At 39.4% G+C, this 57,671-nt stretch carries 44 protein-coding genes and 1 tRNA gene (1 of these 45 only partly in view); 22 read left to right on the forward strand and 23 right to left on the reverse strand.

The window, feature by feature from the left end; all coding sequences use genetic code 11:
* Together BM179_RS17315 and BM179_RS17320 are read left to right on the forward strand one after the other, a co-directional pair.
* Positions 1-1,983: glycoside hydrolase family 19 protein (locus BM179_RS17315; RefSeq protein WP_177219437.1), on the forward strand; the 1,983-nt coding region annotated here is incomplete at its 5' end.
* A complete protein-coding gene (locus BM179_RS17320) occupies positions 1,980-2,741 on the forward strand; it encodes an SH3 domain-containing protein (protein WP_092018423.1) in 762 nt (253 codons plus the stop codon). The genes BM179_RS17315 and BM179_RS17320, both read left to right, overlap by 4 nt.
* Positions 2,742-3,733: 992 nt before the next feature.
* On the opposite strand, the gene BM179_RS17325 is transcribed toward BM179_RS17320, so the two are convergent.
* On the reverse strand, positions 3,734-4,084 hold the full coding sequence (locus tag BM179_RS17325) for a hypothetical protein (RefSeq protein ID WP_143095257.1): 351 nt from the start codon (positions 4,082-4,084) through the stop codon (positions 3,734-3,736).
* A gap of 840 nt (positions 4,085-4,924) precedes the next feature.
* Here BM179_RS17325 and BM179_RS17330 point away from each other — a divergent pair.
* A complete protein-coding gene (locus tag BM179_RS17330; protein WP_092018425.1) occupies positions 4,925-5,941 on the forward strand; it encodes a GntR family transcriptional regulator in 1,017 nt (338 codons plus the stop codon).
* Here the strand turns inward: BM179_RS17330 and BM179_RS17335 are convergent.
* The 5 genes from BM179_RS17335 to BM179_RS17355 all read right to left on the reverse strand — a co-directional run bounded on the left by BM179_RS17335 (position 5,938) and on the right by BM179_RS17355 (position 12,088).
* Positions 5,938-6,363 (reverse strand): hypothetical protein, encoded by a 426-nt coding sequence (locus BM179_RS17335; protein ID WP_143095258.1) that lies wholly within the window; start codon positions 6,361-6,363, stop codon positions 5,938-5,940. The two genes, BM179_RS17330 and BM179_RS17335, sit on opposite strands and share 4 nt — an antisense overlap.
* 7 nt (positions 6,364-6,370) lie before the next feature.
* On the reverse strand, positions 6,371-10,168 hold the full coding sequence (locus BM179_RS17340) for a hydantoinase B/oxoprolinase family protein (protein WP_092018427.1): 3,798 nt from the start codon (positions 10,166-10,168) through the stop codon (positions 6,371-6,373).
* A 126-nt stretch (positions 10,169-10,294) separates the two neighbouring features.
* Entirely contained in the window at positions 10,295-10,741 is a 447-nt protein-coding gene (locus tag BM179_RS17345) for a GNAT family N-acetyltransferase (RefSeq protein ID WP_092018428.1), read from the reverse strand.
* Between the two features lie 6 nt (positions 10,742-10,747).
* The gene (locus BM179_RS17350; protein WP_092018429.1) at positions 10,748-10,966 is read right to left on the reverse strand and encodes a hypothetical protein; all 219 of its coding nucleotides are present in this window, start codon (positions 10,964-10,966) and stop codon (positions 10,748-10,750) included.
* Positions 10,967-11,065: 99 nt separating this feature from the next.
* A complete protein-coding gene (locus BM179_RS17355; protein ID WP_092018430.1) occupies positions 11,066-12,088 on the reverse strand; it encodes an RluA family pseudouridine synthase in 1,023 nt (340 codons plus the stop codon).
* Positions 12,089-12,246: 158 nt separating this feature from the next.
* Between BM179_RS17355 and BM179_RS17360 the strand changes: the two genes are divergently transcribed.
* Positions 12,247-13,146, forward strand: coding sequence for a 1-aminocyclopropane-1-carboxylate deaminase/D-cysteine desulfhydrase (locus BM179_RS17360; RefSeq protein ID WP_092018431.1), 900 nt, complete (start codon positions 12,247-12,249; stop codon positions 13,144-13,146).
* Here BM179_RS17360 and BM179_RS17365 read toward each other — a convergent pair.
* The 4 genes from BM179_RS17365 to BM179_RS17380 all read right to left on the reverse strand — a co-directional run bounded on the left by BM179_RS17365 (position 13,132) and on the right by BM179_RS17380 (position 17,249).
* Positions 13,132-14,001, reverse strand: a complete 870-nt coding sequence (locus BM179_RS17365) for a bestrophin family protein (protein ID WP_092018540.1) — start codon at positions 13,999-14,001, stop codon at positions 13,132-13,134. The genes BM179_RS17360 and BM179_RS17365 overlap by 15 nt on opposite strands.
* A 147-nt stretch (positions 14,002-14,148) precedes the next feature.
* Positions 14,149-15,597: a Fe-S cluster assembly protein SufB gene (gene sufB, locus BM179_RS17370; RefSeq protein WP_092018432.1), complete on the reverse strand. Its 1,449-nt coding sequence runs from the start codon at positions 15,595-15,597 to the stop codon at positions 14,149-14,151.
* A gap of 174 nt (positions 15,598-15,771) precedes the next feature.
* The gene (locus BM179_RS17375) at positions 15,772-16,239 is read right to left on the reverse strand and encodes an Lrp/AsnC ligand binding domain-containing protein (protein ID WP_092018433.1); all 468 of its coding nucleotides are present in this window, start codon (positions 16,237-16,239) and stop codon (positions 15,772-15,774) included.
* A gap of 551 nt (positions 16,240-16,790) precedes the next feature.
* Positions 16,791-17,249 (reverse strand): DinB family protein, encoded by a 459-nt coding sequence (locus tag BM179_RS17380; RefSeq protein ID WP_177219438.1) that lies wholly within the window; start codon positions 17,247-17,249, stop codon positions 16,791-16,793.
* Between the two features lie 254 nt (positions 17,250-17,503).
* Here BM179_RS17380 and BM179_RS17385 point away from each other — a divergent pair, with 254 nt between their 5' ends.
* The 3 genes from BM179_RS17385 (at position 17,504) to pgi (ending at position 20,968) form a co-directional block, all read left to right on the forward strand.
* Positions 17,504-18,139: a peroxiredoxin gene (locus tag BM179_RS17385; RefSeq protein WP_092018435.1), complete on the forward strand. Its 636-nt coding sequence runs from the start codon at positions 17,504-17,506 to the stop codon at positions 18,137-18,139.
* A gap of 189 nt (positions 18,140-18,328) precedes the next feature.
* On the forward strand, positions 18,329-19,114 hold the full coding sequence (locus tag BM179_RS17390; RefSeq protein WP_229632976.1) for a glycoside hydrolase family 25 protein: 786 nt from the start codon (positions 18,329-18,331) through the stop codon (positions 19,112-19,114).
* Between the two features lie 207 nt (positions 19,115-19,321).
* Positions 19,322-20,968, forward strand: coding sequence for a glucose-6-phosphate isomerase (gene pgi / locus BM179_RS17395; protein ID WP_092018436.1), 1,647 nt, complete (start codon positions 19,322-19,324; stop codon positions 20,966-20,968).
* 80 nt (positions 20,969-21,048) lie between these two features.
* Here pgi and hisS read toward each other — a convergent pair whose 3' ends face one another.
* Positions 21,049-22,416, reverse strand: coding sequence for a histidine--tRNA ligase (gene hisS, locus BM179_RS17400; protein WP_092018437.1), 1,368 nt, complete (start codon positions 22,414-22,416; stop codon positions 21,049-21,051).
* Between the two features lie 210 nt (positions 22,417-22,626).
* Between hisS and BM179_RS25385 the strand changes: the two genes are divergently transcribed.
* Positions 22,627-22,782, forward strand: coding sequence for a hypothetical protein (locus tag BM179_RS25385; protein ID WP_177219439.1), 156 nt, complete (start codon positions 22,627-22,629; stop codon positions 22,780-22,782).
* A gap of 57 nt (positions 22,783-22,839) precedes the next feature.
* Here BM179_RS25385 and BM179_RS17405 read toward each other — a convergent pair whose 3' ends face one another.
* Together BM179_RS17405 and BM179_RS17410 are read right to left on the reverse strand one after the other, a co-directional pair.
* On the reverse strand, positions 22,840-23,178 hold the full coding sequence (locus tag BM179_RS17405; protein WP_092018438.1) for a hypothetical protein: 339 nt from the start codon (positions 23,176-23,178) through the stop codon (positions 22,840-22,842).
* A 96-nt stretch (positions 23,179-23,274) separates the two neighbouring features.
* Positions 23,275-23,775, reverse strand: a complete 501-nt coding sequence (locus BM179_RS17410; protein WP_143095259.1) for a hypothetical protein — start codon at positions 23,773-23,775, stop codon at positions 23,275-23,277.
* A 192-nt stretch (positions 23,776-23,967) separates the two neighbouring features.
* Here BM179_RS17410 and BM179_RS17415 point away from each other — a divergent pair, with 192 nt between their 5' ends.
* From BM179_RS17415 to BM179_RS17430, 4 genes are all read left to right on the forward strand, one after another.
* Positions 23,968-24,726, forward strand: coding sequence for a 3-keto-disaccharide hydrolase (locus BM179_RS17415; RefSeq protein ID WP_218159246.1), 759 nt, complete (start codon positions 23,968-23,970; stop codon positions 24,724-24,726).
* Between the two features lie 164 nt (positions 24,727-24,890).
* The gene (locus BM179_RS17420) at positions 24,891-25,658 is read left to right on the forward strand and encodes a class I SAM-dependent methyltransferase (protein WP_092018440.1); all 768 of its coding nucleotides are present in this window, start codon (positions 24,891-24,893) and stop codon (positions 25,656-25,658) included.
* A gap of 38 nt (positions 25,659-25,696) precedes the next feature.
* Positions 25,697-26,989: an aminopeptidase P family protein gene (locus BM179_RS17425; protein WP_092018441.1), complete on the forward strand. Its 1,293-nt coding sequence runs from the start codon at positions 25,697-25,699 to the stop codon at positions 26,987-26,989.
* A gap of 49 nt (positions 26,990-27,038) precedes the next feature.
* Positions 27,039-28,268: a DUF819 family protein gene (locus tag BM179_RS17430; RefSeq protein ID WP_092018442.1), complete on the forward strand. Its 1,230-nt coding sequence runs from the start codon at positions 27,039-27,041 to the stop codon at positions 28,266-28,268.
* Positions 28,269-28,327: 59 nt separating this feature from the next.
* On the opposite strand, the gene BM179_RS17435 is transcribed toward BM179_RS17430, so the two are convergent.
* Positions 28,328-28,894, reverse strand: a complete 567-nt coding sequence (locus BM179_RS17435; protein ID WP_092018443.1) for a Crp/Fnr family transcriptional regulator — start codon at positions 28,892-28,894, stop codon at positions 28,328-28,330.
* 462 nt (positions 28,895-29,356) lie between these two features.
* Between BM179_RS17435 and lepA the strand changes: the two genes are divergently transcribed.
* The 5 genes from lepA to BM179_RS17460 all read left to right on the forward strand — a co-directional run bounded on the left by lepA (position 29,357) and on the right by BM179_RS17460 (position 36,024).
* Complete coding sequence (gene lepA, locus BM179_RS17440; protein ID WP_092018444.1) at positions 29,357-31,144, forward strand: translation elongation factor 4; 1,788 nt, start codon at positions 29,357-29,359, stop codon at positions 31,142-31,144.
* Positions 31,145-31,404: 260 nt separating this feature from the next.
* Complete coding sequence (locus BM179_RS17445; RefSeq protein WP_092018445.1) at positions 31,405-33,009, forward strand: pyruvate dehydrogenase complex dihydrolipoamide acetyltransferase; 1,605 nt, start codon at positions 31,405-31,407, stop codon at positions 33,007-33,009.
* 93 nt (positions 33,010-33,102) lie between these two features.
* A complete protein-coding gene (gene hslV / locus BM179_RS17450) occupies positions 33,103-33,642 on the forward strand; it encodes an ATP-dependent protease subunit HslV (RefSeq protein WP_092018446.1) in 540 nt (179 codons plus the stop codon).
* Positions 33,643-33,809: 167 nt separating this feature from the next.
* Positions 33,810-34,379 carry a hypothetical protein gene (locus BM179_RS17455; protein WP_092018447.1) on the forward strand — a complete coding sequence of 190 codons (570 nt, stop codon included), beginning with the start codon at positions 33,810-33,812 and terminating at the stop codon, positions 34,377-34,379.
* A 277-nt stretch (positions 34,380-34,656) separates the two neighbouring features.
* A complete protein-coding gene (locus BM179_RS17460) occupies positions 34,657-36,024 on the forward strand; it encodes a Gfo/Idh/MocA family protein (RefSeq protein WP_177219440.1) in 1,368 nt (455 codons plus the stop codon).
* A gap of 47 nt (positions 36,025-36,071) precedes the next feature.
* On the opposite strand, the gene dacB is transcribed toward BM179_RS17460, so the two are convergent.
* The 3 genes from dacB to BM179_RS17475 form a co-directional block, all read right to left on the reverse strand.
* Positions 36,072-37,553: a D-alanyl-D-alanine carboxypeptidase/D-alanyl-D-alanine endopeptidase gene (gene dacB / locus BM179_RS17465; protein ID WP_092018448.1), complete on the reverse strand. Its 1,482-nt coding sequence runs from the start codon at positions 37,551-37,553 to the stop codon at positions 36,072-36,074.
* A gap of 110 nt (positions 37,554-37,663) precedes the next feature.
* A complete protein-coding gene (locus tag BM179_RS17470) occupies positions 37,664-39,577 on the reverse strand; it encodes a CocE/NonD family hydrolase (RefSeq protein ID WP_092018449.1) in 1,914 nt (637 codons plus the stop codon).
* 29 nt (positions 39,578-39,606) lie between these two features.
* Positions 39,607-41,478 (reverse strand): CocE/NonD family hydrolase, encoded by a 1,872-nt coding sequence (locus tag BM179_RS17475; protein WP_092018450.1) that lies wholly within the window; start codon positions 41,476-41,478, stop codon positions 39,607-39,609.
* A gap of 296 nt (positions 41,479-41,774) precedes the next feature.
* On the opposite strand from BM179_RS17475, the gene hisG reads away from it, so the two are divergent.
* From hisG to BM179_RS17500, 5 genes are all read left to right on the forward strand, one after another.
* Positions 41,775-42,638, forward strand: a complete 864-nt coding sequence (gene hisG, locus BM179_RS17480) for an ATP phosphoribosyltransferase (RefSeq protein WP_092018544.1) — start codon at positions 41,775-41,777, stop codon at positions 42,636-42,638.
* 84 nt (positions 42,639-42,722) lie between these two features.
* A complete protein-coding gene (hisD, locus tag BM179_RS17485) occupies positions 42,723-43,985 on the forward strand; it encodes a histidinol dehydrogenase (protein ID WP_092018451.1) in 1,263 nt (420 codons plus the stop codon).
* Positions 43,986-44,053: 68 nt separating this feature from the next.
* Entirely contained in the window at positions 44,054-45,106 is a 1,053-nt protein-coding gene (gene hisC / locus BM179_RS17490) for a histidinol-phosphate transaminase (RefSeq protein WP_092018452.1), read from the forward strand.
* A gap of 36 nt (positions 45,107-45,142) precedes the next feature.
* Positions 45,143-45,676, forward strand: coding sequence for a hypothetical protein (locus tag BM179_RS17495; protein WP_092018453.1), 534 nt, complete (start codon positions 45,143-45,145; stop codon positions 45,674-45,676).
* Positions 45,677-45,737: 61 nt separating this feature from the next.
* Positions 45,738-45,811 (forward strand) — tRNA-Ala (locus tag BM179_RS17500).
* A gap of 199 nt (positions 45,812-46,010) precedes the next feature.
* On the opposite strand, the gene BM179_RS25390 is transcribed toward BM179_RS17500, so the two are convergent.
* The 6 genes from BM179_RS25390 to BM179_RS17530 all read right to left on the reverse strand — a co-directional run.
* Complete coding sequence (locus BM179_RS25390) at positions 46,011-46,157, reverse strand: hypothetical protein (protein WP_177219441.1); 147 nt, start codon at positions 46,155-46,157, stop codon at positions 46,011-46,013.
* A 256-nt stretch (positions 46,158-46,413) separates the two neighbouring features.
* Positions 46,414-48,711, reverse strand: a complete 2,298-nt coding sequence (locus tag BM179_RS17510) for a heparinase II/III domain-containing protein (protein WP_092018455.1) — start codon at positions 48,709-48,711, stop codon at positions 46,414-46,416.
* A 48-nt stretch (positions 48,712-48,759) separates the two neighbouring features.
* Positions 48,760-49,836 carry a serine hydrolase domain-containing protein gene (locus tag BM179_RS17515; protein WP_092018456.1) on the reverse strand — a complete coding sequence of 359 codons (1,077 nt, stop codon included), beginning with the start codon at positions 49,834-49,836 and terminating at the stop codon, positions 48,760-48,762.
* Between the two features lie 22 nt (positions 49,837-49,858).
* On the reverse strand, positions 49,859-51,760 hold the full coding sequence (locus tag BM179_RS17520; protein WP_092018457.1) for a glycoside hydrolase family 97 protein: 1,902 nt from the start codon (positions 51,758-51,760) through the stop codon (positions 49,859-49,861).
* A gap of 58 nt (positions 51,761-51,818) precedes the next feature.
* Positions 51,819-53,027: a glycoside hydrolase family 88 protein gene (locus BM179_RS17525; RefSeq protein ID WP_092018458.1), complete on the reverse strand. Its 1,209-nt coding sequence runs from the start codon at positions 53,025-53,027 to the stop codon at positions 51,819-51,821.
* Positions 53,028-53,289: 262 nt separating this feature from the next.
* Positions 53,290-57,671: the 3' portion of a cellulose binding domain-containing protein gene (locus BM179_RS17530; RefSeq protein WP_092018459.1), read on the reverse strand. The gene runs 589 nt beyond the window's last position; the window shows 4,382 of its 4,971 coding nt (coding positions 590-4,971); the start codon falls outside the window, past its right edge; the stop codon is at positions 53,290-53,292.

A 57,671-nucleotide genomic window follows, 5' to 3' on the forward strand; every position in this document is an offset into this window, starting at 1 on the left:
AAAAGCAATTCAAAACCCGCAGCATCGGCCAGTAATACTTCTTCTCCCAAAACAAATAGTAACAGCAATAATAGCAGCACAACAGGTAATGTGGAAGATCCATTGGATATCATTGTGAGTTCACAAGACATAAGCCCGGCTGCCATAGCCCAAAAACGTGATGAGCTCGATAAGTTAGAAACTCCTTCTGAGTCTCGTTGCGGAGGTTCTATGCATTCCACGGTAGACTGTAACATCACTCCCAAAGTATATAGCGGAACAGTTGCCTTTGTACCAGCCAAAGGACAGAAAATATACATGAATGGATATGAGATTATTGTAACCAGCGGAGATGCCAGTGCCGGAGAAGGCTTGTTATACTACCCTTTTGTGCGTCAGCGTATTCCGGTTGGCTGGTCGGGTATCAGCATAGTAGAAGGCGAGAAGGGGAAAGACTATGGTTGTATTACTGCAGGAGAGGTGAAAGCACAGGGTAGTAATGGCACAGTAGTTACCAATGACCTCGAAAGACAAATCACAGCATTACTCAGCAGTGGGCCGGGCAGCTATTCAGGTAAGTTTGGAGAGGCGCTGGAAGCAATGAAGGCCAAAGCTCAGGAACTATTGGATAAAATAGCCAGAGGTGAAAAACCCGGCAAGGAAGATTATCAGGAATACAATAATATTTGTAAGGCCATAAAAAGTGGTATCGAGAGTATTAAGAACACAACACAAACCCAAAACACAGATCCTAGATTCTTAGCTAAGATTGCCCCGATACTCAATGATTTAGACAGCTACAAAGATAAACTACTGGCAGAAGCAGACTGTGACGGACTGGGGTATCATTCAGAGCCAAGAGAAGCGGTATTTTATGCTTCCACCAAAAGCCAGTTATACCCTGAAGCTTTGGTAAGTATCTGCAGATTAGGAGAATCATCTTCCCTGGCAGGTAACATCCTAAACAGAATAGAAGATTTGGCGGTAGAAACGGCAGCAGCCAAAAGCAGTATCAAATGTGGTTGTGATGGATTGATGGATTATCTGACGGGAGATGGCAACTGCCAAAGTGTGATATACAGCCTTGAACTGCTCAAAAGAGATATATCAAAAAACAAAGTGAGTCATAAACTTAGCAATCCTGCAGGAGGCACCGGACAGGTAAAAGTAGGAGAAGTATGTATAGACAACCTGCAGATCAGATTTTATGGAGACAATCCCGAAATAAACCCCTTAAGCAAAGAGAAAACCGAGGAAGGAATAGATTTCAGTGCGCCCAATTCCAGCAATATAGTATTGAATGTAAATGTATTGGATAAAGCAGAGAAGGACAAGAAAATAGAGGCTGTCTGGGGGTATTTGGGGGAATCAGTGGAGGAGACGAATGCTTTTACAGGAGAATTAGATGAAGAGTTGTTGAAAAAAATATTTCCAAAAGTAGATCAAGAAGATTCAAAAAAAATAATACCGTTTTTAAATAAATATCTTTTAGAGTTTGGCATCACTACTTGTGAAGAGAGAATACATTTTTTTACACAAATTGCAGAAGAAACAACACAGTTGAAAGATTTATCAGAACTTCCAAGTGACTATGCAAGTAGTCAATCAAGGTACAAAGGAAGAGGACTAATGCAATTAACAGGTTGGGAGTATAACTATAAACCATTCGAAGCATATTGTAGAGGTCTAGGCGATGAAGTTGATTTTGAAAATCATCCAGAAGAAGTAGCTACAAACCCCAAATATGCTGTATTATCTGCTTTTTGGTATTGGAAAATAGAAAAAAAATGTTCTCGATATTGCAATAATTTATCCGAAGACAGTTTGCTGAATATATCTAAACTTGTGAATTGTGGTAATACAGAATTTTGTGGTTATACGAAAAATCCAATTACAGGGGAAAGAGAAAGGTGTTATGATTGTGAGCCTAATGGTTGGAGTAAAAGAAAGAATTTGAAAGACTTAAAAAATTATTTCCTTGTGAGTAAACATAAAATAATATGAAAAAAATATTAGTAATTCTTGCAACGCTGGCATTCCATTCATGTAATGCACAAAAAAGTGAAACATTTGTAAAAATGGATAAAATCCCGTTTGATATGAATAGTGGTAACGTATCTCAAGACACCTTGAGATACGATGTCAATGGCGATGGACTAAAAGATATATTACTGCAGTTTGATTATCGAAACTTTGATGTCAAAATACCTAAAGGTAATTCTGGACATGAATTAGCCATTTACTTAAATTATGGTAAAAATGAATACCGCTTAAAAAATGTAAATAGAAAGGCACTTTGGGTTATTCATACATCAATATTTAGTGTAGATAATACCACATTTTGTATTGTTAATGAAGAAGGAGGTCAAGACCCTAATAATTATTATTGTTATTTTCAATTCGACAAACAAAGGGATAATTGGAATATGATTAAATACCAAATTAAGACATTTAATACTGGTAGAGAGGTGTTAATAGATGAGAAAGTCTACAAATATGAGAATCAGTTACCATTTGAAGAAGTTAGTTTTGATAAACTATTTGGTAAAATGCATAATGACGTAGGAGAACCAACCCCGTTATTGGAGTTAATTAAGGTTTCGAAAGCAATCATTTATAATCTTCCCAATACTTCCACTCAAATGTACCTAATCAAAGGCAATGAAGTAGAAGTACTAGAAACAAAAGGCGATTGGCTAAAAATTCGCTATTACGGCAAAAAAGTAGTAGAAGGCTGGATAAAGAAAACAGATGTAGAATAGCTAAAATGAAGCAGGTCGGAGGGCCTGCTTTTGCGTCCACATAAATGAGTAAAGCGCAAGCAACATCGAAAATACCTTCCGGGAATAATAAACTGATAAGGGTTTGCCTGGCATGAGCTAAATTGATTTTTGTTATTAGCTTTAAAACTGTAAATGAAATGTTCTTTTCATCCTCTCGATTTTCCTTTAAAATCCTAAATAGCACAGCCAAAACCAGCATTTTATTACCACTCATATAAAACAAAATTGGGTAACCCATAGATTACCCAATCCAAAAAAACCAAACATATTATAAAATAACGAAACTAAATTGTACTGTGATTCAGCAATATACCTCTCATTAAACATTAGCTTCAGGCCCGGCAACAGCACCTGACTTTGCATGAATACAGCATCTTTCCCTTTTCTGATCAAATCTTTGAAGAACCTTTCTTAGAGTTTTATATCATTTAAAAGAGGATTTCTAATCATATGATAATTTTCGCCTGAAAGGGTTTAAAAATATTCTGTATTTTTTTTCAGGGGATTTTAATTTGTCTTCAAAACACAGCCATTCCTGTTAAAAAAATCATCATCCGGTAAAATGAAAGTCTGATTTCAGCTATTTGCTCCAACCTGATCTCACAAAATCCGATTTTGAGGTTCCAAACCTCGGATCATTTTCGTTCTCAAGAAAAATACGTTTCTACCGGTTTTGTTTTAATGGTCAGGTATCAAACTGGAAACTGTCTTAGTATATGTTTCCGGTATCAACGTATTTTATCTCAATTTTTTAATCAGGATCAACGAAAACCGGCTTGTATAACACTGTAAAATCATGTCAGATCCGTTGAAAAGATGATAAAAATCACCTTTGGGAAAACCACCGAATTGAACGTAAATGACTACACGTATTGCCGGAATACTTTAACCTGAGGAAACAGGGATCTCCAATGATGTAAAACAATTGGAAAAGGAATCGGAATATCAGATGTTTCAGAGAAGGTATTTAATCAGATCCGGAAATTTTTATACAGCATAAAGAGCTGTTTTCCGGAATGGCATCTTGAAGAGTTCCCGGGGATCGGGATATGGTTTTGTTTCAGTAATACAAACGAAAGGAAAGACGATTGAAAAAAGACCGGTTCAAGACCTTGTATCTCATCTCTATGAGGGTCTTTTTCATCTTCTTCAGACTCATTGAGTCTTTCATCTCCCAAAACTGACTGAGCATTATGAGATACACCAGAGAAATACAATTTCTTTGCTGAAAGGTTATTATCAATCAGACGTGAAGCTTCAGCAGAAGCCACCAGTTTCAGACTGACAATAATCAATAAGAAAAAGAGTTTCAAGTGTTTCATAAAGTAATAAAGCCTGTATCGGTTTTTAACTTGTTATTACAAATTAAAAAAAATGATGCATAGATTATTGAAAAAACTATAATTTTTAACAAAAATTTGGACTTTTCACATATAAACACAAAATTATCGTCAAAAAGAACAATTATTTACCGGATTCGTCCTTAAAATAAAACAGGCTGATCAATTAAGACCAACCTGAATTTGTAGTTAAATATTTAAGAAGTAAGTAGGCAAACTAAAAAAAATGACCCGGATTAAACCTCCAAGACAATTGTCTGCGGAGACAATCGATGTGTCTCCGACAGACACTGTACACCATTAACCATTTTTATAAACAAAACCGAGCCAAAAACCTAAAATGATTCATTTCAGGCGGCGTAATTTCTTGAGTTCTGAATTAAAGTTTCTAATAAAAGAAAACTATGCTACACTGTGCTATATACACCATAACAAAGATATACAGAAAAATAGATTTCCACAATTTTTTTTGCATACAATTTGCAAAAATGCGTACAATCTCTATGGATTGTATTCTTAAAGGTAAAATCTGTTTTTATTACCGCTGATTTATAGAATTTTATCAAAAATTATTGAGTTTTTGAGGATTTATTGTAACATAGCAGGAAGGCATACTTTTTCTGCATTTCAGGAAGTTTTATATATTTATCAAAGAATCATTTCAGACATGCTTTTAAAGCTTTATCATTCATAATCGGCCAAAAATAAATTGGTATTTTTGTATACCGATAATTTCCGCAGGTACCCGCAGAATCATCGGTATGCAACATCATCAGCTTTATAGAATAATTGTTCTGAAAAGATCATATTAAATACACATCCGTGAAGAATTTTATAACAATTGACCCCACATCCAGTAAACCCAAATATCAGCAGCTCGTAGACTCAATTATCTCTTCAATTGAGGACGGCTCTCTGATAAGAGGACAACAATTACCCTCAATCAATGATGTAGCCCATAATTTTGGCATGGCCAGAATGACGGTTACCAAAGCTTATGATGAATTGAGAGAAAGAGGACTTGTTAATTCACAACATGGAAAAGGTTTTTATATCGCCAGTACTGACATCAGAAGTCAGCTAAATATTTTTGTACTGTTTGATTCGCTTACTCCGTATAAAGAAGTACTTCACGATGCTTTGGTAAGTTCGCTGGGTGAAGAAGTAAATGTCAATGTATTTTTTCATCATCATAACCTCAAAGTATTTGAGAACCTGATAATGAACCACTTAGGCAATTACAATTTTTACGTGGTAATGCCGCATTTCAATGTGGATGTAGCGAATATTCTTGTTAAAATCCCCAGGGAAAAACTGTTAATTCTTGATATCGACGTACCCTCTTTCGGAGATGATTATGCGGTATTATACCAGGACTTTGAACAGAATGTTTTTAAAGGATTGACGGAAGCGCATGAGCTGATCAAAAAGTATCAGAGTCTTTCCCTCGTATTAAGTAAAAAAAGTTTCCAGTACACTCCGATTGGTATCATTAACGGGTTCAATAATTTCTGTCAGCAATATCAGATTTCGGGAAGTATTATAGAAAATATGGAGGAAGAATCTGATTTGCAAAAAGATCATGCCTATATTGTTTTCCGTGAAAATGATGTTATCAGGTTTATCAACTGGGCTAACAAGAAAAACTGGAAGCTGGGGGAAGATATCGGCCTGATTTCATATGATGATACGCCGATAAAGGAGATTCTGGCGGAAGGAATTTCCGTTATTTCCAATGACTTTAACCTGATGGGAAAATTAGCCGGAGAAATGATTCTGGATCGCAGAAAAGGCAAAATTTCAAATGCCTGTCATTTTATTCAGCGCAAATCGCTTTAATCAGTCTGACTTTTATCGAAATAAAAGATTAACACTCCCACCGTTATCCATATCAGTCCCTGAATAAAGAAATAAACCTGATGAAGCGTATAGAATAAAGGTCTTTCAAGAATCTTCTGGTGCCGAAAGTCTGTCAGGTCTGAAAGCATATAGTGAAGAACAAACAGTAACAACTGTAAAGCAATCAGAGAAACACTGGTGATCTCATAATACAAAAGATAAGGTGATTCCCCGGGCAGGCGGTACAAGTACATTACAAACAAAAAGAACAGTGCCAAACTGATTATATTACCATACAGCGTTACATATTGGGTAATATATCCGACCCGGAAAGTATTACCCAATATCATAAACGCAAGTGGTAAAGCTACCGCTGCATATAAGATCACCGCAATCCACCATGAAATCAGGCAGATTTTCATCGTTTTTTTAAATTTCTGATTTTCCAAAGCCTCCGCCACCAGGGGTTTTTATCAGCAGGGTCTCTCCTGCTTTCACATCTATTCCTTCTATTCCTTTTAAAGTTCTGATTCCTTCAGCACTTTTCAAAAACTGTTCTCCCGTTTTTCCGGCAAAACCTCCCTTCATTCCATAAGGCAATTGATAACGATGCTGGGTCAGAATTGAAAGCTGAATATCTTCCAGAAAAGTAATCTCTCTTTCTATGCCATTTCCACCTTTGTATTTGCCGGCTCCTCCGGAATTTTCCCGGATTTCAAAACGATCAAGCCTGACCGGATACCTCAATTCAAAAATCTCAGGATCTGTAATTCGGGTATTTGTCATATGGGTATGCACGCCTGAAGCACCATTGAAGCCCTCTCCTGCCCCGCTTCCTCCGCAAATGGTTTCGTAATACCCAAACTTCTGATTTCCAAATAACACATTATTCATGGTTCCCTGTGAACAGGCAAGTACCCCGAAAGCTTTCAGCAAAGTATCTGTCAAACGCTGGCTTAGCTCTACATTCCCTCCGACTACCGCCGGACATTTTGCCGGATCATCAGGAAAATCCGGATTTAATAAAGTTTTCTCCGGAATTATAATTTTTACAGGTCTTAAGATCCCATCATTTAATGGAATATTACGGTTGAGCAGCAATCTAAGTACATAAATCACCACAGAATTAACAATAGCTTCATTTCCATTCAGGTTTCCGGGATGCACATTTCCACTTCCTGAAAAATCAATAATACACTCATTATCAGAAATTTGTACAGAAACATTCAAATTTGTACCATCATCAAGAAATTCCTCAGCTTTGTAGATTCCATTGTCAAAACGGTTCAGCGTTTCCCTCATTTTTTTTGCGGAGTAGCTTTTCAGCAATTCCATGTAAAAATGCACTTTTTCAAGACCATAGTTTCTTACCAGTTCTTTCAGAGATTCAGCACCGTTTTTATTTGCTGCCAGCGCTGCATTTAAATCAGCGAGGTTTTCCTCTACCGCCCGGGTCGGAAATGGATTCTGAGTAAGAATATCTTTGATGTTTTCCCAGAGAACCTTATGATTTTTAACCAGATAAGCCGGATTAATCACCACTCCTTCCTGAGCCAGATTTGTGGCATCCGGTGGCATGGAAGCGGGTCTTATCCCACCTATTTCCGCATGATGACATCTGTTTACCACATATCCGATCAATTGTTTATCCTCTGAAAACACCGGAGAAACCAGGGTAACATCAGGTAAATGAGAACCTCCATATTTCGGGTGATTGGTGATTACAACATCCCCTTCTTCCATGCTGATATGCTTTTTCAGGCTTCTCACGCATACACCCAGACTGCCGAGATGGACAGGAATATGGGGTGCATTGGCTATCAGTTCTCCTGTTGAATCCAGAAGCGCACAGGAAAAATCGAGTCGTTCTTTCACATTTACTGATAAGGAAGTACGTTGAAGCATCACTCCCATGTTATCAGCTATTGCCATAAACCGATTTGTGAATAACTCCAGTTCTGTTTCCTGACTGGCCTCAATTACAGTTTTAGAAGGTTGCTCTGCGGGTTTGTTTTCTATGATGGAAGTCCCATGTTTATCAATCCTCAATTCAAAACCTTTTTCTATAACGGTAGTGCTGAATTTATCCAATAACACTGCAAAACCTTTAATCAACGAACCGGTTTTGAGAGATTCCCGGAGAAAAACCGGAACGTCTATCCAGCTTCCTTCCACAAGTGAGCGAAGGAAATGTGAGGGTTGAGCAGTTGAATATACCTCCGGATCTCTGCTCTTTTCGGCATTTCCGGTTATATCCTCTCTCTTCTCAGATGCAATTACTCTTACTGATTCTACTTCTATCTCTCGGTTTTCAACCCAATGCCCGTAAGTTTTTTGGTAATCTCTTTTGAAATTTTCAACAATCGACTGATAATCGTTCCATTCAATTTCAAGACTGGCATCCTGTCCTTTAAATCTCAGAAAGAGGATCTTTCTTTTTATTTCAATATTTTTTTCAGGCAGGCCTTCCTGTATTAACTTTTCTATAGCCTGTTCAGATAATTTTTCAAATGCCTGTTGTATTTGTATGAAAGTATTTTCAGTTAAAACCGAGAGAATTGATTTCTCTGTAATCCTTTCTATTCCGGCTTCTGAAATTCCGAACGCACTTAGTATTCCGGCATCTTCGGGAAGAATTACGGTTGAAATATTGAGCAGTCCGGCAATGCCGCAAGCATGCAACCCTCCGGCTCCGCCAAATGCCAGCAAAGCATACTCCTTCGTATCGTAGCCTTTGGCAATGGATATTTTCCTGACTGCTTCTGCCATTTTTTCATTGGCTATACTTCTGAAGCCTTCCAGAACCTCTTCTTTTCCAACCTGTTTCCCGGAAGTTTCCTCTATTTTCCGGATAAGTTCCTGCAATTTACCGGCTGCTTTTTCCACAAACACCGGAATACTAAACTGCTGAATATCAATCCTTCCCAGTAACAAATTTACATCTGTAATGGTCAATGGACCGCCAGCGCCGTAACAGGCCGGACCAGGATTTGAGCCAGCACTCTCAGGGCCAACCGTTAATTTAAAACCATCAAAATCACAGATTGATCCTCCTCCGGCAGCGACTGTTTCAATCGCCAGGGCCGGACTGAAAATATGGGCATTCCCGATTTTCTGTGAAAACTGGTAATCAAACTTCCTGTCATACCTCGCCACGTCAGTACTCGTCCCTCCCATGTCAAAGGTTATCAGTTGCTCATAGCCTGATCGTTTGGCAATAACCGATGCACCGACTACTCCACCGGCAGGGCCCGAAAACAGACTGTCTTTAGGCTGGAAATAATCCGAACGCACCAGGCTTCCGGAGCTTGTCATTACTTGTAAAGCATTTTCGGGAAGTTTATCGAGAATATTACTTAAATAGCTATTGATAACGGGAGATAAATAGGCATTAACCACCGCTGTTTCTGCCCGGTTGAGTAATTTGATTTGCGGGGAAAGTATTGTTGAAATGCTAACAAAACGAAAATGCTCCCTGAGAATTTCACCGACTTCTCTTTCATGGATATTGTTTTGATAGGCGTTCTTAAAACATATGGCAACCGACTCAATTCCAATGGCTTGCAAATAAGCTATATTCTTTAAAATTTCCCTGGAATCTATTGATCTCAATACATTTCCATCTTTATCAATTTGCTCATCTACTTCGATTACTTCATGATAGAGCGGATCAGGTTTAATAATGTTTAAGGCAAAAATATCCGGCCTGGACTGGTTCCCGATTCTCAGTAAGTCTTTAAAACCCTTTGTGACAAAAAAAGCCGTTTTTGCTCCTTTCATTTCAAGCAGTGCATTCGTTCCTTTCGTAGAACCCAATTTCATCTGCAAAGGCGGAAATGCCTCTCCCAAAGCAGTATGAGTAATAAGTCTTGCTCCTAAAACCGGTGCTTCCTCTCCGGCACTCAGCTCAAAACTAAAAGCATTATACTGAGGAACCTCAATCGGGTTTTCAAGAACAAGTACAGAATTTACAACATCAAAACTCCGTACCCTGACATTCTGATTATCTCCCAGCAATTTAAAATCATATCCTTTCAGAATATCTTTTTCCAGGTTCCAGGACTGCACGATACGGATAGTCTGCGGATCTGACCATTCCTGAATTTCCCCTCTTAATGAACTGCTGGAAAGAACTTTTCTTCGATACATTTTTCCATGTGCATCTGTAGCAATACAGTCTGTAAAAGTACCTCCGGTATCAATTGAAATTTTGTAACTATTTACCATATTTTAAACATTCCATCCTTTGTCAGATGAGCTGAATTCCCTCAAAAAATAAAAACGAGGATGATAACATCCTCGTTTTCAAAATTCAACAATTTTATTTAGAACATTGTCAAAAAATATCAGTTTTTAGAAATGGACATGTACATTTATCCATTCGCCGTCGAATTGTGCGCCGAATTTCTTATAAAAATTAATAGCAGGTTCATTCCAGTCGAGCACCTGCCACATCACTCCGGTGCTTTGAGTATCCCGGGCTTCCTGAATAATTGCTTCCAGCAGTTTTTCCCCTAAACCCTGTCCTCTCATGGATTCTTTTACAACCAGATCTTCCAGATAAAGTCTCTTACCTTTCCAGGTAGAATAGCGAAAATAATAGATTGCTGTTCCGACGATTTCACCGTTGACTTCGGCAACAAAGAAATCGAAAATCGGTTTTTCTCCAAAACCGTCAATATACATCTGCTCTACCGAATTAGTTACTTCATGAAGGGCTTTTTCATACACCGCTAATTCCTTAATTAACTCAAAAGTGGCAGGTACATCGGCACGGGTTCCTTTGCGAATCGAAATCATAAAATGTTAAAAATTATAAATTACATCACCATTAATCCCGACATAGATTAAGTCTCTCCGCTCGAGTTCATCGAGCACGATTTGTAAATCGCTGTCAGGATTACCATTCAGAAAAAAAGTCTGAATATAGTTTCTCAGGGTTTTTACTTTTTTAGGGCGACGGTCCCGTTCTAAACCAGACATCACACCTATTAATTCATCCAAGTCTAAAGAAATGTTTTCCATAACTTTTACCCGAAAAAGGAATTATACAACAATTACAGATTAGCAGTTAATATTAAGTTTTTCCTTCAGGAAAACAATCTCAATAGTAACATTTCAAGGCTAATTATTGTTCACAAAACCTTCCCACTTTTCAATGACAGCTTTCATATCATCTGGCAGTTCAGAGTCAAATTGCATAAACTCACCGGTTTTAGGGTGAACAAAGCCTAATGACTTAGCGTGTAAGGCTTGTCTTGGACACAATTTAAAACAATTTTGGACAAAGCTCTCATATTTTGAGAAAATCATTCCTCTTAAAATTTTGTCTCCGCCATAGGTGGAATCATTGAAAAGCGGATTCCCCAAATGTTTTAAATGAACTCTGATCTGGTGTGTTCTTCCGGTTTCGAGATTACATTTAACCAGAGAAACATAACGTATCGGTTTAATTACTTCGTAATGTGTAATAGCCTCCTTTCCCTGAGAACCATCCGGGAAAACGGCCTGAACTTTACGGTCTTTCAGACTTCTTCCGATATGCCCTTCAATCGTTCCCTTTTCCTCCTTTGGTTCTCCCCAGACCAGCGCATTATAAGTTCTTTCAATCGAATGGTCAAAGAACTGTCTGGCAAGGTGGGTCATCGCAAAGTCATTTTTCGCAATTACCAGTAAGCCGGAAGTATCCTTATCAATTCTGTGTACAAGTCCCGGTCTGATTTCACCATTTCGGTGAGTTGGCAAATTCTGGAAATGATATACCAGCGCATTCACTAAAGTGCCGTCCCAGTTGCCATGAGCAGGATGTACAACCATCCCGGCAGCTTTGTTTACCACTAAAATATCATCGTCTTCATACACAATATTCAATGGAATATCCTGCGGAATAATCTCAGTATCTCTTGGTGGATGAGGTAATGAAATCGTAATCAGATCAAGAGGTTTAACTTTATAATTAGCTTTAATTTTATCATTATTTACCTTTACAGCTCCTGACTCAATTGCGGTCTGGATTCTGTTTCTCGATGTATTCTGAAGTTTAAGCAATAAATATTTATCAATTCTCAGCAACGCCTGGCCCTTATCCACTTCAAAGCGAAAATGTTCATATAATTCCTCTTCTTCTACTTCATCAAATTCTTGCATACCTTTGTATATTAATCTGTGTTTAATTATCCTTTGAGGGGATAATAATTCATCCTGAATTTCACAGTTCCCGGTTTTTCAGACAAAAACACGCTCTTGCAAAATCCTGAAATCAGGGAAAATTCCTGCTTCAGAATACAAATTTAATATTTTTGCCAATGACTCCTCCTGATTTTTTAATTCCTTCTCCACTTCATTTGTTGAAAGATCCTGTTTTGGAAAAGTCAGGCATCGAATTTTATCTGAAAAGAGATGATTTAATCCATGCTGAAATTTCAGGAAACAAATGGAGAAAATTAAAATATAACCTGATAAAAGCAGAAGAGCTGGGATTTAAAAAACTCCTGACTTTTGGCGGAGCCTATTCAAATCATATTTATGCAACAGCCGCCGCAGGCCATTATTTCGGGTTTGATACTTTAGGAATTATCAGAGGGAATGAATTAGATTCCAGGGCCAATCTAACCCTCAGATTTGCGTCAGAAATGGGCATGGAATTTATCTTCACTGAGCGAAACGATTACCGTTCGAAAGAATGGTTTTATGAAAAATTTTCTCAGGAATACTATATCATTCCGGAAGGTGGAAGTAATTCTTTTGCCATCCCCGGGACGGCTGAAATTACAGATGAAATTTATTCTGAACTCATTCCTGATTACATTGCCTGCGCAGTCGGAACAGGCGGAACACTGGCCGGAATTATTTCAAAATGCCATGCGCAAACCAGGGTTATCGGCTTTTCCGCCCTGAAAAATGGCAGTTTCTTACAAGATGATATTCTTCAGTTAACCGGAAATCAAGCCATTTTCTGTTCCTGGGAAATTGAGACAGAAAATTACCATTTTGGAGGTTATGCCAAAACTAAACCCACTTTAATAGAGTTTATAAAAGCTTTTGAGATTAGAAATCCGGGGGTAAAACTGGATCAGGTCTATACCGGAAAAATGATGTTCGGGCTTTATGACATGATTCAAAAAAACAGCATTAAATCAGGTACTAAGATCGTTGCCATTCATACCGGAGGACTTCAGGGAAGAAGTCCTTTACTTGACCAATAGTTCATTGATATTTTTCTGGATATTTTTGCAGATTGAAGTCAATGGTAAATCATTGGAATCTGTACCAAAAGGGTTTTCAATTTCTTCGGCAATAAGCTCAAGACTGGCAAGGACATAAAAGATAAAAATCACTACCGGAATCACGATATAACCCAGGTTATAAACATATCCAAAAGGCAATGTCATTACATAAAAGAAGATAAATTTCTTTAAAAACACAGAATACGAAAAAGGAATGGGCGTATTTTTTATCCGCTCGCAGGCACCGCATACATCCGTAAAAGACCTGAGTTCTTCATTAATCAATAACAATTGTGCATCAGAAATCAGGCCTGATTTATAAAGCTGATTGATTTTTGAAATCAGCAGGCTGGCAATATGATTCGGTTTATGAATCTCCTTGTCGACAACAATGACAGATTTGAAAATATCACTGTCGGTCTGATGGCCTCTTAAATGTCTCTTCAAGGCAAAGGCATATTCAGTAATCAGTCTGGCAAAATACGGCCTTTCTTCATCTTTTTCCGGAAGATAGGCATCCAGTTTAATAGCTAAATTCCTGCTGATATTATTGAGTGTGCCCCATAAACGACGGCCTTCCCACCAGCGGTCATAAGCTGTATTTGTTCTGAAAACAAGCAGGAGAGATATGACAAACCCCAGCATTCCATGCATCAGCGGAATACTCTTGAGATGGTTATTTTCAGGTAATGGAAATATTTCAATAAAAATATAAGCCACTGCACTGGCATAAATACCTATCCCTATAAGCATGGGAAACAGCTCCCGGAAGGTATCTGCTTTATGAATGCGAAAAATAAAGGTAAACCATTCTCTGGGGTTATAGTTGATCATAATATGTTGATTGTCTTTATATGTTAAACTTCTTTGATTTTCGGTCTGTGAAGACACGGACCGAGGCAAGGGCGAAATATTAAAAAACAATGGGCTTTCATCTTTCGATAAAAGCCCATATATATCATCATCATTAAAGCCTCGGTATTAACCCACTGACCCTTCAAGGGAAACAGCAAGTAATTTCTGAGCTTCAACAGCAAATTCCATTGGAAGCTGATTCAATACTTCTTTAGCATATCCGTTCACAATCAATGCTACCGCCGCTTCAGAAGATATTCCTCTCTGGTTACAATAGAAAATCTGATCTTCACCAATTTTTGAAGTAGTGGCCTCATGTTCAACCGTAGCCGTTTTGTTATTCACTTCAATATATGGGAAAGTATGGGCGCCACACTTATCTCCCATCAGCAGAGAATCACATTGTGAGAAATTTCTGGCGTTTTCTGCTCTTTTGAAAACCTGTACCAAACCTCTGTATGAGTTTTGAGATTTTCCGGCAGAAATACCTTTCGATACAATCCTCGATTTTGTATTCTTACCGATATGGATCATTTTAGTTCCGGTATCAGCCTGCTGAAAGTTATTAGTAACTGCTACTGAATAAAATTCACCGATAGAGTTATCCCCTTTTAAAATAACGGAAGGATATTTCCAGGTTACCGCAGAACCTGTTTCCACCTGAGTCCAGGAAATTTTAGAATTTGCACCGTCACAGATACCTCGTTTGGTTACAAAGTTAAAAATCCCGCCTTTTCCGTCTTTATCTCCCGGATACCAGTTCTGTACGGTGGAATATTTCACCTCAGCATTCTCATGTGCAACGATTTCAACGACTGCCGCGTGCAATTGATTTTCGTCACGTTGAGGAGCTGTACAACCTTCCAGATAACTTACATAAGAAGATTCGTCTGCCACAATAAGTGTTCTTTCAAACTGACCGGTTCCCGCAGCATTGATACGGAAATAGGTAGAAAGTTCCATCGGACAACGAACGCCTTTAGGAATGTAACAGAAAGAACCATCAGAGAATACTGCCGAATTCAGTGCTGAGAAGTAATTATCTTTTACCGGAACAACAGAACCCAGGTATTTCTTAACCAGTTCCGGGTGTTCCTGAACTGCTTCAGACATTGAGCAGAAAATAATTCCGCGTTCTGCCAGATCCTTTTTAAAAGTAGTTGCCACAGAAACTGAATCAATTACAGCATCAACCGCCACACCTGAAAGTCGTTTTTGTTCATTCAGGGAAATTCCCAGTTTTTCAAAAGTACGACGCAATTCAGGATCTATATCGTCAAGAGATTCAACTACTTTGCTTTGTTTGGGAGCAGAATAGTATATAATCGACTGGTAGTCAATATCAGGATAGTGAACATTAACCCATTTTGGTTCCTTCATTCCTAACCAGGTGCGATAAGCGTTAAGACGCCATTCCAAAAGCCATTCAGGTTCATTTTTCTTTGCAGAAATGAATCTGACCGTATCTTCGCTTAGCCCCACAGGAGCCTCATCTGTTTCAAAGTGAGACTGGAAACCGTACTTATATTCCGAAGAGGTGATTTCTTCTAATATATCAATTTCTTCTTTTGCCATTGCCTTAATCGTTGGTCATTAGGTAGTGTCCTCTGGTAAAATGACCAAATTTCACATTCAGTACTGCAAAAATAACCAAAAGTAGCCGGAATTTGTTCTGCTTGTTTAGAATTTTTCCAATAAAGCCTGTTTTCGTTCTGATTTCCGGTATAGAATATTTTAGTTATAGAATTACTAACTGGCAAAAGGGACTGAGCGGTTAACGCTTTCTTCCAGAGAAATGAATGTTTCCGTTCTCTGAATCCCCTGTACTTTCTGAATTTTATCGTGAAGAACCTCCCTGAGATGCTGGGTATCACGACAAACGATTTTAGCAAATATGGAATAAATCCCGGTGGTATAATGAATATTAACGACTTCAGGAATATTCATTAATTCCCGGGCTACTTCCCCGTAGAGAGAGCTTTTATCCAGGTATATTCCTAAAAATGCAGCAATATCCCAACCTAGTTTAACATGATCAATTACAAGTTGAGAACCTTTCACGATTCCCATAGCTTCCATTTTCTTCATTCTCACGTGAATCGTACCTCCGGAAACATCTAATTTATTCCCTATTTCGGTATAAGGCATGTTTGCATCTTCCATCAGTAATGACAGAATTCTTAAATCGGTGTTGTCAATTTCAATTTTTTTGTCCATCTGAAGAGTTATCGGGTTGTTTCCGAAAGTTAAGATCTTGTTTCAGTGTGTTAAATTTCGATTTTTTTTATCAAATATTCAAGAAAACATTACTTTCATTGAACAAAATGCAATCAACATTAAAAAAATATGAAAAATTTCTAAAAAATATTTGCGCAATATTTTCAAATGATATAACTTTGCATCGTCAAGTTAAAAGAAACACGACAAATTCACTGTAGGGTGATGAAATTGGCAGACATGCCCTCCTGTCTCGGGGGCGGTGAGTACGGGATAAACGCAACATAATGGGTTGACCACTAATCAGTTCTGTGTTGCAGCTAACCGCACCGTGGAGGTTCGACTCCTTCTCCTACAGCTTATTTTCTAAATTTAGCGAATTTTATTTGGCTTTTTGAGCAAAACTCCCTAAATTAGATTACAAATAAAAACATTTAAAGTAGTTTTATTTGGTTTTTAGTTTGTTGATGAAGTGTAATTCAAAAAAGCAGTCTTTTTGAGGTTGCTTTTTTTGTTTTTGACACCCAAATGCCCCTTTTTCACCTCTCTTATCACTTTTTTTCCCTCATAAAAGCTATATAATCTGTCACAGGCATTTTTTCTATTTTCCCCTTTAATTCTGAAACAATCTGCCCGCGATGATACGTCGAATGATTTATCAGATGAGTAATGATTTCTGCTACAGAAGAAGTATAGGTTTCATTCAATGAAGTTTTATAGGAAATCTGTTTATGAAACTCATTTTCATCCATCTGCGCAATAAGCTGCTTCCAGTTTTGTGTCACTTTCGTCAGAAGATGAATGCACTCAAACAAGTCTCTCATTTCCCATAAAGCCATATAGGTCTGCTCATGTCTGACCCTGCTGAGCCAGTTATTCTGAGCAGCCAGGATGTGATTCAGCAACTCCATACATTTGGCATTTGGAAAACGTGTTTCCTCTATAGCATCAATGACCTTTAAATTTGCCCAGTGCTCATATTCAAATAATCTTTCGAAATGCTCTTTCATAAACTTCTGATTTTGATGTGTTTCACCTGTCTGAAAATGATTTGAACGAACCAACATTGAACAGGTAAAGTACCTTTTTTTTCGACGAAGAAAAAACTTTACCATGAATTAATAACAATTCTTTTCGCGAAAAAATTGACTCCTGATAAATCAATTACTAACTTTTGAAAAAATTCCTTTCTCAGGAACTAAAAAAATAGTATTCTTGTAACTCAATAGACTATATATTATTTTCACGATAAATCCACAAAACCATGTCATTAAGATTAGGAGATATAGCACCCGATTTCACCGCGCAGACTACCCAGGGAGAAATTAATTTTCACGAATGGATTGGTGATTCATGGGCTCTTTTGTTCAGTCACCCGGCAGATTTCACGCCGGTTTGTACAACTGAATTGGGTAAAACAGCTTTATTGAAAGGTGAGTTTGAGAAAAAAGGTGTAAAAGTAATTGCTGTTTCAGTAGATGATCTGGACTCGCATAATAAATGGGTTCCGGATATTGAAGAAGTAAACGGAGTAACTGTTAATTTCCCGATCATTGCTGATGAAAACCGTAATGTTGCTACACTTTACGATATGATTCACCCGAATGCTTCTGAAAAAGCAACAGTACGTTCGGTATTTATCATCGGGCCAGACAAAAAAGTGAAGCTTACTTTAACTTATCCTGCCTCAACCGGCCGTAATTTTCAGGAATTACTTCGTGTAATTGATTCTTTACAATTAACTGCCAACTACCAGGTTGCCACTCCGGCCGACTGGAAAGACGGGGAAGATGTAATCATTACGCCAGCGGTTAAAACTGAAGATGCTGCTGAAAAATTCCCTAAAGGTTTCACTATTGTAAAACCATATCTGAGAACAACTCCTCAGCCGAATAAATAATCGGGACACCCCAAGAACGTCAGAATCCCCGGAAATTCAATCGCCTGAAACTGAATTTCCGGGGATTCTGTTTTTTACAGACAAATATTGCTGAAGTCTTTACAAACGCTTCCATTCCATTGGCTCATCCGATGATTTCCTCCCTCAAATTCCTTTGCACCAATCTGGCTATTTATATAACTTTGTTGTATGATATTTCTCAGAATGCTCCAAACCCGTTTCAGGAGACTTTCCCCGGGCAGAAGATTAAGAATTATTTTACTTTTTTCAGTGATTTTTGCAACAGTCCTATACTTTGCATTTCGAAAAAACCCTAACAAATGGACTAAAGTTTCAGAACTCGGAATTACCCTGCCTTTAAAATACGCTATTCACGGGATTGATGTCTCTCATCATAACGGCCTGATTGATTGGAAAGACGTTCAGCATATGAGATTCGAGGATGATATGAAACTGGAATTTGTTTTCCTGAAAGCTACAGAAGGAATCACACATGCCGATCGGCAGTTTGAACGCAACTGGAAACATGCCCGTAAATCGGGATTGAAAAGAGGTGCCTATCATTTCTATATCCCCTGGAGAGAGCCTGTCGGCCAGGCTAAAAATTTCATTAACTCTGTAGATTTGTCGGAAGGTGACCTCGCTCCTGTTTTAGATATTGAGCAGAATTCTTTAAAATCTGATGAGAAAATTATTCAGGAAATAGGCGTCTGGCTGGAATTGGTGGAAGAACATTATCATAAAAAACCGATTATTTATACCAATCCCAATTTCTATAAAAAATTCATTGAGGGCAATTATGATGATTATCCGCTCTGGATTGCCGATTATTCAAAAGAAGTCCTGAAAGGCTACGGACATCAGCTCTGGTTCTGGCAGCACAACAAAAACGGCTGGGTAAAAGGAATCAAAGGAACTGTCGATTTTAATGTTTTTCTGGGAAATGAAAGCGATTTGGAAAGCCTGTGTCTCTGATTTTACCAGCTGGAAGTGAAAATTCCGGTCAGCAATTTTGAGTCTGTTACCAGACTTTTGAATATATTTACCGAAATTTCATTGTTCAATTTTGCCATAATTTTTCAAGGCAGCTTTATCTTTGATACATCAACAAACCGGGACCTTAGTAAACTTATTTATTTTTCTGAACATAATTAACCGAGCGACGTATCGCAAAATAACTCCATGCTAAAATCAATCCCTTTTGATCAGACCGTTGCATTTCAATTGTTGAAAAACCACAAAGCTGAAATTGAGAAAACTTCCCTTAAAGAACTTTTTGCCGGAGATCCTCAACGTTTTGAAAAATTTTCAGTTCAATTTGAAGATATTCTTTTAGACTATTCAAAAAACTTAATTAACGATAAAACCAAGGCGACACTGGTTGCTTTAGCTAACGAGTGTGAACTTGATGATGCTATTGAAAGACTCTTCACCGGAGATATTATCAATCAGACTGAAAACCGTGCTGTATTGCATGTGGCTCTGAGAAACCGCTCTAATTTTCCTATTGCCGTAAATGGTGAGGATGTTATGCCCGACGTTAATGCGGTTCTGGAAAAAATGAAAGGTTTTTCTGAAAAAATCATTTCAGGAGCCTGGAAAGGGTATTCAGGAAAATCAATCACAGATGTTGTAAATATTGGTATCGGTGGTTCTGATTTGGGTCCGGTAATGGTGACAGAAGCATTGAAAAGCTACAAAAACCATTTAAATCTGCATTTTGTATCAAATGTTGACGGAACGCATATTGCAGAGACTTTAAAGAAACTGAATCCTGAAACAACATTATTCCTGATTGCCTCAAAAACATTTACCACACAGGAAACCATGGCAAATGCCACTTCAGGCAGAAACTGGTTCCTTGAAAACGGAGGATCGCAGGATACTGTTGCCAAACATTTCGTTGCGATTTCTACCAATGAGAAAGAAGTAACAAAATTCGGTATCGACCCTGAAAACATGTTTGGATTCTGGGATTGGGTTGGCGGAAGATATTCATTATGGTCAGCAATCGGTCTTTCTATCATTCTTTCGGTCGGATACGAAAATTTCATTGAATTGCTTGAAGGAGCCCATGCCATGGATAAGCATTTCCGTACTGCTGATTTCAATGAAAACCTTCCGGTTATTTTAGCACTTAACGGAATCTGGTACAATAATTTCTGGGGGGCTGCTACGCAGGCGATTTTACCTTATGACCAGTATATGCACCGTTTTGCCGCTTATTTTCAACAGGGAGATATGGAATCAAACGGAAAATATGTAGGTCGTGACGGGAAAGATGTTTCATATCAAACCGGACCAATTATCTGGGGAGAGCCGGGAACAAATGGCCAGCACGCTTTCTATCAATTGATTCACCAGGGAACAAAAGTTATTCCTTGTGACTTCCTTGCTCCGGCACAAAGCCATAATCCCCTTGGAAACCACCATCAAATGCTGATGTCAAATTTCTTTGCACAGACTGAAGCCTTAATGAATGGTAAAACCCGTGAAGAAGTTTTAGCTGAATTTGTTGCTGCCGGAAAAACTGAAGAAGAAGTGGCTGAACTGATTCCTTTCAAAGTATTTAAAGGAAATAAACCAACCAATTCCATTTTATTTAAAAAGCTGACGCCAAGAACATTAGGAAGCCTTCTTGCCATGTATGAGCATAAGATTTTTGTACAGGGTGTACTTTGGAATATTTATAGTTTTGACCAGTGGGGTGTAGAATTAGGAAAACAACTGGCTAACAAAATTTTGCCTGAACTGGCTACTGATGCTACGATAGAAAGTCATGACAGCTCAACAAACGGTTTGATTAATGCTTATAAGAACTGGAGATAATTCCGGTTTATTCATAAAGAAGGCCATTCCGACGTATCGGAATGGCCCTTTCTTTTGTAATATTTCCTGTAAAGCAGGTTTTATAATACGGCTTGCAATTCCTGAAGAATCTCTTCAAAACTTAACTTCTTCTGTTCTCCTGAAATCATATTTTTGAAAGTCAGCTGCCCGGTTTCTATTTCTTCCGAACCGATAATACAGACAAAAGGAATCTGCTTGCGATCTGCATAGTCCAATTGTTTTTTAAACTTGGCTGTTTCAGGATAGATTTCGGCATTAATGCCTGCCTTTCTTGCTTTTCCTAACAATGGCAAAGCATATTCCTGAGCCTGTTCATCGAAATAGCAGAACAATAGCTTTGTAATGACTGATTGATTTTCCGGAAATAAATTAAGTTCTTCCAGCACATCATAAATTCTGTCCACGCCGAAAGAAATCCCGACGCCCGAAACGCCGGGCATCCCGAATGTTCCGGTAAGGTTATCATAACGGCCGCCTCCGGTAATAGAACCAATCTGTACCCCGTTTGCCTTCACTTCGAAAATCGCTCCTGTATAATAAGAAAGTCCTCTCGCCAGGGTAATGTCTAATTCTACATGTTCTTCAGACAAGTCAAAAGCATTAAAAACTGACCAGACTTTCTGAAGTTCTTCTATGCCTTTTTTTCCTGTTTCAGAGTCCTGCAATAAAACGGACAATTTTTCAAACTTTTCGGCATTAGAACCCGCTATTTCAAAAACAGGATCGAGTTTTAAAATCGATTCCTGAGAAAAACCTCTTTCGGTCAATTCTTCCAGAACCTTTTCTTTCCCGATTTTATCCAGTTTATCAATCGCTACGGCCAGGGTTCCCTCCTGTCCTGCCTGACCAATCATTTCTGAAAGTCCGGTCAGGATTTTCCGGTTATTAATTTTCAGTGTAAAATCAATGCCTAGATTTTTAAAAACCTCATGAATCATCAGCACAATTTCAGCTTCACAAATCAATGAATCCGTTCCCACCACGTCTGCATCACACTGATAAAACTCTCTGTATCTTCCTTTTTGAGGACGGTCTGCCCGCCATACCGGCTGAATCTGGTATCTTTTGAAGGGAAAAGTCAGCTCTCCCCTGTTCATCGTCACGTAGCGCGCAAAGGGAACCGTCAGGTCATATCTCAGGCCCTTTTCGGAAATTTTACTGGTCAGTTTCTTATATCCTTCATCCAGGTCATGCTGAGAGATTTTTTCAGAAAAATTACCGGAATTCAATACTTTAAACAACAATTGATCACCTTCATCTCCGTACTTACCCATCAGTACAGAAAGGTTTTCCATTGTTGGTGTTTCCAGCGGCATGAAGCCAAATCGTTGAAAAGTCTGTTTGATGGTATCAAAAATAAAATTCCTTTTGACCATTTTATCCGGTCCGAAATCTCTTGTGCCTTTTACTAAGGAAGGTTTACTCATTGTATAATTTAATATATGGGAGACAAATTCATTTTAAATTTAAAAAGCAGGTAAATAAAAGGCTAAACCCCATTTACAGGCATATTCTTCAGTCTGATCCGAAAATCAGGAATCATTTAACGGACACAAATTTAATAAAGTCTTAGGGATTTTTGGAATTTAGAATGGATTTTAGTAATTTTGCACCTCAAATCAAAACACTGTTACACGATGGCTGTTACACGACTCATTAGAAAAGACAGAAGAAATAAAGCAATAGCCAACAATAAAGTGGCTGCAATTAAGCATTTGAAAAGCAGACCAACTATTCAGTTAGTTGATATCGAAGCTATCAAAGCTGAATTCGCTGCGAAGGCTGCGAAGTAATTCGAGAAATTTCTTCAAAGACTTGACCCCGCCAGTTAAACTGACGGGGTTTTTCTTTTACTGCGGAACTTTCGTATTTTTCTTCATTTTACGCTGTATTTCCCGCTCCATTTTATTAAATCTTCTGTTGGTATCCATCATTACCCTGAAACGGATAGCCTGTCCAAAACAAAGTAAACCGATACATGTTACAACTATTCCGTAAGATTCCCGCAAAAGCCAGGTAACTACGGGAGCAGCAGGATTAGCTTTAATGCTGATTGCATTGGCTAATACGGAGAGTCCAAAGGCAAAAAGGATAATACCTCCTAATACACAAAGAATCCACTTTGTGCGGAGAGGCATTCTTTTGATCATTTTCTGACCAGGTGCTTTTTTAGGAATATCAGGTTTCATATTGGTTAATAATCAAATTGATTGCTTGTTTAAAATTTAAGATTTCTCCACAATTTCTTCCGGATCAGACCGGCAGGTTCATCCTCCAAAGGATCATCATTTCAAAATATCCAGGTTATCATTCAAAAGCCGCTCTATTTCCAGAAACTCTTCTTTTAATTCTGCCGGATTAGTTATGCCAGTGTATGAAAAAGCATGTTTATCCCACAAAAAAAACGTAAAGTAATCAGAATTAAAAACCCTTAACGCAGAAGTTTTTCCAATATTCTTCAAAGCATTTTCATTCCATTTCTTTTCTACTGTAAAACGAAAGAAAGCTTTAGTCCTTATCATCAGAACATCTTTTCCTGCCATTTTGTGCTTAATAGTCGCAGCATGTTTATCTACACTTTTAATGGCGTTCTGCGTGACAAGCACAGGCTGATTTCTTTCAATAAAAAACTGCTCTCCATTCGTCTTCATTTCCCATCCTTTTGGCAGTAATGATTTAATAACGGCAATTTTCCGGTCTTTTTGTAAGGTATTAACATCCAGATATTGAAAAGGCTTAGTCTGTGAAAATCCATGAAACGTGGCAAGACCCCACAGAAGAGTCAATTTTATCCAAGTTTTTTGCAATAAAATCATTACTAAATTTAGTTTAGAATTATATTTACGCCCGAAAAAATATCATTTATCCATCTCCTAAATAATTTTAAGGATTATATGGCTTCGAAAAAATACCGGTTTTAAACGGATTTAACAACTTTTTGAAATCATTATTATCCGTAAAACTAACAAAAAGCAAATATGAAAATGAATAAAAAATTGGCCTTGGTTGCATTTTTATGCCTTTCTGCAACTTATCTGAATGCACAAGATCATCGTTTTGTTACTGTAAATCCTACTAAACCGGATGCTACAGAATTTTATGATCCAGAAGTGAGAGTCGTTACTCCGGGAGCAATTCCTTCTGACGCTATTGTTTTGTTTGACGGAAAAAATCTGGATAACTGGGAGTCTGCAAAAGACGGAAGTGCCGCAAAATGGGATGTGAAAGACGGGGCTATGACTGTAGTAAAAGGAGCCGGAAATATTTCAACCAAACAAAAATTCGGTGATTATCAGCTTCACATTGAATGGCGTTCACCTATCGAACCGGAAACGTTGAAAAGCCAGGGAAAAGGTAACAGCGGTATTTTTATGCAGGGAATGTATGAAGTGCAGGTATTGAACTCTTATCAAAACCGTACTTATCGTAACGGACAGGCAGGAAGTATTTACAAACAAACTGCTCCTTTGGTGAATGCTACTTCAAAAATGGGTGACTGGAATGTCTATGACATTATTTACACCGCTCCGCGTTTTACTGTTAATGGCGGTATCGAAACACCTGCTTATGTTACAGTAATTCACAATGGCATTATTGTTCAAAACCATACAAAAATTCAGGGTACTACAGAATACATCGGACAGCCATTAAATCCTGTTCATGGCAAAGGACCTATCTCATTACAGGATCACGGTAACCTGGTAAGTTTCCGTAATATCTGGATTCGTGAGATGTAGTATTTCATGCGGTTTTCTGCCCGGCGATCATTTATTGAGCCGTGGCAAATCGCTATAATTCCTGTTCAATCGGGATAAATTGGGAATGATTTTTTACTTTTGTAAAAATCATTCCTTTTTTATTGTAAAGGGGTAAACGCTCCTTTACAAACCAAGTATTTTTTATGAAAAAAATTATCAGCTGGACTCTAAGAAACATTCCCAGAAAATATTTACAGTTAGTTTCACATTTTGTCATGAAAGTGTATGCTTTCTTCCTCCGCGGGAATAAAGTAGAATGCCCTGTCTGTAGTTCAACTTTCACTAAATTCGTGCCTTACGGAAGAGTAGTAGCCCGTGAAAATGCCCTTTGCCCGAATTGTCTGGCCCTTGAACGTCACAGACTGATGTACCTGTATTTACAGAGAAAAACAGGTTTTTTCAAAGAAAACCTTAAAGTACTTCACGTTGCCCCGGAATATTGCTTCATTGATCGTTTTGAAAAAATGAAGAATCTTGACTATATCACTGCCGACATAGAATCTCCTCTTGCGAAAGTAAAGATGGATCTTCACAACATTCCTTTTGAAGACAATACTTTTGATGTCGTTTTCTGTAATCACGTACTTGAGCATGTGGAAGATGATATCCGCTGCATGCAGGAAATGAAAAGAGTACTGAAGCCAAACGGCTGGGGTATTATGCAGTCTCCGCAGGAATGGTCGAGGGCAACTACTTATGAAGATAAGTCAATCACTGATCCCAAAGAGAGAGAAGCACATTTCCTTCAGGATGACCACGTAAGAATTTTTGGAAGAGATTATGGCCAAAGGTTACAAAAAGGCGGCTTCCATGTAACAGAAGATAAATTTGTCATGGAAATGCTCCTTGCTGAGGCAGACCGGTATGCTTTGCCAAAAGAGGAAATCATCTATTTCTGTGAGAAAAAATAATTAAACTGCGATAATTCAGAAACATCAACAAGCTTACCATGAAATATTTACCTATTCAAAACACGCTTTTCGTCAGGAATCGTGAAAGATTTGCTGCAACATTAAAGCCAAATTCCATAGCTATTTTTAATTCCAATGATCCAATGCCGACAAATGCGGACGGGACAATGGGTTTTAAACAAAATACTGATCTGTTTTATCTTTCAGGCATCGATCAGGAAGAATCTATTTTGCTGATTTATCCGGACTGCCCGGATCCGAAGCACAGAGAAGTATTGTTCTTAAGAGAAACTTCCAACCATATCGCTGTATGGGAAGGCTATAAATATACCATTGAGCATGCCAGAGAGGTTTCAGGTATTCAAACGATTTACTGGGCAACTCACTTCGAGTCAATCTTAACTACTTTGGTTTTTGAGGCGGAAAACATTTACCTCAATACCAATGAGCACATCAGAAACAGTTCGGTGGTACAAACCCGCAATGCCCGTTTCATCAACTGGATGAAAGACCGTTATCCTTTGCATAATTATGAAAGAATTGCTCCGTTAATGCATTCTTTAAGGGTTATCAAGTCAGAAATCGAAGTTCAGCAATTAAAGGAAGCTATCAGAATTACAGAAAGCGGATTCAGAAGAGTAGCAAAATTTGTTAAACCAGGAGTTACAGAATATGAGATTGAAGCTGAATTCATTCATGAATTTATCAGAAATCGCTCTGCCGGATTTGCTTATCAGCCTATCATCGCTTCCGGAGCAAATTCCTGTGTTTTACATTATATTGAAAACAATCGTCCATGTAAAGACGGAGATGTATTGTTACTGGATGTGGCAGCGGAGTATGGCAATTACAATGCAGATCTTACCCGCACAATTCCGGTAAATGGCCGCTTTACCCCAAGGCAAAAACAAGTTTATAATGCAGTTCTGAGAGCAATGAAATTTGCTACTTCTATACTTACTGTCGGAAATGTGTGGAGTGATTATCAGAGAGAAGTAGAAAAATTCATCGAATCAGAGTTAATCGGATTAGGCTTGCTGGATGCCACAGATGTAAAAAATCAGAACCCAGACAGCCTGCCATTGCTTAAAAAATATTTCATGCACGGTTGCTCACATCACCTCGGACTGGATGTTCATGATGTCTGGAACAGATACCGTCGCTTTGAAGCCGGAATGGTTTTCACCTGTGAGCCGGGCATCTACATTCCTGAAGAAGGGCTGGGCATTCGTCTGGAAAACAACCTGATTATCACAGAAGACGGAAACATTGACCTTATGGCAGGTATTCCGATTGAGGCAGAGGAAATTGAAGATTTAATGAACTCATAAACCCCTGAAAGGCAGGAAAATCTCCTGCCTTTTTTATTGCCCTACTTATATGCATGCACTAATTCAGAACGATGCTGTCGTATTTGGAATCCTGATGTCCATCGTGGCATTTACTTTTTATACTTCCTCCCTATCCAGTCGTTTCTGGCAAAAATTTTACGCTTTTGTACCTTCTATTTTAGTCTGTTATTTTGTTCCCGGGCTTTTAAATGCTTTCGGGGTGATTTCAGGAGACGAGTCGAAACTTTACGAGGTGGTTTCTAAATTCCTGCTTCCGGCTTGTCTGGTTTATTTTACCATCAGTATTGATTTCAAAGCACTTAAAAAGCTGGGGCCTAAAGCGCTGATTGTTTTTCTGGCAGGAAGTGCTGGTGTAATGATTGGCGGACCGCTGGCAATCTGGATCGTAAAACATATTAATCCTGTCATTGTGGAGGGAGAAACCTGGAGGGGTCTTGCAACTATTGCGGGATCATGGATTGGCGGAAGTGCCAATCAGACAGCTTTGAAAGAAGTTTTTCAGCCAGGTCCTGAAATATTCTCCCAGGCCATTGCTGTGGACGTAATAACCGCCGAGCTCTGGCTGGCACTCTTGCTTTACGGAGTAGGAAATGCCGCAAAACTGGACGCCTGGTTTAAGGCGGATACCAGCACTGTAGATGAAATCAGAAAAAAAGTAGAAAAAGAACAGCATGAGAACCAGAGAATACCGACTACCAATGACTTGGTTATGATTCTTTTTGCAGGTTTTGGCACAACGGCACTGGCTCATTTTCTGGCAGACCTGATTGTTCCGTTTATTGAAATTCATTTCCCTGAGCTCAAAAAATTCAGTCTTACCTCTTCTTCCTTCTGGGTTATCTCACTGGCGACCATTTTCGGAATCCTTCTTTCACAGACCAAAGCGAAGAATCTGGAAAAGGCAGGTGCTTCCAAATTCGGAAGTCTGTTTCTTTTTATCCTGATTACTACAATCGGCATGAAAATGAATATTTTTGCGGCCCTTGAAAACCCGGGTTTATTTCTGGTAGGAATTATCTGGATGCTTACTCATGCCTTTTTTACCCTGGTGGCTGCTTATTGGGTCAAAGCACCTTTCTTTTTTACAGCTGTCGGTTCACAGGCTAATGTAGGCGGAGCTGCCTCAGCCTCGGTTGTGGCAGCTGCGTTTCACCCCTCACTTGCTTCAGTTGGCGTTTTATTAGCCATTTTAGGATACGCATTAGGAACCTATTGTGGCTATCTCACAGGGTTGATGATGCAATGGATAGCAACTTAATTTCAACACAAAGGCGTGTAAACAGCAGGAAAAATCTCCTCCGTTTACACGCTTGCTGTTCAAACGGCTTTTCTTAACCTGCTTAACGACTGAGGAGTGATACCCAGATAAGAAGCAATGTGGTATTGGGGAACCCGCTCAAAAATTTCCGGTCGTTGTTTCTTTAATTTCTGATAACGGGTGAGTGCCGAATCACTGATCAGAGAACGATTTCGCATCGAAGCCCTGAAATGTAACTGTTCACTCAGTAATCTTCCCAGCTTTTCAAATTTGTGATATTTGTCGTAAAGTTTCTTTAACTCCTCTACCCTTATCACCTCAAGAAAGGTTTCTTCCAATGCCTGGATATTATCAAGGCTTGGACACTGTAAAAGATAACTGTACTGATTGGTAACAATGCCACTTTCTGCCTCAATTTCAAAAGTCCACTCATTTTCTCCCAGTGAATAATATTGCCTCAGGACACCTTTTCTGATAAAAACAATTTCCTCGGCAACCATCCCTTTTTCCAGTAAAAACTCCCACTTTTTTAACTTTTTCGTGTAAATGAGCGACGCAAACTCTTTCACCTCTTCGTTATTCAGTTCGACAAACTGACTAACGAAATCCAATAACTGCAATTCCATAAACTTTAATTTTTACCAAACTCACTTAAGGCCGGCGGTTTAATCATCAAATAGCAAACAGAAAAACAAAACCTAACAGATTTGTTTTTCCTGACAAATGGTAAATCGCATACAAGTTAAGAAATCCTTCCCGTATAGGTTAAATCCAATTATTAAAAACAGATTATTTTTAACAATCTATTGCTTAATCTTAACCGGTTTCATATTTACTGGTACTAATTACAAAACAATCATAATATAGATAACGACCGATAACTTGAAATAAGTATATCAGAAAATTTAACTGTAAGCGGTGTTCAATAAGATTGATAACAGATATAACGCAGGGTTTAAGTAAAAACTTCAGGAAAAATGTAGTTTTAGCCGTTCAAGTTATCTTTTTCCAAATAAGCATAGTAATTTTGTCAATTGAGAATTTTCAAGGCTCAATGACAGTGATATTTCACGACTTACGACATATAAATGAATAACATCAGAAATTTTTGCATTATTGCCCACATCGACCATGGGAAAAGTACTCTTGCTGACCGCCTGATTGAATTTACGCAGACTGTTCAGAAAAGAGATATGCAGGCCCAGTTGCTGGACGATATGGATTTGGAACGTGAGAGAGGAATTACTATCAAATCCCACGCTATTCAGATGAATTACCATTTTGAAGGCCAGGATTATGTTTTTAACCTGATTGATACCCCGGGTCACGTTGACTTTTCGTATGAAGTTTCACGTTCAATTGCTGCCTGTGAAGGCGCTTTACTGATCGTTGATGCTTCTCAGGGGATTGAAGCACAAACAATCTCCAATCTCTACCTTGCTATTAATCATAACCTGGAAATTATCCCGGTTCTGAATAAAATTGACCTTCCCGGAGCTATGCCTGAGGAAGTAAAAGACCAGATTGTAGATTTACTTGGCTGTGACCGTGATGATATTATCCATGCTTCCGGAAAAGAAGGCATCGGTATTTCTGATATTCTTGAGGCAATTGTAAAAAGAGTTCCTGCTCCCAAAGGAGAACCGGAAGGTCCGCTTCAGGCCTTAATCTTTGATTCGGTTTTCAACTCTTTCAGAGGTATTGAGGTAATTTTCAGGGTATATAATGGTTCTATTAAAAAAGGAGACAAAGTAAAGTTTATGAACACCGGCAAAGAATATTATGCCGATGAAATCGGAACACTCCGTTTTGACAAAGAACCCAAACAAGAAATAAAAGCCGGAGATGTTGGTTACCTGATTTCAGGAATCAAAGAAGCGAAAGAAGTAAAAGTAGGTGATACAATTACCCATGTATCCAAACAATGTGCTGCTGCTATTCAGGGTTTTGAAGAAGTAAAACCAATGGTTTTTGCCGGAATTTATCCGGTTGATACCACTGAATTTGAAGACCTGAGAGATGCGATGGAGAAACTCCAGCTAAATGATGCTTCATTGGTCTGGGAACCTGAAACTTCTATGGCACTTGGATTTGGTTTCCGTTGCGGATTCCTGGGTATGCTTCATATGGAAATTGTTCAGGAGCGTCTGGAACGTGAATTTGACATGACCGTAATTACCACAGTTCCCTCCGTAAAATTCAAGGTAAAAACTACCAAAGGAGAAGAGCTCTGGGTTTCAGCCCCTTCAGACCTTCCGGAACCGAACCTGATTGACTTCGTTGAAGAGCCATATATTAAAGCACAGATTATCACGAAATCTGAATACACAGGATCAATCATGAGTTTGTGTATGGATAAGCGTGGTAACCTGAAAAATCAGATTTATTTAACTTCAGATCGGGTAGAATTATCCTTCGACATGCCTTTATCTGAAGTAGTATTTGATTTCTTTGACAGATTAAAAACTATTTCCCGTGGATATGCCTCCCTCGATTATGAGTATATGGGGTATTTTGAAGGAGAAATGGTGAAACTGGACATCATGCTGAATGATGAGAAAGTTGATGCACTTTCAGCGATTGTTCACCGTGACAAAGCTTATGACTGGGGTAAACGCCTTTGTGAAAAACTCAGAGAATTAATTCCGAGACAGCAATTTGAAATTAAAATTCAGGCAGCAATCGGAATGAAAATCATCGCCCGTGAAACGGTAAAGGCTCTGAGAAAAGACGTATTGGCGAAATGTTACGGCGGTGATATTTCACGTAAACGTAAACTCCTTGAAAAACAGAAGAAAGGTAAGAAACGGATGCGTCAGGTAGGAAATGTTGAAATTCCTCAGGAAGCGTTTATGGCTGTTTTGAAACTTGATTAATTCGTTTTGATGTTATCATTCAAAGCCATGATTTCCTTTGGCTCAAACAAAAGGAGTTATGGCTTAATCATATAATTTTAAGACAAAATTATATTTTTCAAAGATAACTTTTGAAAGCAAGTGTTTAGCTTTATTTTTGATTTTCAAATTTAGTATTATTCAAATCCGGAATGTTACAGTTCCTCCGTTTGAAACAAAATCTTAGAACAATTCAAGGCAAAATTGCTACTATTTAAAATAATTCCCTTTAAATAAAAACTATGGCTGTTGCAATCAGAATGCCCAAGATGAGTGATACCATGACAGAAGGTGTCATTGCCGAGTGGCTCAAAAAAGTAGGTGATACCGTTAAGTCAGGTGATATTATTGCTGAAGTCGAGACCGACAAAGCAACTATGGAGTTGGAAAATTATGAGGATGGTGTAATTCTTTACATCGGGATTGAAAAAGGCCAGGCCGTTCCGGTTGACGGAGTTATTGCAGTAATTGGTGCTGCCGGTGAAGACTATAAGTCTGCATTAGGTGGTGGTGCCGCTCCTGCACCTGCTGTAGCTGAAACAGCTCCGGCGGCAGTCGCTTCAGAACCTGCTCCGGTGGCAGCAGCTCCGGCAGCAAATGTAAATGCAGCTGTAGTAAGAATGCCTAAAATGTCAGATACAATGACGGAAGGTGTCATTGCTGAATGGTTGAAAAAAGTAGGTGACGTTGTAAAATCAGGAGATATCATTGCCGAAGTTGAAACAGACAAAGCAACGATGGAACTTGAAAACTATGAAGACGGAACTATCTTATATATTGGTGCCGAAAAAGGTCAGGCTGTTCCTGTAGATGGTATTATTGCTATCGTAGGTGAAGCCGGTGCTGATTATAAAGCATTATTGGGAGGTGGTGCTCCGGCCGCTGCGCCAGCAACTGCCGCTCCTGCGGAAACCGCTGCTCCGGTTGCTTCTGCCCCTGCGGCTGCTTCAGCAACTCCTGCTGCTGATACTGACGGAAGAGTGAAAGCTTCTCCATTGGCTAAAGCTCTGGCTAAAGATAAAGGTATCAATCTTTCTGAGATAAACGGTTCAGGAGAAAACGGAAGAATCATCAAAGCTGACGTTGATAACTTCAAACCAAAAGCTGAAGCGGCTCCAGCTGCCAAATCTGCTCCGGCAGTGGCCAGCCCTGCTGTTTACGGTGAAGAAAGCTATGAAGAATTCCCTGTTTCTCAGATGCGTAAGACAATCGCCCGCCGCCTTTCTGAGTCTAAATTCACTGCTCCGGAATTCTATCTGACGATGGAAATCAATATGGACAAAGCAATGGCTGCCCGTACTTCAATGAATGAAATCTCTCCGGTTAAAATTTCATTCAACGATATGGTTATCAAAGCTGTTGCCCAGTCACTGACAAAACACCCTAAAGTGAATTCTTCATGGTTAGGTGATAAAATCAGAGTAAACAAGCATGTACACATCGGTATGGCTGTAGCTGTTGAAGAAGGTTTATTAGTTCCGGTAATTCGTTTTGCCAATACTAAATCTTTGTCTCAGATCTCCGCAGATGCCAAAGACCTTGGCGGAAAAGCGAAAAACAAGCAGTTACAACCAAAAGACTGGGAAGGTAATACTTTCACGGTAAGTAATCTTGGTATGTTCGGAATCGATGAATTTACTTCGATTATCAACTCTCCTGAATCATGTATTCTTGCAGTGGGTGGTATCAAAGAAACAGTTGGTGTGAAAAACGGACAATTTTATGCTACCAATGTAATGAAAGTAACCCTTACCTGTGACCACCGTACAGTAGATGGCGCAACGGGAGCTGCATTCCTGCAGACTTTCAAACAGTTATTGGAAGATCCTTATAAATTGTTAGTATAATAAATACTCAATAGTGTAGAAAAGATGAAAGATAAAGAGTGTTATTTTAACATTCCTTAGCCTTTCATCTTTTCTCTTTTTATCAATATTCAAATGGAAAAAGTAAGATCAACCACCGTATTAGGTATTGTGCATAACGGACAGGTAGCACTTGGTGCCGACGGACAGGCCTCCATGGGCGCTACCGTAGCCAAAAATCATGTCCGCAAAATCCGTAAAATGCTTGATGGGAAGATTGTTACAGGTTTTGCAGGTTCTACAGCTGATGCTTTTACATTGCTGGAAAGGTTTGAGGAAAAACTGAACGCCTACGGTGGAAATATGAAAAGAGCCAGCATCGAACTCGCAAAAGATTGGAGAACAGACCGCTATCTGCGCAAACTGGAAGCAATGATGATTGTCGCCAATAAAGAAGAACTCCTGATTATTTCAGGAACCGGTGATGTATTGGAACCTGAAAATGGTATTGCAGCAATTGGTTCAGGAGGAAATTATGCACTTTCGGCAGCAACAGCTCTTAAAAAACATGCACAGCATTTAAGTGCAGAGGAAATGGTTAAAGAAGGACTCACCGTTGCAGCGGATATCTGTATTTACACAAATCATAATTTCATTATTGAAAAACCTGTCTGACAATTTATGTTAAACTTCCTGATTCTGCGAAAAACTTATCGAACGGTCTTGCAAAATCAGGAAGCTTTTTTTTCTCCTCCAAACGCTACCGTTAGATAAATCCAAAGGCTCTTCTGACGTATATATATGGTATTTTTGTAAAGTTTAAACATCCTTATCAAAATATCATGAAACAATTCTCTTTATTTTTTATGGCCTTAATCGGCCTGGTTCTACTTAATTCCTGTAGTAAAAGTGACAGCCCGGCTGTTGAACCGGAAGTAAGTATCAGTGGAAAATGGTCTATTACCGGGTTAGGTACAATTACCGATTTAAAGACTTACGATGCCACGCTTGAAGAAATTGCTGCCGTAAGCAATAACAAAGATATTCTTAAACTGAAAGACGTTTACAGTTATGAATTCAAAACTGACGGGACTTATGTAGCAGGAACAGATTCAGGAACATGGATACTTGCTGCTGACAAAAAACAGGTTACCCTTACTTCAAAAGTAAATGTTGATTCTAACAAAAAGCCTGCTGTACTAATTTTTCAGGTATTTGATCTTGCCAAGAATTCTGTAAAATTGGGTTTCAAAAAATTCAGCAAAAACGCTTCCGGAAACTTTGACACAACATCCTTAGAAGATTTCGCTTATTTCTCTGTTGGAATCATGGGTATGGCAGGAAAAGGTGGCACCCAGGCTGATTTGGACAAAGTAAAAACGTTACAAGGTACGCTTAACCTTAAACGATAATATACTTCCCCTTCATTTAAAAGAGTCGCTAATAAAAGTTCAGCGGCTCTTTTTTTATGCCCGCAATTCTCCTTCTGAGGGCTGTCGGACACAATATGATTTTTTCAAACGTTTGCCATACTGTTTGATTCGAAATATATTTTATATAAAAAATACAAATCACTAACTTAGGATAAAGATTTTACAGATACTATGTTGCCGGTAAAATCTGTGTAGAAAAATATCATATTAAGACAGAATACCTTTCAGCATATTAATTTATCTAATTCCCTGTATTATGACAACAAATTGGTCAAGACGTGACTTAATAAAAGCCCTGAGTCTGGGAGCTTCTATCCCATCTTTTTCCTCATGGGCAAAAGATGAGGCCGGACAGCCAATGCTTTTACCGGAAAATTCTAAGAGCTTCAAACTGGCTAAACCCGTTACAGCCATTACCCTTGGAGCCGGAAACCGTGGAAATATCTACGGCAGTTTTTCAGTGCAATATCCTGAAAAACTGGACATAGTTGGTGTTGCAGAGCCTATTCCGATCAGAAGTGAAAGGTTTTCACAAAAGCATAATATCAGTAAAGAGAATATTTTCAAAACCTGGGAAGATGTTTTTAAACGCCCTAAGTTTGCTGATGCAATCATCATCACTACTCCCGATGACCTCCATTACGGGCCATGTATGCAGGCTCTTAAAATGGGTTATGATATTTTACTGGAAAAACCTATTTCTCCGTCGGAACAAGAATGCCGTGATATTCTGGAGCTTGCTAAAAAAACAGGAAGAATTGTAGCTGTCTGTCACGTGTTAAGATATGCCCCTTATTTTGTCAAGTTAAAAGAACTCATTTCAAGCGGAGCAATCGGAGAACTGGTCAGCGTGCAACACATGGAACCCATTGGTTATGAGCACATGTGCGACTCATATGTACGCGGGAACTGGCATAACAGTAAGAAAACAACACCAATCATTCTGGCGAAATCATGCCATGATCTCGATATTATAAGATGGCTGGTAGGAAAACCGTCTAAAAACATACAGGCATTCGGAGAACTGAAATGGTTTAAAAAGGAAAATGCTCCGGCAGGAAGTACTGAGCGTTGCACTGATGGATGTAAGGTAGAGAGCCAGTGTGCCTTTTCCGCAATTTCTATTTATCATCGTGACCGAAAAAGGCTGAAACGCTTTGATCTTCCTTACGAAAAGGAAAAACAAGGCGATGCTATTATGCAAATCCTTAAAACCACCGATTATGGTCGTTGTGTTTACAAAATGGACAATGATCAGCCTGAACATTATACAACCAATATTCAGTTTGAGGACGGCATTACCGCCAGCTTCTCAATGGAAGGACTGACTTCATATGAAGGCCGCAGAACAAGGCTAATGGGCAGCAAAGGCGATATTGTAGGAGATATGTTTTCTTTCGAACATACCGATTTTCTTAGCGGTAAGAAAACACAATGGAAAAACGAAACGGATATGCACGGAGGAGGAGACTGGAGACTGGTTGAAAACTGGATTCAGGCAGTCGGGCAACAAAATGCGGGTTTACTTTCCTCCACCATCGACGTTTCCATCGAAAGCCATGTAATGGGTTTTCTGGCTGAGAAAAGTCGTATTAACAAGAAAGTAGAAGATATTATCGTTTAAATCAAAATCGGGAATCTGGATATAAAATCCGGATTCCCGATTTATTTTTACAGATCAACCATCATTATCATCAGTTTCTCCAGTTCTTTAGTGGCAAGAGAGGCATTCCCGTTGTATCTGTTCAGTATAATTGAAAAAGTCATTAATTCTCCTGATTTTGAAGTAAAATATCCTGCGTAAGCTCTTACTCCTTCTATAGACCCGCTTTTAGCCCTTACATTCCCGGCAGCTTTAGATCTTTTTCCCAGAGAAGCAACCGTTCCTGAAACCCCCAAAACCGGAATAGAATTATAAAATGCTCCGAAAGATTTCTCACTTTTCATGTATTTCAGGATCTCAGTCATATTATCAGTTGTAATACCACCTGAAGGTGACAGACCACTTCCATCTTTTGGCATAAAACCTGATAAATCAATTCCTTTTGACATCCATATCTGTGACATGCCTTTAAGAGCAGCTTCAGTGGTATTCCCTAAATTCAGGAAAACTGCCGGAGTTTTCAGAAATGCCTCAGCATAGAGATTGATACTGTGGGTATTACATTCTTTAGCCAATTCGGCAAGCGTAGGAGAAACCTGTGTGTAAATCGGAGTCGTTTTTAGCGGACGGACATAAGGAAGGTTCCGCTTGTTTAATTCCATCAGCGAGGTCGCTCCCTCTGTCACAGTAATCTTTAATTCTTCCAGGCGTTTTTTCAAAAAGAATGCTGAAAACAAGGCAGGATCCGGAAGCGAACCTTTTACTGAAAACTGACTTCCTGATGGTACAAATCCCTGTAAAACGATAACATCCTGATAGGGAGAAGAATAAATCATCACCTGATCTTTTGTTCCGGCCCGGTCTGTCAGTACTTTATTCAGCTTTGCATAATACGGTAAGTCAGGAAGAGTATTCGTCAGGCTGGCAGGCTCGAGGTACGCTCCCGGTTTAAAGACAGCATAAAAAAGATTTTCATTAATATTGAGTCCTCCGCAACCTGCTCCGTAATAATTTCCGATATCACCCCAGTTCCACTGATCCGGAATGACATTTTCTTCAAATAAACTCCCGTCACCAATAATACTTCCTTTAATTTCCCTGATTCCCAATGCTTTGATTTTATAAGCAAAAATATCTGTAAGTTGCTTATAATCCGGTCTTCCCTTAAATCTCCAGCTCCCCAGAGAAGGATCTCCGGAGCCTTTAATATAAATATTTCCCAACAGAACACTATCGGTAACCTGTCCGCTAAATTCCAGTGTGGTCTGATACGTAAAATCCTCTCCCAGTGTCATTAAGGCAGTAGCCGATGAAACCAGCTTCATGGTAGAGGCAGGAGTCAAACTTTTCCTGCTGTTATATTCCAGTATCTTCTGACCGGAAATGACTGATTTGATACTGATACCAACCGTTCCGCTTTGCATCAGCTGGGACTTTGCAAGACTGTCTATCCGAATCTGCAATCTTTCCTGAGGGCTGGCTGTTTTGACAGAATCTGAAGTTAATATCTGAATAGAAAAACGAAGTAAAGTAATGAGGAGTAATTTCATATGAAAGAAAACCCAAGGCTTAGCGGAAAACCATTCAGGCAGGAATGATCTGAAACAAAATAAAGCTGATAAAATCAGGGCTGAATTAAGAAATACAGCCCTGAGAATAATTATTTAAGGACTTCCACCTGGATTTTACTATTGGTATAAACCCTGTGGGTAGCTTTCTGAAAATCTTTCTCATCTGCTTTGTAGATATTTTCCACATATTTTTGCGGATTTATATCAAACAAAGGAAATGCGGTTGACTGCACCTGAATCATGATTCTGTGACCTTTCTTAAAAGTATGCAAAACGTCCTGTAATCTGAAATTAATGTCTGTAACCTGATTGGCAACTAATGGTTCCGGTTTAGAAAAACTCTTACGGAAACGGCTTCTCATAATCTCACTTCTGACCATCTGCTGGTATCCTCCCAAAATCACATTTTTAGGGGTATATTCCGAATTCTTTTCATCACCTGGATAAACATCTACCAGTTTAACAAACCAGTCTGCATCGGTTCCGGAAGTTGAAATTTTGAGGTTTGCCATAATTTCTCCGCCCAATGTAACATCTTCTGTTAAAACATCTGTTTCAAAAGTCAGCACATCTGTTCTCCGGCCTGCAAAACGCTGATCTTCACTCATATAAGCTCTTGGGGTAAAACCCAGAATCTGTTTCGGATCCTCAGTATAAGGAACAGGCTTGGCCGGATCGGAAATAAATTCAGAAAAGCCTTTATCCACTGGCAATTCAGTACCGAGTTTACCATCTTTGCGAAGATAAAAACTCAGTTTTTCAGAAGATTTTACAGGCCATTCTGAAAACTGTTTCCATTCTTTTTTACCTGTATCAAATAAGTAGGCTTCCGGTAAACCTGATTTTCCATCTCCTGCATCTTTCAGGAAATGTTTGAAAAACTTCATTTCAATGTTTTTCTGGAAATAGGTAGCCACACTGTCTCCGAAATAAATGTTTGAGTGCATGTGATGTCCCCGCTCTCTGGCCCAGTCACCATGCCCGAAAGGACCCATTACAATCGTATTATAAATGCCCGGATTATTTTTTTCAAGGTTCTTGTAAATTGTTAAAGGCCCATATAAATCTTCGGCATCATACCAGCCGCCTACTACCATCAGAGCCGGTGCATTTTTCAGATTTTTCAAATGCGGAACAATACTTCTTTTTTGCCAGAAATCATCATAATTCGGATGATCTACATGCTCTTTCCAGAAGAAATTGCCTTCATAGCTTTTTCCTAAATTTTTAAGAGGACTGATCGATTTGTACCACTCAAAACCATCTGCGGTTTCTACTTTCGGGAATTTATCATCATACCATGACTCCGTTGTTGGCTGCGGATGCTGAATCCCAAAGACAGGAAAAGTAAGGCCATAGCCAATTGTAAAAGCGCCGTTATGGTGAAAATCATCAAAGAAAAAATCTGAGACCGGAGCCTGAGGTGAAGCAGCCTTTAAGGCCGGATGTCCGCATAATGCTCCGGCAATGGTATAAAACCCCGGGTATGAAATACCATATTGCCCGACTTTGCCATTGTTATTTTGTACATTATTAAGAAGCCAGTCGATGGTATCATAGGTATCAGAAGCCTCATCTACCTCATTTTTAGTTTTTTTATCAGCAATATGAGGTGTCATATTCGTCCAGGTTCCTTCAGACATCCATCTTCCTCTCACATCCTGATTTACGAAAATATACTTTTCACGCATCATATTCCGTGAATAGAATAACTGTCTGGCATATTTATCCTTTCCGTAAGGGGCAACGGAATAACAGGTTCTCTGCATCAGAAATGGATATTTATTATTTGCTGAGGCATCTTTTGGCACATATACTACGGTAAAAAGCTTCACCCCGTCCCGCATCGGAATCTGGTATTCATATTTCACATAGTTATCAACCACAAAAGCTGAATCCTGCTGGGCAATAGTCAGATTCTGTGCCTGTAAGGAGAAAGCCCCAAAGGCTAGTATCAGAAAACTCAAAAGCCCTGAAAGACGGTTATATTGAGTGTATTTCATTGTTTTAAATGATTATTATGTTGATTGAATTATTCCAAAACAGAGATTTTCAGATAAGAAGCTGCGTTCTTTTCATGATATACTTTATGAGAAGCCTTCTGATAGTCAGACTCTTTCGCTTCAAAAATATTCATAAATTTCTGAGGATTTCTGTCGGCCCACGGGAAGCTTGAACTTTGTACCTGCACCATGATTTTATGTCCTTTCCTGAAAGTATGTAAAACATCCTGCAAGTCAAAATGTACATCTGTAATCTTGTTTGGTACAAAAGGTTCCGGCTTTTCCACACTGTTTCTGAATTTTCCTCTGATAATTTCACTTCTGATCAATTGCTGATAGCCTCCGAAAACAACCTCCGGTTTTTTAGGATCATTCTGTGCATCCATCGGATAAACATCAATCACTTTAACAACCCAGTCGGCATCAGTCCCGCTGGTTGCTACTTTCAGTTTAGCAGTAATCGCTCCGGCAAGTGTCATATCTTTATCAAGCACATCTGTTTCAAAACTCAAAACATCCGGTCTCTGATAGGCAAAACGCTGATCTTCCACCATATAGCTCGCCGAAAATCCGTCATTGATTTTTCCTGAAAATGGTACCGGATGATTAGGATCAGAAATGTAATCGCTGGCACTGCTCAATTGCGTCGGAGCTGTAAAACTCAATTTACCTTTGGCATGGAAATACAAGGATTTCTCCTTCGCTCCTTTCGGAGGGTAAGTATCAAATTTTCTCCATTGATTGGTTCCTGTTTCAAAAAGATATGCCTCCGGTAAATCTAAGGCAGAAGTCGTATCAATCAGATGATGTTTAAAGAATTTTGCTTCAATGTTTTCCTGATAAAAAGGAGAAACTTTCGCACCAAAATCCACATCGGCCAAAGTTTGCCCTGAAGATCCGGCCCAGCCTCCGTGCACCCATGGCCCTACCACGAATGTACTTTGAATCCCGGGGTTTTGTTTCTCAATAGCTTTGTAAGTATTAAATGTACCATACAAATCCTGCTCATCATACCAGCCGCCAACTACCATTACTGCATGCTTAATGCCCTTCAAATGAGGTAGGATATTTCTTTTTTGCCAATGAGAGTCGTAATTAGGATGGTCAAAATTCTCGTGATAATATGGGTTTCTGTTTTTGTAGAAATGATCTTCAGAGTTTTTCGTTGAACCCATTCTCATATAATAATCATATCCGTCCGGATTTTCAATCTCAAACAATGCCGGCATCGGTGTTTTGGAAGGCTGTTTAAATTCCTGAAAAAAAGTATAAAATCCGAAATTGGCAGCAATCATAAATGCCCCGTAATGGAACGCATCATCTCTCCAAAGATCAGCCATCGGAGCCTGCGGAGAAGAAGCTTTTAATGCAGGATGTTCTGAAACACTTCCTGCAGAAGTAAAGAAGCCCGGATAGGAAATTCCCCATTGCCCTACTCTGCCGTTATTTGCCGGAATATTTTTGATCAGCCAGTCTATCGTATCATAGGTATCAGAAGCTTCATCAATATCTGTTTTCTGTTTCTTATGGTCAAGATGTGGCGTCATTTCCACAAATTTACCTTCAGAAGCCCATCTCCCGCGCACATCCTGGTACACTACGATATAATTGTCTCTCATCATAAACTGATTAGGACTTACTCTTCTTCTGAATTTTTCCGGGCCGTAAGGATTACAGCTGTATGGCGTTCTGTGTAACAGAACAGGATATGTTTTAGACTGGTCTTTAGGAGAATAAACCTGTGTGAAAAGCTTTACTCCGTCACGCATTTCAACCATGTATTCTGCTTTCTGGTAATTTTCACGGACATAAGCTGAGTCCTGAGAAATGGTATAGGTTGTCTGAGATTGTGCAAACCCTGCAAATGACAGGAAAGTCAGCAGTATTAAATATTTTTTCATTTGAGCATGTTGGGTTTTAAGTCCAATGGTTTAGGAATGAAATGATAAAAGATGTGTCGGTTAATCCGGTGTGATTTGTGGCCGGGTGCTTGTCATGAAAGACGAAAAAACTCCGGCTTTTTTGTCAGTCAGAGGCTTGATAAAACTGTAGCATAGTTAAAATACAGGGAGATGAAGTGTGTAAATTACTTGTAAAAGAATACAATTTAAAGAAAAGACGCTAAAAGGTAAACTTTGTTCCGTAATTTTGCGCTTCGATCAGCGATTTGATAGATCGCTTTAAAACCAATCAAGCAGTGAGTCAAGCAGTTTTAAGAATTGCCGTCCAGAAATCAGGTCGGCTCAGTGAAGATTCCCTTAATTTATTCAAAGAATGCGGAATCAAATTTGATAACGGTGCCGGAAAGTTAAAAGCTACCTCCTCCAACTTTCCCGCTGAATTTTTATTCCTCAGAGATGATGATATCCCGGGTTACGTAGAAGATGGTGTAGCTGATATCGGAATCGTCGGAGAAAATGTTCATGTTGAGGTTTGTAAAAAGGTAAGTGAGGTTAAAAAACTCGGGTTTTCGAAATGTCGTCTTTCCATTGCTGTACCACGCGGAGAGGCTTATAACGGCGTACAGGACCTGGAAGGCAAAAGTATTGCTACCTCTTATCCGGTTATTTTAGGAAATTTCCTGAATAGTCATGGAGTAAAAGCACATATTCATGAAATCAGTGGTTCTGTAGAAATTGCACCAAGTATCGGATTGGCTGATGCGGTTTGTGACATTGTTTCATCCGGCGGAACCTTGCTGAGTAATGGCCTGAAAGAAGTAGATGTGATTTTCAGAAGTGAGGCAGTAATGATCGGTTACCCGGACATGCCGGCTGAAAAGCAAAATATTGTTGAGCAATTGTTGTTCAGAATTGATTCTGTTCAACGTGCCAAAAACAATAAATATGTTGTATTAAATACTAAAACTGAAAATATTCCTGCCATCGCTAAATTACTTCCGGGGATGAAAGCGCCTTCCGTTTTCCCTCTGGCAGAAGCTGGCTGGTCTTCTATGCATTCGGTAATTAATGAAAATGACTTTTGGCAGAATATTGAAAAACTCAGAGAAGCAGGTGCCGAAGGTATTTTAGTGATTCCGATAGAAAAGATGATTTTCTAGAATCAAAGGAAAGAATTTGATTTTTCAAACTCAGTTTTTCAGTTTTGATTTACCCGGGCAATTCCCGTTTTCGTATTTCTTCAAATGAAAATAATAAAGTTTCCGGATAGCTCTGCTTACAAAGCCATTCTAACCCGCCCTGTTCAGGACATTTCGGTGATTGAGCAAAGGGTTACGCCAATCTTGCAAAAAGTAAAGGCGGAAGGCGATGCTGCAATCAGAGCATTCGCTTTACAATTCGACAAAACCGTCCTTGATTCTCTGGAAATGCCGGAAGAATCCGTTAAAAAGGCCGAAAGTCAGTTAAGTGATGAACTTCTGAAAGCCATTAATCAGGCTTATATCAACATCTACAGGTTTCACGAAGCTCAGAAACAGGCTCCTGAGAAAATCGAAACGATGGAAGGTGTTACCTGCTGGAGAAAATCAGTCGGAATTGACAAGGTTGGTGTATATATTCCGGGAGGAACGGCTCCTTTGTTTTCAACGGTACTTATGCTGGGAATCCCTGCAAAAATTGCCGGATGTAATGAAGTTGTGTTATGTACACCTTCCGACCATCCTGCCATTCTTTATGCAGCCCGCCTTTGCGGCATTACCAGAATTTTCAGAATCGGTGGTGCCCAGGCTATTGCGGCGATGGCTTACGGAACTGAAACAGTACCTCAGGTTTACAAAATATTTGGTCCGGGCAACCAATATGTTACCGCTGCCAAAATGCTGGTAAATAAGGAAGGTATTGCCATTGATATGCCTGCCGGACCCTCTGAAGTAGCAGTTTATGCGGATGACTCTGCAAATCCTGCTTTTGTGGCAGCAGATCTGCTCTCTCAGGCCGAACACGGTATTGATTCACAGGTATTACTGGTTTCTACGTCCGAAAAACTTATTGAGGCGACCAACCAGGAACTTGAAAAGCAGCTGAAAGCTCTTCCAAGAGCTGAGTTTGCCGCAAAAGCATTGGAAAACAGTCAGGCTATTTTAGTTGAAAATGAGTCTGTTGCACTGGAAATGCTCAATCAATATGCCGCAGAACACCTGATTCTTTCAGTAGAAAATGCTGAAGAAGTTTCAGAAAAAATATACAATGCCGGTTCCATATTTTTAGGGAATTATACACCTGAATCAGCGGGAGATTATGCTTCAGGAACCAATCATACTTTACCTACAAACGGTTATGCCAGAGCCTATTCCGGCGTAAGTCTGGATACTTTTGTAAAAAAGATTACCGTTCAGCATATTACCAGAGAGGGGATCCATCATCTGGGTCAAACCATTATCGAAATGGCTCAGGCTGAATCGCTGGAAGCGCATGCCAATGCCGTCAGAGTAAGACTTCAATCATAATCCCATTCCAATCAGTCAGGAAAGTTTTTTCCTGACTGATTGGAACCTTTCCTTAATTCACAAAGAAGATGTCATTCAATTTAGATAAAGTACTTCGCCCTCACATTGCCGGTTTAGCTCCTTACTCATCTGCACGTGATGAATATACCGGAAAAGAAGGTATCTTTCTCGATGCTAATGAAAATCCGCTGGGATCAGCTACCCCGGAAAACTGGAACCGCTATCCTGATCCTTATCAGACAGATATTAAAGTTAAATTAGCCGCTATCAAAGGATGCCGGCCTTCACAGATTTTTCTGGGAAACGGCTCTGATGAACCGATAGATCTGATTATCCGTGCTACCTGTACTCCAAAAGAGGACAATATCATCATTCTTCCTCCTACTTACGGAATGTACGAAGTCAGTGCTTCTATCAATGATGTTGAAATTAAAAAAGTCCCGTTGACAACCGATTATCAGCTTGATGTTGACAATATTTTAAAAGCGGTTACTCCGTACACAAAGCTGATATTCATTTGTTCTCCCAATAATCCAACCGGAAATCTGATTGAAAAAAAGTCGATTTTACGCATTCTGGAATCGTTCTCACAAGGAATTGTGATTTTGGATGAAGCATACAATGATTTTGCAGAGGAGCCTTCATTTATTGCGGAACTTGATCAATACCCTAATCTTTTGATTTTACAGACCTTTTCAAAAGCCTGGGGTTTAGCTGCATTAAGATTGGGGATGGCTTTTGCCGGAGAGGAAATTGTTAAGATTCTTAACAAAATCAAACCTCCTTATAACATCAACGGACTTACCCAGAAATTACTGATTGAAAACATTGATAATCTGAATTTTGTTAAAGAATCTGTGACGATATTAAATGATAACCGTCTGAAATTAGTTGAGGCTTTGGAAAAACTTCCGTTTGTTTTGAAAGTTTATCCCTCTGATGCTAACTTTATTCTGGTTAAATTCACAGATTCAAAAGCAGTATTTGAGTATTTGATAGCCCATAAAACCATAGTAAGAGATCGCTCTAAAGTAGTTTTGTGTGACAGTTCTCTTAGAATTTCCGTTGGAACCCAGGAGGAAAACAAAACTCTGATTAGTTTACTTGAACAATTCAGTTAACCGCAAAATACGATTCATCATCGTGATTCATCTACCATGAAAAAGCTACAGATTCTACTCGTTTTCAGTTTGATTTCATTTTCAGGTTTGGCGCAAACCAAAGATTGGGCTGTTGGTTTCCGGATAGGCGAACCCGGAGGGCTTATGCTTAGAAGATACCTTAATAATGACAGGAATGTTCTTGAATTTAATGTGGGTACTTATGGCGCTCTGTGGGGTAATATCAGTAAATACCGTGACGGACAGTATAAAAATATTGGCTTTGCATTCAACGGGCAATATCTCTGGAGAAATGAGATGGGAAAAAGTGGCAAACTTATGAACTATTACGGGTTTGGCGGACAAATTACCTCAAGAACATATTATTCTCCCAAGAATATAAACGGGCAAATCATTGATATTGACCAATCTAACATTGCTTTGGGAGGTGTAGGAACGGCAGGTTTAGAATATTTCCCGGATGGTGCACCGCTTTCTATTTTCATGGAAGTAGGTTTATATGCGGAATTAATTCCGGCAGTCTTATATCTTCATCCTCAGGGCGGTGTGGGCGTAAGATTAAATTTTTAATTTTTTTTGCGAAATGGGTTTTGATAAACAAGATTCATTTCGCACTTTTGCAAAACGAAACGGGGGGTTAGCTCAGTTGGCTAGAGCGCTACGCTGGCAGCGTCGAGGTCATGGGTTCGAATCCCATACTCTCCACAAAAATTTACAAGTTCAGAAAAAGGCCCGTCATACAGATTGTATGACGGGCCTTTTGGGTTTATAATGTTTCAGTAATCGTAAAATGTTTCAGTAACTGAAACATTTTTATGAGTAAGATGTCATTCACACCCCAAGCCCTCTCTGGTCTTGTGATTAACGAGGGCTTGGGAATTCGTGATTTATTTGGCTATCAACTTCAAATAGTCCATTTTTCTAAACAAATCATTTCGTAATCCAAAAACTTCTGGTAACCTGTTTCCGGAGAAACCCAGATGGCTGCAAACCCCAGTTCTGTTAAGTTCCGGCGGAATCCGGGGTTTTCCAGTATTGAAATTTCTTCCATATTGCTTTGAGCAAAAACCACCGCTTTCACTTGTCTGCAATTAGGAGGAAGGAATCCATAAATAAGCTTTAGATTCTGTCTGTTGCCTGTTTTTAACACTCATAGACCATTGCCATTCCTGTGCCGAGATCCTGCAATTTCCAAAAAGAAAACCTATAAACAGACAAAATATCTTACCTGAATTTTTCATTATTTTCATTAAACTCAATTCTGTTCGACTGCCTGTGAAGCGCTAAAAAACAGAAAATTTAATCTTTTATTTCCCGATATGGATCTGCCATTTCTGGTCTTTCAAAGCAGGTTTGGCTTCCTGATGATTCAGAAAGAATTTTCCGGTTTTTGGAGATACAAAGAATTCGGCATTGATCAGTGGCTGCCCCTGAAGCAAAAGATCCTGTCGTCCATTTTCTCTGTTTGAGATAAGGAACAATTTGGACAGTGAATTAAAAAGTAGCTGCCCGTCTTTCCGTATATAACTGCCATATCCCACAAAAAAGTCTGAAACATCTTCAGCTTTATCAGTTTTCTTATTTTCCGGGAAACTGACTCCCAATAAATAAGCATCAGTTTCCCAGCCATTCAGGTTATTATGTGTATTCAGGTGCATAATTCTGCCATCCGCCATCAGATTCAGGAAAACTTCCGTAATTTTTCCGTTATGACGAATACGGACTCCCTGCATATTCTCTCCTTTGAGTCTCTCGATTTGAGGGAGATTCATGTCATTTACCGAATCTTTCAGAATAATGGCAGTAATAAACTTGGTCTGTTTTATTTCTTCAGGATAAGCGAAACCGTAATAGGTTTCTTTGCTTTTCACATCCTCTTCTTTGGGGCCTGAGAGTTCATTTAACACCATTTTTTCAGGAAAATCATGATTAAAGCCTGTCTGTACGAGTGTTTCCGGAAATAAGGGACGTACCAATACAGAGGATTTTTTACTGGTAATCGAAATATCTCCTCCCACTTTTTTCGATTCTCCTCCCGGGTGCAGAAGCCATTCATATTTTCCGGTTTCATAGGCTTTCACATCATCAATAATCAGAATCACCTTATCGACCCATAGAAAATGGCGAAAATTTCTTGAAAAAACTGTTGAGGTCGGACCTGTCCCGTTTGCCAAAAGGTATTTCATTTTTCCGGCGTCCATTAGTTCGCTCAATTCACCTCTCAATGGTGAACCATTATATTGCTGCTCTTTAGGCTGGGCTTTTCCGTTGAAAGTAACCACATTATGCGCCTGACTTTGAAAAAAGTATTCAGGATATTCTTTGGAGCCATACCAGCTGTTTCCTGCATCTTTAATAATCGGTTCTCCCTTGTGAAAAAGAATAAAGGAATTTGCATCAGCATGGGAATGATTCCAGGTAAAACCAGATTTTACACCCAGCATGGTTGCATTCTTTTCCCAGGAATTGCGCATCATGGCCCAGTCTATATCTTCATAAATCTGAGAAGCAGGCAAGTCTGGCTGAGCAGGTATTTTGCTCATATCCGGGTGGTAAACAAGGCCTAAAGGCGTATTTACAAATAAACCTTCTCGGTGCTGAAATTTAGCGACCTGATTAATATACCATAAATACCGTTTATTCTGATAACCCAATGCCCAAAGCAGTTTGAGGGGCCTTTCTCCGGCGGTATTTATATGACCATCTCCAAAATTGAGTGAGTACAACATTCCGTCGCGGGGGTAAGAAGCATTGATAAAAAAATCCGCTATCTTTTCCAGACCTTCAATAACAGGCTGAGGTTTATCAGGAAGCGTATTCTGATGAGCCAGACGAAAAAACAGGTATTCTGAAATCCCGAAAGCAGCATAGTTGATACTTTCATACATTCCTCCTTTCGAATCCATGGTTTTAGGCTTAAAATGCAGTTCATCTCCGTTAAACTGATGCCATTCCTGAAAAGAAACTGAAATCTTATCAACCCATTCTGACGCTTCGGGATAATCAGTCATTATAGCTAACGAAGCCACTCCAGCCATTCCAACACAGGCAGACCACCAGTTATGCCCCATCGAATTCAAGGTATGAATCCGGTTATTTCCCATTACCCAGTCATTCAACGCAGGTTTTATGCCATTTTTAACCAAACCTTCTACAATCACTTTCCGCTCTTCTTTTGAGAGCAAATCGTAAATGGCATCAAAACCTATGGCCACCGTCCAGCAATCTTCCGCTGTTTTCAAATCTGAGGTCCAGGCCGGAATTCTGGCAAGCATTTCAGCATTCGACCAGGTTGGTTTGGCACAAAGTGTTTTTAATACTTCCTTAACTTTATCAGCATATTTAATGTCTCTGGTCATTAAATAGGCCAGAGACAAGTAATCCACTTTGTTACGGGCATCGCTTCTGGTCAATGCTAAATCAGCTTCTTTTAATACTTCCTGCCAGTTATTGGCAATTGATGTATCTGTTTTAATTCTTTTTTGAAGAATTTCAATCCGTTCCCTGGTAAAAAATAAATAAGGATGTGCCTTTTTTACTTGTCCAAAGGAGACATTTATAAAAAAACTGATGATTAAAAAACTGAGAGAGATACTCTTTTTCATACATTAAATCCTTTAATTTTCTGATCAGATTCTATTCAGCTGCTGCTTTTATTTCTCTGATTTCCTTACAATTTCTCTTAACATAACCGGCAAAACAGGGCTTGCATAAAAAGAGCTGAATCCTGCCTTATTTGCCTTTTCTACATTAACTCTTGTCATGAAAAAACCGAAAACATTTGCCTTTTTATCTATCCATGGATAGGCTCCTGCCCAACCCGGACTACTAATCAATATGGCATTTCCTCCGGCATCGGTTTCTTCTCTCCATTCTCCCAAACCATAAATATCTTTCCTCTGGGTTTTACGGGATTTTTCTACATATTCTCCTGATTTGACCTCTGCTTTTCTAACCTGATCAGCCTGTAATTCAGCAATTGCTTTTTCGGATAAGATACGTTTTCCTTTAAAAACTCCCTTATGGTAAATCATTGAAAGAAAATTGACATAATCCTTTAAAGAAGCTCTGGCTCCTCCGCCAAGCATTGGATTATGTCCTGCGGTAGAATCAACCGGACTGAAATGCGTGTGTGTCATTCCTAAAGGTTTTGCCATTTTCTCCTGAAAGATAGTCTCCCAGGATTTTCCCGTTGACAATTCTGCCATTCTTCCTGCTACCTGCATTGCCAACCCACCATAACTGAAATGTGTACCGGGTTTGCTTACTGAGGGCAGATTTACAATGTGGAAAACAGATTCTCTTAAAGTCTGATAATCATCCCGATGCACCCCTGCAGGCTGATATTCGGGAAAGCCCGAGGTATGGGAAAGCAGTTGCCTTAACGTTGCCTGTCCTTTCTGATCTGAAAATTCAGGAAGCCATTTTGCGACTTTATCATCCCATGACAATTTACCTTCATCTACTAAAACAGCAATTGTTGCAGCAGCGAGCCATTTTCCGGCTGAAGCTATATAAGCGACAGATTCTTCTCCGTAGTTTCCAAAATGATGTTTGTAAATCACTTCATCATTCTGAACAATCATGACCGAAGCCCCGGAATAAAAACCTTTATCTACCCAATTCTGAATTTTAGCACTTAACGGTGAAAAATCATACGGCTTTCCCTGTGCAGAAACAGTTACATTCAGGCTGGAAATAAGCCATAAACAGCATATAAGTTTGTACATGAATTTACATTTGAATTTTCGTCTATTTCTTTAAACTAATCCAGATAGCCTGCCCGCCGGATGCCAATAACTTCAAATCTAATACCGTGTTGGCGTCAACATCAATCCGGGTGATTTTCACCTTGGTTTTACCGGAAACAGCAGGATCATCCTCATAAACTGAAGCTTTGTATTGCTTTCCTTTTTCCAGAAAAGCAAGAGGAACCTTGAGATTTCGTGCTTCGTTATTGGTGATTGTTCCGACAAACCAATCCTGCCCGCTTCTTCTTGCTGTGGTAATATATGCTCCTACTTTTCCTTGAACTACTTTAGTTTCATCCCAGGAAGTTGGTATTTTATCAAAGAATTCTACCTCCGGTTCTCCTTCATAAAGAGCAGGTTTATCATACCAGTAAAGCGTCTGGATCGGGCTATAGTAAACCGCAGCCAAAGCCAGTTGGTGAGCGTGTGTTGTCTTTATCCTTTTGTCAAAATAACAAATTGTATAATCAGCAGCTCCGGCGATGTAACGGGTAAAAGGCAAAATAGTATTATGTGTTGCGTCCGGCATCTCCTCATTTCCCCGGATTCCCTCCGCTGTCATAAGATTTGGAAAAGTACGCTGTTCTCCTGTTGGCCGGTAATCATCGTGGATATTAACCATCAATTGATTTTCAGCACATTTCCGGATAGCCTCCTGAAGCCAGGTCGTCCATCGATGAGAGCCAACCTGTACAAATCCGAATTTCACCCCTTTTATTCCCCATTTCTTATAAAGCGGAAATATTTCATCTGCCTGCTTCAATAATGCCTGTTGATTGACATACAGCCAGATTCCTACATTTTTCTTCCTGCCATATTCAACAATTTCAGCCATATCCATTTTGGCTTTAACCTGCGTCGCGTCCGAATCCCAGGTAAGAGCCGGCCCATACCATTTCCAGTCGAACAAAATGTACTGTAGATTTCTTTTTTCAGCAAAGTCGATAGCTGCTTTTGCACCTTCTGTAGTCAGGGTCATTTCCCGGATAATTTTACCCGGTTTAATCCAGTCAGGGTTCTTAATTTTAGCAGGTTCATTGAGGTTAAGAATGATATCATTATTTTCTATCAGTTCCCCCGGCGTCTCTGCTACCATGATTACTCTCCAGGGTGTACCAAAATAAGAAATCCCGTCAACGCCACTATAAAGGGACGTTTCAATCGTATTGGCTTTTTCCTTGCTGAGTTTAAACTTGGTTCTGGCATAATCAATCATTCCGGCTTCTGCCAGACAGGCATAAAGGCCATTTTTCAATTGTAAGGTTAAAGGTCTTTCTCCTTCATCCGGCCAGTCACTCAGCGCCATTTCATGATAAGGAGCCTGCGCCCAGCGAGCATAATAGGCCCTGGTACCTTCTTCAAAAGTAAATTGGGTATTTTCTCCGGTAATCTGATAGTAAGAGCCCTTAGGATTTTCAGGAAAATAATACTGAATAGCGACTCCGGCATTGTAAACTTTAATTCTTATCTGAAATTGATAATCCGGGTTTTGTTCCTTCTCAAAAGTGATGATACTTTCTTCAAAATTGTCACGGATAACAGAGCGTTCGCCATAAACTGGTTTCCAAAGGCTGTCTTTTCGAAAACTTTCTTTTTTCTTAAAAAGTAAATCTTCACACCATCTGGTACTTTTATCCACCTTAAGCGCCATAGCCAGTTCTGTCAGGTGATTGTCTAATCTGATGTCAAGTTCCGAAGGCAGAACAACAGGTTTCTTTTGGTAAAATACTTCGTAAAAAAGGCGTTTTCTGCCATCTGCTTCCTTTTGCTGATAAAAACGGCAAAGCAGTTTTTTATCAGGTGATAAAATCTCAGTTCTGGTTTCTTCCAGCACCTTGATCTGGGCATTAGTCTGTTGAATGGCTGTCAGTAAAAAACTCAGGCAAAAAATAAATTTCCACATATCGGTTTATCGTTCTTTAGTAATTGGTAAATGTCATGAAAGCAAGGCTTTTTGTATGCTACAGATTGGCATAAATGCTTTTTCCTTCCTGTATTTTCTTTAGCCTGATCAGGGCTTCCATATAATAATAATCTGCGTAAATAATTGAAGCATCTATTTCTGTTCCATGTGGGTGATGGCCAATTGAGTGCATCAGAAATGCGTTATTTTTATTTCCACTCAAATAATCATCAGAAGAAAGTTCTTTTAACATTTCTTCTGCTTTCCTGCGGTATTCTTTTTTCTTTTCCGGATTAGAAACCAAGGCAGACAGCTCCAGCAATGCTGAAGAGGTAATCGCAGCGGCAGAGGCATCTTTGGGTGCATCCGGAATAGCGGGATCGTTAAAATCCCAATAAGGAATCAGGTTTTCAGGGAGCCTTTCCAGGTACACTTCTGCTATTTTTTGGGCAAAATTGAGAAATTCAGGCCTCCTCGTTTCACGATAAGTCATGACAAATCCATAAATCGCCCAGGCCTGTCCTCTTGCCCACATTGAATTATCTGCATAACCCTGGTGTGTGACTCCTTTTATTTTTTTCCCGGTAATGGTATCATAAACTATTACCTGATAGGAAGTATAATCCGGCCGGAAGTGGTTCTTCATCGTTGTCTGAGCATGTTTAAGTGCAATGTCATAAAGCTCCTTTTTTCCACCATTTTTCGCTGCCCAGAACAGAACTTCGAGATTTATGAGGTTATCAATAATGGTATTATGTGGCCAGTTCTGCTCTTTCACCATAGAAGGCCAGGAAAGAATTGTCCCGACTTTCGGATTATAAAGCGTTGCGAGTGTATCAGCTGTAGCGAGCAGGACTTTCTTAAAATCCGGATTTTTGGTTAATCTGTATGCATTTCCATAACTGCAATACATCATAAAACCAAGGTCATGATTTCCGGCTTTACGATAAGCCAAAGGGAATAAAGCTCTTGTAAAACTATCTGCCCGGGCCTGCCATTTTGACTCATTCGTGTATTCTGTAGCATACCATAAAATCCCTGGCCAGAAACCACTCGTCCAGTCTTCAATTGGCACATATTTCCAGTCTTTCTGAGAAAATTCAATCGTTCTTGGCATATGTGAATATCCCGGAATTTTCAATATGCTGCGGTTTAGTTTTGATAAACAATAGTCAAGCGATTGATTTACCAGAAAGGGCTTCTCTCTGCAATTGGTACTTATCCAGACTAAAAACAAGGCAAATACGGTAATAAAAAAACGTTTCATAGCTTTGAAGAATACTCTTGGTTTTTCACTGTTTGTTTAATAAAAACGGGATGCCTTTAACTGTCAGCACACTTTAATCACCTGAATCAGGTTTTATAAACCTTTATGGATAAAGTTGAATTTTATCAATTTTAAAAGAATGATATAAAAACAGTACTGAGATACCCTTCATTCTTTAAAAAAATAAGACAATGTTCAGAACAAGCAGAAAGACCTGAAAATCTCCTCAGAGTCTTTCTGTGTCTGACCCATTTTCAACTTATTACTGCTTGATTATTTTAACTGTCAACGCTTGTAAAGCTGTTGAAATCCTTAAGAAATATACTCCCGGAGTCTGCTGGCCAAAAGGGAATACAAAACGTTCGGTTTCCTTTGGCTGGTTGATCTGGTGTTCAAGTAAAGGCAAACCATTTTGATTAACCAGGTTAATCGTTAGCGGCAGCCCCTGGATTCCGGTAATTTCAACGTCCCCTTTATCTCCGGCCACCGGATTTCCATAAATTTTTGCCTGAAGCATTGTTAACGGTTCGTCCGCAGAAATCCTGCTATTTGTACTCAAAACAGGCTCTGTTCCTGAAATCAGTTGACCCTGATAATATACAGTCACTTTATCATTCAATATCATCTGATTATTGCTGTTGTACGAATAATCATCGGCCTGATTGAAGTCAGACCAGTCTGCTTTGGCAATCCGGTACTGAATATTGCCGGTAGTACTTAACGGATAAAAGGTTCCGGCATTTGTTTTCAGTCCTAACTCTAAATAAGTATTTGCACCGGTTTTAGTTGGATTTAAGGCAACAAACTGTGACTCAATGTTTGAGGAATTGATCATTGCGGCATAATCCAGATAATAATTCAGATTTGAGGTACCTTCCTTTGTAAACCAATACCTCACTTTCACCTCTCCGTAAGATACCGGAACATTTCCTTCATTATTAATCTTCAGATAAGTACTGATGGTGTTACTCACCGGATTGTTCGATTTGGTTTCTGTATATGCTTTTAATGCGATTTGGGGGTTAACAGTGGCTGGTTCCACTCCCCAAACCAATTGCCCGTTCCGGTACATTGTAATGTGTTCATTGTAGGCATAAACATTTGATTTACTGTGAGAATAGTCATCATTTTCATTTAAATCTGACCAGTTGGTATTGGCAAATCTTGACTGAATCTGCCCGGAATCAGTTCCGGCGTCCAGATTTCCGGCCGTAGCTGCAAAACTGTATTCTATATAACCAAATGCTCCGTCTCTAGGCTCCTCCAAAGCTACATACTTTATATTCACCTTGTTATTACCCAACTGAGCATAGTCTATCCAGCTATTAATGCCTGCATAATTCTCTGCGGTAAACCAATAGCGGACGGTCAGGTCGCTATATGAAACAGAGGTTGCTCCTTCATTTAAAATAATAAGATTTGGCTTGATTTGATTGTTGGTAACATTAGCATCAGCATCCTGGTATTTAATTTTCAAGGTAGAATTCACGGTTAAAGTCCGGCTCACAGAACCGGCTGCATTGTACATTTCGTTACCTGCCTGTAAGGCCGTAATTAAACAAGAACCGATTCCTGTCAGATGGATTTTCCCGTTCACAATGGTTGCTACCAAAGGGTTGGAAATATGATAAGAAACAGGCAACCCTGAACTCGCTGTTGCCCCGGTATCAAAATCCTGATCATCCAAAATTTTGACTGGAATTGCATTGAAAGTAATCGTTTGTTCTTTCCTAGTAACTGTCAGCGTTTGTACTACACTGTTTGCCGCTGAATAACTGGCATTTCCTTCCTGAGAAGCTGTAATATTAGTAGTTCCGGCTTTGATAATCTGAATTCTGTCATTCTTTATTCTGGCAATCGCAGAATCAGAACTGGAGTATTTAACAGGTAATAATGAACTTGCTGAAGCAAAGGCATCAAAGTCATCTTCACCAACAACCCTGGTAGTTAAGGGGTTAAATGTTATGCTTTGTGTAGCAGGTACATTTGCGGCTAAAGCCGCTATTTCTGTAGTAGATAATGCACACTTATAGATTCTGAAATCATCGATTGAGCCCTGAAACATCGGATCTGCAAATTGTGATTTCCCCAAATAATTCTGGTTTGTATTTCCTAAATTTGAAGGTTTGATATTTATAGCCGTATTCGTGGCAACTAATGCTCCGTTAATGTATAAATTCCCTGTATTTCCTGATTGAGTAACAGCCAAATGAACCCAGGTACCAAGCGGAAACGTGTAATCAAAGCCCACATTCAATTCTGTTCCTCCGTTTTTGATCGCATACCTAACTTTTGATTTACCGGAAGTAACTGCCGACTGAACCGTCAGAAACATATATTGGGTAGTCCCGGTCCCGAAGTCAAATAAACGCATCCATGTCGATAATACATCCATTTTAACCCAGGTAGCGATGCTAAAATCGTTTAAAGTACTGACAATTCCGGCAGGAAGTGCGACATAGCTATTAGCTGCACCCGTCAATTTTACGGCATTATCATTTTTCCCGGCAACCAAACCTGTTCCAGCCTGAAGAACCCCTTTATTTCCTCCCCATATGTCGTTGGCAATTGTACCATTTATCTCATTAAAATTCCAGAAATCAAGCTGGCATGCCCTGGGAATCGCCGCGACCTGAATGGAGTTTCCACTTTCCCCTTTAATATTTACCGCTGAAACTACATAAAAATAAGTACTGTTATTCAGGACAGACAGATCCGAATAACTGGTAGAAGTAGTTGTTCCGACTGAAACAAAAGGACCTCCGACAGTCGTTGAACGTTTTATGCTATAAGTAGTTGCGTCTTTAGAGATATTCCAGTTTAATGTAACATTCGCATCACCGGAAAAGGTTTTGAGACCTGTTGGAACAGGAGGAAAAATCAGGTCAAAAGTTGCAGCATTTGCCTCTGAAGAATTTGCACTTTCTCCCGCCAGATTAGCCGATGAGATCACATAATAATAAGAGGTATTTGCAGATAAACTACTGTCAGCATAAATTGAATCTGTTATAGCAGTGGCAATAACGGTATAAGCTCCTCCGGCATTTACGGATCGCTTTACAATATAACCCGTTGCACCTTCAACGGGATGCCATGACAAATTAATGTTACGACTTCCGGCTCCTTTGGCTTTTATACCTGTAGGAGCTGCGGGGACTGTTCCGTTATTAACTATTGAAACATTATCAAAAGTAGTGGTATTAATCGCTCCTGAAGTACTGCCTGAACAGGCTGCCAAGCCTACAAAATAGGTATTTGACATCGCTACAGTAGTTGAACCGATAGCTACCCATGCCACTCCGTCTGCCGATTGATATGCTGTGAATGTATTTCCTGAACGTTGCAATCTGAACCATGCAGGTGTCCATGTATAATCATTTCCTCCGATCCAGGTCATATTACCTCCGGTAGCAGCTCTGGTACCCAAACCAGCCTGACGCCAGCCTGCATCACCCATTTTCATTACCAGTGCCTTTGCATTCGGATCAAGCGTTTCCCGAAACATGATCCCTGTTTTACTCAAAGTTCCACCTATTGCCAGTACACGGGCTGTAAGTGTAAAATCTCCGCTAACACTTCCATAAACATAGCTAAACCCATCTGCTGTACCTCCTATTCCGGAACCTGAACCTTTGACGATAAATGTGTTATTACCTGCTGTTCCATAGCTGGCACTTCCGGCAACACTAACTGAGCCAATGTCTTTTCTTGCCCAACCCGAAGGAAGGATTGCACTCGCTGCAATCGGCGTTGCACTTACTTCCGCACTATTTGCACTCACTCCGGCCTGATTCTGTGCAGCTATAGCATAGTAATAAGTTATACCATTGTTAACGCTCCAGTCTGTATAACCCGGATAAGTATTTTCTTTAGAAGAATATATCTCTGTATATGGGCCTCCGCTTACGGTAGCACGTAAAACTTTATATCCCTGAGCCGTTGCTCCCGCTATAGGATTCCAGTTTAATGAAACATTGGAAACACCTGCCTGGACGGTTAAGCCATTTGGAACCGGAGGAACCGGAAAGGGAGGGTACACAGAAGCTGTACGGGTAAAAGTAAGTGTACCGTATCCAAAATGATCAGCGCTTCCATGTTCAGGCCGCATTAAACCAGCCATTGCCGACACATTGGGAGCATTTAATCCCTTTCTTACAACATAATGATTATAGATCATCTCATAAACCGGTCTGTCATCCAGGCGTCCTAAACCATTGATTGAAAGAAATAGCTGATTAGCATTATCGCAGTTATTATAAGGGGTATAGGGAACTGGAAGAGATAAATTCGTCCTGGCCACATACTCCGCCCCGGCCAGCAGGCGGTTATTATCATATCCGTATAAATCTACTCCCTGATTCCAGGCTACTTCACAAAAGGAAGCCATCATTCCCACAGCGAGTTGAGCATGTTCCTGATCCCGTCCGCTTTCCTGCCATTGCCCCAAACCTCCAGGATGAACCGTGTAGACAGCATTTATAATACTTCCCATTCCTGCTCCGGTTTTAAAATAATCAATTGCCTGATTAAATTTCGCCGGATCATCACAAAGTACTCCCATCGAAAGAATGGCTCCGGTGTTACAAATATCCCAGTTCGACCAATAGCGACTGATACAGCCTCCATTATGATTCATCAGAAAAT

The organism is Pseudarcicella hirudinis (assembly GCF_900115665.1).
Taxonomy (GTDB): Bacteria; Bacteroidota; Bacteroidia; order Cytophagales; family Spirosomataceae; genus Pseudarcicella; species Pseudarcicella hirudinis.

Bases quoted from the DNA above. Each gene is read 5' to 3' on its own strand.
- BM179_RS17320 (WP_092018423.1), top strand. From the start codon at position 1,980: ATGAAAAAAATATTAGTAATTCTTGCAACGCTGGCATTCCATTCATGT.
- BM179_RS17325 (WP_143095257.1), bottom strand. From the start codon at position 4,084: ATGAAACACTTGAAACTCTTTTTCTTATTGATTATTGTCAGTCTGAAA.
- BM179_RS17335 (WP_143095258.1), bottom strand. From the start codon at position 6,363: ATGAAAATCTGCCTGATTTCATGGTGGATTGCGGTGATCTTATATGCA.
- BM179_RS17340 (WP_092018427.1), bottom strand. From the start codon at position 10,168: ATGGTAAATAGTTACAAAATTTCAATTGATACCGGAGGTACTTTTACA.
- BM179_RS17345 (WP_092018428.1), bottom strand. From the start codon at position 10,741: ATGATTTCGATTCGCAAAGGAACCCGTGCCGATGTACCTGCCACTTTT.
- BM179_RS17350 (WP_092018429.1), bottom strand. From the start codon at position 10,966: ATGGAAAACATTTCTTTAGACTTGGATGAATTAATAGGTGTGATGTCT.
- BM179_RS17355 (WP_092018430.1), bottom strand. From the start codon at position 12,088: ATGCAAGAATTTGATGAAGTAGAAGAAGAGGAATTATATGAACATTTT.
- BM179_RS17360 (WP_092018431.1), top strand. From the start codon at position 12,247: ATGACTCCTCCTGATTTTTTAATTCCTTCTCCACTTCATTTGTTGAAA.
- BM179_RS17365 (WP_092018540.1), bottom strand. From the start codon at position 14,001: ATGATCAACTATAACCCCAGAGAATGGTTTACCTTTATTTTTCGCATT.
- sufB (WP_092018432.1), bottom strand. From the start codon at position 15,597: ATGGCAAAAGAAGAAATTGATATATTAGAAGAAATCACCTCTTCGGAA.
- BM179_RS17375 (WP_092018433.1), bottom strand. From the start codon at position 16,239: ATGGACAAAAAAATTGAAATTGACAACACCGATTTAAGAATTCTGTCA.
- BM179_RS17380 (WP_177219438.1), bottom strand. From the start codon at position 17,249: ATGAAAGAGCATTTCGAAAGATTATTTGAATATGAGCACTGGGCAAAT.
- BM179_RS17385 (WP_092018435.1), top strand. From the start codon at position 17,504: ATGTCATTAAGATTAGGAGATATAGCACCCGATTTCACCGCGCAGACT.
- BM179_RS17390 (WP_229632976.1), top strand. From the start codon at position 18,329: ATGATATTTCTCAGAATGCTCCAAACCCGTTTCAGGAGACTTTCCCCG.
- pgi (WP_092018436.1), top strand. From the start codon at position 19,322: ATGCTAAAATCAATCCCTTTTGATCAGACCGTTGCATTTCAATTGTTG.
- hisS (WP_092018437.1), bottom strand. From the start codon at position 22,416: ATGAGTAAACCTTCCTTAGTAAAAGGCACAAGAGATTTCGGACCGGAT.
- BM179_RS25385 (WP_177219439.1), top strand. From the start codon at position 22,627: ATGGCTGTTACACGACTCATTAGAAAAGACAGAAGAAATAAAGCAATA.
- BM179_RS17405 (WP_092018438.1), bottom strand. From the start codon at position 23,178: ATGAAACCTGATATTCCTAAAAAAGCACCTGGTCAGAAAATGATCAAA.
- BM179_RS17415 (WP_218159246.1), top strand. From the start codon at position 23,968: ATGAAAATGAATAAAAAATTGGCCTTGGTTGCATTTTTATGCCTTTCT.
- BM179_RS17420 (WP_092018440.1), top strand. From the start codon at position 24,891: ATGAAAAAAATTATCAGCTGGACTCTAAGAAACATTCCCAGAAAATAT.
- BM179_RS17425 (WP_092018441.1), top strand. From the start codon at position 25,697: ATGAAATATTTACCTATTCAAAACACGCTTTTCGTCAGGAATCGTGAA.
- BM179_RS17430 (WP_092018442.1), top strand. From the start codon at position 27,039: ATGCATGCACTAATTCAGAACGATGCTGTCGTATTTGGAATCCTGATG.
- BM179_RS17435 (WP_092018443.1), bottom strand. From the start codon at position 28,894: ATGGAATTGCAGTTATTGGATTTCGTTAGTCAGTTTGTCGAACTGAAT.
- lepA (WP_092018444.1), top strand. From the start codon at position 29,357: ATGAATAACATCAGAAATTTTTGCATTATTGCCCACATCGACCATGGG.
- BM179_RS17445 (WP_092018445.1), top strand. From the start codon at position 31,405: ATGGCTGTTGCAATCAGAATGCCCAAGATGAGTGATACCATGACAGAA.
- hslV (WP_092018446.1), top strand. From the start codon at position 33,103: ATGGAAAAAGTAAGATCAACCACCGTATTAGGTATTGTGCATAACGGA.
- BM179_RS17455 (WP_092018447.1), top strand. From the start codon at position 33,810: ATGAAACAATTCTCTTTATTTTTTATGGCCTTAATCGGCCTGGTTCTA.
- BM179_RS17460 (WP_177219440.1), top strand. From the start codon at position 34,657: ATGACAACAAATTGGTCAAGACGTGACTTAATAAAAGCCCTGAGTCTG.
- dacB (WP_092018448.1), bottom strand. From the start codon at position 37,553: ATGAAATTACTCCTCATTACTTTACTTCGTTTTTCTATTCAGATATTA.
- BM179_RS17470 (WP_092018449.1), bottom strand. From the start codon at position 39,577: ATGAAATACACTCAATATAACCGTCTTTCAGGGCTTTTGAGTTTTCTG.
- BM179_RS17475 (WP_092018450.1), bottom strand. From the start codon at position 41,478: ATGAAAAAATATTTAATACTGCTGACTTTCCTGTCATTTGCAGGGTTT.
- hisD (WP_092018451.1), top strand. From the start codon at position 42,723: ATGAAAATAATAAAGTTTCCGGATAGCTCTGCTTACAAAGCCATTCTA.
- hisC (WP_092018452.1), top strand. From the start codon at position 44,054: ATGTCATTCAATTTAGATAAAGTACTTCGCCCTCACATTGCCGGTTTA.
- BM179_RS17495 (WP_092018453.1), top strand. From the start codon at position 45,143: ATGAAAAAGCTACAGATTCTACTCGTTTTCAGTTTGATTTCATTTTCA.
- BM179_RS25390 (WP_177219441.1), bottom strand. From the start codon at position 46,157: ATGGAAGAAATTTCAATACTGGAAAACCCCGGATTCCGCCGGAACTTA.
- BM179_RS17510 (WP_092018455.1), bottom strand. From the start codon at position 48,711: ATGAAAAAGAGTATCTCTCTCAGTTTTTTAATCATCAGTTTTTTTATA.
- BM179_RS17515 (WP_092018456.1), bottom strand. From the start codon at position 49,836: ATGTACAAACTTATATGCTGTTTATGGCTTATTTCCAGCCTGAATGTA.
- BM179_RS17520 (WP_092018457.1), bottom strand. From the start codon at position 51,760: ATGTGGAAATTTATTTTTTGCCTGAGTTTTTTACTGACAGCCATTCAA.
- BM179_RS17525 (WP_092018458.1), bottom strand. From the start codon at position 53,027: ATGAAACGTTTTTTTATTACCGTATTTGCCTTGTTTTTAGTCTGGATA.